Source organism: Huintestinicola butyrica (genome assembly GCF_025567215.1).
Lineage (GTDB): Bacteria > Bacillota > Clostridia > Oscillospirales > Ruminococcaceae > Huintestinicola > Huintestinicola butyrica.
This window is the reverse complement of the sequence record NZ_JAOQKB010000011.1, coordinates 56,455-101,682: the sequence shown is the minus strand read 5'-3', so window position 1 is coordinate 101,682 and position 45,228 is coordinate 56,455. Positions and strand designations below refer to the sequence as shown.

General features: G+C 41.2%; 35 protein-coding genes, 3 tRNA genes and 2 pseudogenes (1 of these 40 only partly in view). 29 read left to right on the top strand and 11 right to left on the bottom strand.

Annotated elements, in window-relative coordinates:
- Positions 1 to 87: 87 nt before the first annotated feature.
- From OCV68_RS11510 to OCV68_RS11490, 5 genes are read right to left on the bottom strand one after another with little or no spacing between them, the layout of a single operon-like run.
- Positions 88 to 777, bottom strand: a complete 690-nt coding sequence (locus OCV68_RS11510; protein ID WP_262572786.1) for a hypothetical protein — start codon at positions 775 to 777, stop codon at positions 88 to 90.
- A gap of 11 nt (positions 778 to 788) precedes the next feature.
- Positions 789 to 2,792: a site-specific DNA-methyltransferase gene (locus tag OCV68_RS11505; protein WP_262572785.1), complete on the bottom strand. Its 2,004-nt coding sequence runs from the start codon at positions 2,790 to 2,792 to the stop codon at positions 789 to 791.
- Positions 2,779 to 3,489 (bottom strand): hypothetical protein, encoded by a 711-nt coding sequence (locus tag OCV68_RS11500; protein WP_262572784.1) that lies wholly within the window; start codon positions 3,487 to 3,489, stop codon positions 2,779 to 2,781. The genes OCV68_RS11505 and OCV68_RS11500 overlap by 14 nt, the downstream gene beginning before the upstream one ends.
- Positions 3,486 to 4,187, bottom strand: coding sequence for a DUF4391 domain-containing protein (locus OCV68_RS11495; protein ID WP_262572782.1), 702 nt, complete (start codon positions 4,185 to 4,187; stop codon positions 3,486 to 3,488). Before OCV68_RS11495 ends, OCV68_RS11500 begins: the two co-directional genes overlap by 4 nt.
- Before the next feature lie 9 nt (positions 4,188 to 4,196).
- Positions 4,197 to 7,463, bottom strand: coding sequence for a helicase-related protein (locus OCV68_RS11490; protein WP_262572780.1), 3,267 nt, complete (start codon positions 7,461 to 7,463; stop codon positions 4,197 to 4,199).
- A 325-nt stretch (positions 7,464 to 7,788) separates the two neighbouring features.
- Here OCV68_RS11490 and OCV68_RS11485 point away from each other — a divergent pair, with 325 nt between their 5' ends.
- The 3 genes and pseudogenes from OCV68_RS11485 to OCV68_RS11475 all read left to right on the top strand — a co-directional run.
- Complete coding sequence (locus OCV68_RS11485; protein ID WP_262572778.1) at positions 7,789 to 9,198, top strand: AAA family ATPase; 1,410 nt, start codon at positions 7,789 to 7,791, stop codon at positions 9,196 to 9,198.
- Position 9,199: 1 nt separating this feature from the next.
- Positions 9,200 to 9,889 carry a hypothetical protein gene (locus tag OCV68_RS11480; protein ID WP_262572775.1) on the top strand — a complete coding sequence of 230 codons (690 nt, stop codon included), beginning with the start codon at positions 9,200 to 9,202 and terminating at the stop codon, positions 9,887 to 9,889.
- 500 nt (positions 9,890 to 10,389) lie between these two features.
- Positions 10,390 to 10,467: pseudogene (locus OCV68_RS11475) on the top strand (GGGtGRT protein); the annotation flags it as partial.
- 150 nt (positions 10,468 to 10,617) lie between these two features.
- On the opposite strand, the gene OCV68_RS11470 reads toward OCV68_RS11475, so the two are convergent.
- The 4 genes from OCV68_RS11470 to OCV68_RS11455 form a co-directional block, all read right to left on the bottom strand.
- Positions 10,618 to 11,664, bottom strand: coding sequence for a tyrosine-type recombinase/integrase (locus OCV68_RS11470; protein ID WP_262572774.1), 1,047 nt, complete (start codon positions 11,662 to 11,664; stop codon positions 10,618 to 10,620).
- A gap of 17 nt (positions 11,665 to 11,681) precedes the next feature.
- Complete coding sequence (locus tag OCV68_RS11465; protein ID WP_262572773.1) at positions 11,682 to 13,391, bottom strand: plasmid recombination protein; 1,710 nt, start codon at positions 13,389 to 13,391, stop codon at positions 11,682 to 11,684.
- 255 nt (positions 13,392 to 13,646) lie between these two features.
- Positions 13,647 to 14,816 (bottom strand): helicase RepA family protein, encoded by a 1,170-nt coding sequence (locus tag OCV68_RS11460; protein WP_449555769.1) that lies wholly within the window; start codon positions 14,814 to 14,816, stop codon positions 13,647 to 13,649.
- Positions 14,813 to 15,058, bottom strand: coding sequence for a hypothetical protein (locus OCV68_RS11455; RefSeq protein ID WP_262572772.1), 246 nt, complete (start codon positions 15,056 to 15,058; stop codon positions 14,813 to 14,815). The genes OCV68_RS11460 and OCV68_RS11455 overlap by 4 nt, the downstream gene beginning before the upstream one ends.
- Positions 15,059 to 15,245: 187 nt before the next feature.
- Here OCV68_RS11455 and OCV68_RS11450 point away from each other — a divergent pair, with 187 nt between their 5' ends.
- From OCV68_RS11450 to OCV68_RS11415, 8 genes are all read left to right on the top strand, one after another.
- Positions 15,246 to 15,950 (top strand): helix-turn-helix domain-containing protein, encoded by a 705-nt coding sequence (locus tag OCV68_RS11450; RefSeq protein ID WP_262572771.1) that lies wholly within the window; start codon positions 15,246 to 15,248, stop codon positions 15,948 to 15,950.
- Positions 15,951 to 15,968: 18 nt separating this feature from the next.
- Positions 15,969 to 17,504, top strand: a complete 1,536-nt coding sequence (locus tag OCV68_RS11445) for a type I restriction-modification system subunit M (RefSeq protein WP_262572770.1) — start codon at positions 15,969 to 15,971, stop codon at positions 17,502 to 17,504.
- Positions 17,497 to 18,609 (top strand): restriction endonuclease subunit S, encoded by a 1,113-nt coding sequence (locus tag OCV68_RS11440; RefSeq protein WP_262572769.1) that lies wholly within the window; start codon positions 17,497 to 17,499, stop codon positions 18,607 to 18,609. Before OCV68_RS11445 ends, OCV68_RS11440 begins: the two co-directional genes overlap by 8 nt.
- A gap of 52 nt (positions 18,610 to 18,661) precedes the next feature.
- A complete protein-coding gene (xerA, locus tag OCV68_RS11435) occupies positions 18,662 to 19,654 on the top strand; it encodes a site-specific tyrosine recombinase/integron integrase (protein ID WP_262572768.1) in 993 nt (330 codons plus the stop codon).
- Positions 19,655 to 19,708: 54 nt separating this feature from the next.
- Positions 19,709 to 20,860: a restriction endonuclease subunit S gene (locus OCV68_RS11430; protein ID WP_262572765.1), complete on the top strand. Its 1,152-nt coding sequence runs from the start codon at positions 19,709 to 19,711 to the stop codon at positions 20,858 to 20,860.
- Positions 20,847 to 24,218: a DEAD/DEAH box helicase family protein gene (locus OCV68_RS11425; protein WP_262572764.1), complete on the top strand. Its 3,372-nt coding sequence runs from the start codon at positions 20,847 to 20,849 to the stop codon at positions 24,216 to 24,218. Before OCV68_RS11430 ends, OCV68_RS11425 begins: the two co-directional genes overlap by 14 nt.
- A 110-nt stretch (positions 24,219 to 24,328) precedes the next feature.
- A complete protein-coding gene (locus tag OCV68_RS11420) occupies positions 24,329 to 25,621 on the top strand; it encodes an ATP-binding protein (protein ID WP_262572762.1) in 1,293 nt (430 codons plus the stop codon).
- A gap of 269 nt (positions 25,622 to 25,890) precedes the next feature.
- Positions 25,891 to 26,619, top strand: a complete 729-nt coding sequence (locus OCV68_RS11415; RefSeq protein WP_147621501.1) for a hypothetical protein — start codon at positions 25,891 to 25,893, stop codon at positions 26,617 to 26,619.
- A gap of 56 nt (positions 26,620 to 26,675) precedes the next feature.
- Here OCV68_RS11415 and OCV68_RS11410 read toward each other — a convergent pair whose 3' ends face one another.
- Entirely contained in the window at positions 26,676 to 27,782 is a 1,107-nt protein-coding gene (locus tag OCV68_RS11410) for a CapA family protein (RefSeq protein ID WP_022475690.1), read from the bottom strand.
- A gap of 249 nt (positions 27,783 to 28,031) precedes the next feature.
- On the opposite strand from OCV68_RS11410, the gene OCV68_RS11405 reads away from it, so the two are divergent.
- The 15 genes and pseudogenes from OCV68_RS11405 to OCV68_RS11335 all read left to right on the top strand — a co-directional run bounded on the left by OCV68_RS11405 (position 28,032) and on the right by OCV68_RS11335 (position 43,497).
- Positions 28,032 to 28,700 carry an HD domain-containing protein gene (locus tag OCV68_RS11405; RefSeq protein ID WP_262572759.1) on the top strand — a complete coding sequence of 223 codons (669 nt, stop codon included), beginning with the start codon at positions 28,032 to 28,034 and terminating at the stop codon, positions 28,698 to 28,700.
- A gap of 34 nt (positions 28,701 to 28,734) precedes the next feature.
- Entirely contained in the window at positions 28,735 to 29,688 is a 954-nt protein-coding gene (locus OCV68_RS11400; RefSeq protein ID WP_262572756.1) for a putative ABC transporter permease, read from the top strand.
- A gap of 269 nt (positions 29,689 to 29,957) precedes the next feature.
- Complete coding sequence (gene pyrR / locus OCV68_RS11395) at positions 29,958 to 30,506, top strand: bifunctional pyr operon transcriptional regulator/uracil phosphoribosyltransferase PyrR (RefSeq protein WP_147621504.1); 549 nt, start codon at positions 29,958 to 29,960, stop codon at positions 30,504 to 30,506.
- Positions 30,503 to 31,750 (top strand): annotated as a pseudogene (locus OCV68_RS11390) (dihydroorotase); the annotation flags it as partial. The gene pyrR and the pseudogene OCV68_RS11390, both read left to right, overlap by 4 nt.
- A 39-nt stretch (positions 31,751 to 31,789) precedes the next feature.
- A complete protein-coding gene (pyrF, locus tag OCV68_RS11385) occupies positions 31,790 to 32,725 on the top strand; it encodes an orotidine-5'-phosphate decarboxylase (RefSeq protein WP_147621833.1) in 936 nt (311 codons plus the stop codon).
- Between the two features lie 78 nt (positions 32,726 to 32,803).
- Complete coding sequence (locus OCV68_RS11380) at positions 32,804 to 33,916, top strand: carbamoyl phosphate synthase small subunit (RefSeq protein ID WP_022475685.1); 1,113 nt, start codon at positions 32,804 to 32,806, stop codon at positions 33,914 to 33,916.
- Between the two features lies 1 nt (position 33,917).
- Positions 33,918 to 37,109, top strand: a complete 3,192-nt coding sequence (gene carB / locus OCV68_RS11375) for a carbamoyl-phosphate synthase large subunit (RefSeq protein WP_262572752.1) — start codon at positions 33,918 to 33,920, stop codon at positions 37,107 to 37,109.
- 91 nt (positions 37,110 to 37,200) lie between these two features.
- Positions 37,201 to 38,037 (top strand): MFS transporter, encoded by an 837-nt coding sequence (locus OCV68_RS11370; RefSeq protein WP_262572750.1) that lies wholly within the window; start codon positions 37,201 to 37,203, stop codon positions 38,035 to 38,037.
- 17 nt (positions 38,038 to 38,054) lie between these two features.
- On the top strand, positions 38,055 to 38,834 hold the full coding sequence (locus OCV68_RS11365) for a dihydroorotate dehydrogenase electron transfer subunit (RefSeq protein WP_022475682.1): 780 nt from the start codon (positions 38,055 to 38,057) through the stop codon (positions 38,832 to 38,834).
- 1 nt (position 38,835) lies between these two features.
- Positions 38,836 to 39,744 carry a dihydroorotate dehydrogenase gene (locus tag OCV68_RS11360; RefSeq protein WP_262572792.1) on the top strand — a complete coding sequence of 303 codons (909 nt, stop codon included), beginning with the start codon at positions 38,836 to 38,838 and terminating at the stop codon, positions 39,742 to 39,744.
- A 2-nt stretch (positions 39,745 to 39,746) separates the two neighbouring features.
- Entirely contained in the window at positions 39,747 to 40,607 is an 861-nt protein-coding gene (locus OCV68_RS11355; protein WP_262572748.1) for an aminoglycoside 6-adenylyltransferase, read from the top strand.
- Between the two features lie 5 nt (positions 40,608 to 40,612).
- Positions 40,613 to 41,266 carry a histidine phosphatase family protein gene (locus OCV68_RS11350; RefSeq protein WP_022475679.1) on the top strand — a complete coding sequence of 218 codons (654 nt, stop codon included), beginning with the start codon at positions 40,613 to 40,615 and terminating at the stop codon, positions 41,264 to 41,266.
- A 19-nt stretch (positions 41,267 to 41,285) separates the two neighbouring features.
- Positions 41,286 to 41,711, top strand: coding sequence for a Holliday junction resolvase RuvX (ruvX, locus tag OCV68_RS11345; protein ID WP_262572744.1), 426 nt, complete (start codon positions 41,286 to 41,288; stop codon positions 41,709 to 41,711).
- A gap of 19 nt (positions 41,712 to 41,730) precedes the next feature.
- Entirely contained in the window at positions 41,731 to 43,338 is a 1,608-nt protein-coding gene (locus OCV68_RS11340; protein ID WP_262572742.1) for an ABC transporter substrate-binding protein, read from the top strand.
- Positions 43,339 to 43,410: 72 nt separating this feature from the next.
- Positions 43,411 to 43,497, top strand: a tRNA-Leu gene (locus OCV68_RS11335).
- A gap of 196 nt (positions 43,498 to 43,693) precedes the next feature.
- On the opposite strand, the gene OCV68_RS11330 is transcribed toward OCV68_RS11335, so the two are convergent.
- Positions 43,694 to 43,921: a hypothetical protein gene (locus OCV68_RS11330; protein ID WP_022476092.1), complete on the bottom strand. Its 228-nt coding sequence runs from the start codon at positions 43,919 to 43,921 to the stop codon at positions 43,694 to 43,696.
- Between the two features lie 248 nt (positions 43,922 to 44,169).
- On the opposite strand from OCV68_RS11330, the gene OCV68_RS11325 reads away from it, so the two are divergent.
- The 3 genes from OCV68_RS11325 to OCV68_RS11315 all read left to right on the top strand — a co-directional run.
- Positions 44,170 to 44,258: transfer RNA gene (locus OCV68_RS11325), tRNA-Ser, on the top strand.
- Between the two features lie 36 nt (positions 44,259 to 44,294).
- Positions 44,295 to 44,384: transfer RNA gene (locus OCV68_RS11320), tRNA-Ser, on the top strand.
- Positions 44,385 to 44,524: 140 nt separating this feature from the next.
- Positions 44,525 to 45,228, top strand: partial view of a LysR family transcriptional regulator gene (locus OCV68_RS11315; protein ID WP_147621512.1) — the 5' portion only. The gene runs 184 nt beyond the window's last position; 704 of the gene's 888 nt are visible here — the first part of the coding sequence; it begins with the start codon at positions 44,525 to 44,527; the stop codon falls past the right edge of the window.

Here is a 45,228-nt window from a genome sequence, read left to right as displayed (position 1 = left end):
TATGGTTGTGTGGTTACTCCCATTATAACACGAGTTGCTTTATGTGTCATTATTTTTTCCATGTGTTGCACTTATATTGTAAATCTATCATTCAAAAATGTACAATAGTTTGTACAGCATATCATCCTTTATATGTTTAATAATACTATTTTGAAATCTATGTAAATCACTTTCACGTACTTTTACCTTAAAATTGTTAGAAATATATTCTGATAAAACATCTATCGAGTTCCTTTCTGAAAAATTATGTTTCAGTTTGTGCTTAGCAACATCATTGTAAAATAATTTCGAAATACTTTCAAAAATTCGAAATAAGACTAAAAATTCTTCGTTGTATAATCTGTTAATATCTAATGATAAAGCATATAAATAACACTCAGAGCAATTAAGGAAACTTTCTTTTTTTAGTTCTGTCGTAGATGATATTCTACTTGATAAAGATTGAATTTTCTTTAGTTTTCCAGTATTTAAAGAAATACTGCTTAATAAATCACTTTCATTCTTGCTATTGTCCAGATGAATATAATTTTTGTAAACTTCGATATTGATATTAAATATGTATGATAGAAAAAAACAGGAATGTTTAATTTCTTTCTCTGCATCTGCTTCTTGATTGGCAAAAACATATGCTTTCAATTTAAAAGACCCAAAATATCTATCCGCTGTATAAAAAAAATATGTATTTAAAACTTTAAAATACGAATTTTCCTTTATTGATAATCTAATTATACGCTCATCATCATCAAATTCCCAATCATCAATACACCAACAGTTCATTTCCTTCCACCTCACACCGTAGTAAAAGCATCTTCTTCAAGTCCTGCCTGAACAAGTGTCAGCTTAACATTTGTCTTTGTGCAGTCATCAACAAAACCGTTATCCCTGAAAACAACCTTCCAGGTTTCGGGAGCCTGTTCCTTATACATTTTGACCATACCTTCCGCAACGGAAACGGTGATATTATCGTCCAGACACATCATCAATGCACCAAAGCCGATAGAATATACCTTTCTGCCGTCAATATCAGCAACATCAATCGGATATGAAAGGTCAAGACCCATTTTTAGCATAAATTCATATACAATATCCTCTTCGGTTCTGTCGGGAACATAGTTGTTTATCATATCATCAAGAGTTACCTCAAGATTTGCAAAATCGGGATTCCATTTCTTTAGATTGGAGCTGTCAAGCTTGAATACTTTAAAGCCGATATCGGGAACGCTTTTTGGCTCTTCTCCAATTTTAAGCTGAACGTTATCGCTTTCGATTTCTTCCTTTATTTTTTCGCCTGCACGGCGGATTCGCTCCTTGCCTATTTCAGTTATAAAATGTGGCTTGCCAATAGAATCTAAAAAAGTAATTGCATTTTTCAGCGTTTTCTTTGCCCTACTATCGGCTGTATCTATCATTTTATCAAGATTTTCGGGAAGTTGAACAAGTATGAACTTCCTTTCTGAATGTAATTGCATTATTGATTGAGCTGTTGTTCCTGAGCCTGAGAAAAAATCCATAATGATATCGTCATCATTTGTAACCATTGATATTAATCTTTGAATCACGGTATCGGATTTTGGATTTTGAAATACATCTCGTGACATTAGTTGTTCGAATTTTTTTGTTGATGTTCTGCCATCTTCATAAATTACAGACCGTAGTACATCTTTTGCATTTTCAAGACGCTTTTTAGGCTTGATTAGCGTTGTTTCGTCAGCCCCAAACATAATATCATCATTTTCAATCATCTCACGCATAGTTTCTTCGGAAAAGCGAAATCCTTTATCAGGAATCTTACAAACTTTCCTTGTTAGTGGATGTATAACATCATATTCATACCCACCAAATGTGGTATTAGCAATATCACCATCGTGAAAGACCCCTTTTGAGTCAACATTATCATAATGCGTTACCCCAGACAAGTCTTTCTCATTTGACTTTATCCACTTTCGCAGTTCATCTTGTATTGTAATTATATCGTCATTATGTTTTCCTTTTAACTCCAAATATTTATTCTGGATTCTTTCTGCTTTTTCACTTTTAGCATACCAATAAGGTAAAAGTGAACGATTTTTACTGTAACAAACAATATATTCGTGTTCTGTATTAATCTGACCAGGATTATTATCTGTAGCAGTTTGTAAAATAAGTTTTCCTACAAAATTATCTTCGCCAAAAATCTCATCACAAATTTTCGAGATATTATCCAACTCTTTATCTGTTATAGAAATAAAAATAACGCCGTCATTAGTAAGCAAATTTCTTGCAAGCCTTAAACGAGGGTACATCATATTAAGCCAGTCGGTATGAAAACGTCCGCTTGCTTCTGTGTTTGTGCTTATTTTATTGCCTTCTTCATCTGTCTGACCTGTAATAGCTTTATAGTTCTCAATGCTGTCGTGGTAGTTATCGGGATAAACAAAATCCTTGCCCGTATTGTAAGGCGGGTCTATGTAAATCATCTTGATTTTGCCGTGATAGCTTTTCTGCAGGATTTTCAGAACTTCAAGATTATCGCCCTCGATGTAAAGGTTCTGGGTATCGTCCCAGTTTTTGCTTTCTTCCCTGCAGGGACGAAGTGTGCCTGTTGAAGGTGTCTGTGAAAAGCGTAAGGCTCTGCCTTTGCCGTTCCATTTAAAGTTATAGCGTTCCTTGTCATCATCAACATACTCGCCAAGTATCTGGCGGAGCATATCAAAGTCGATTTTACCGTCACATTCAACTTCGGGGAAAAGCTGGCGGAGATTTTTTATGTTTTCTTCCAGTATATCAAAGGAATTTCCGTTAAGTGTTGGCATTTATGGTGTCCTCCTTAAAAATTGAATTATATATATCACAAATAAATTCAGCGGATTTTTCTTCAAAATCCTTGCTTTGAGCTATACAATAATCTTGATATTTTTGCAAAAAATCATCTGAGTGAGTATCTTCAACATTTCTAAATAAAAGCAAATCCTCAATTCTTTCTTTCGTATAAGCAAAAAAGGAATTGTCAGAATTTACAAAATCTAAAATTATCAATCTTTTTCTTATCATTTCTGCTTTAGAATAGCATTGTTTTATAGTTGCGTATATTTGCATTTCACTTTTTTGGAAGTTATCTCCTAATACATAGTATAAATCATAAATTAATCCTATGGATTCAATATACTGATAATATAAATCAATTAGTTTTTCTTTATCCTTTTTCTCTTGAAATTCTTTCATTTCATTATTGGTTTTATTAGCTTCTTTACTTAATTTAACAGTAATTATTCCTAAAGAAGTTGTACCAAGAAATGTTAGAACCGAACCATAAAAAGATAATACCTCCTTAGCTCCCCAATCAGTATATACTAATACATAATCTGATTCATATAATCCATTAATAATTAACGGTATTATTATGAATAAAACATCCATAACTAAAATAGATATAAAAACGATTAATATTTTTAGTTTGAAATTTGACTTTTTATAATTTTTATCTTTCGTTTTGTTATAATGTTTTTTCAATTTGTAATCCTCGCTTTCTCCAACTTCTTAATCTTCAAATTGATTTCCATTTTTCTGTTAAACTCGGTAGCCTTTTTCAACTCTGCACGCAAAGCCGCAATCTGATTGTCAATTTCAGCATTTCTGCGGAGCAGTTCACGGGCATCTTCACCGTTTATTTCCTTATCGGTGAGCTTTTCGGCATTAAATACAGCAACAGCATCAACAATATCCGAATACATATCAAAAAAGTTTGTATAACGTAAGTTTCTGATATTGAGCTTGTCCCATAAGTTGCTGTCGTTATCCAGCCATTCGGTACAGATAGTTTCTTCAAGGGTGATTTTATTGTTATCGGCAAGGCTGAATCGCTGATGAGCCGCCCACACCTGATATTTATCCTCAAAGCTGAATATCAGCAGCATAGGATATGGAATCGCACGCATTATTATTTCTGCTATACGCTTGATACCCTTGTTGTCGCTGAGTTCGACCTCCATAACCTCAATTTCAAGATACTCCCTTTCTTCGGTGGCATACGCAGGAACATTCATATTGTCTTGATTAAGGCAATAAATCCAGGCTATTTTATCAATCGAATCGACGAACAAGTTTTTATCGCCTTTGGAAAGAGCTGCGTTATCATAGAACATCTTTTTAAAAACAGTTCGGTTTATCCTGCATTCATCTGGAATATTTAGTTTATTGTAAATGTCCATAGCCACTCCTTATTTTATAACAAGAAAGGTTACAAGTTCAAAATCCTCAATTCCGTCAAAAAGTGATGTCTGCATAGCAGTTCCGCCTCTGCTGAATAAGCTTGCCACACCTATTTCCTGCTTTTTGCCGATAAGCTCCTGTATTGATGCTTCCAAAAGGTCGGAATATTTCTTCATATTGTGCCCTTCATCGGTTTCGGCATTAAATTCAGCAACAAGGTCTGCAAGGACTTCGTTTTTACCGCAGCACAGTTTTTTATAATAATCAAGGATACGCTTTGCCTGTAAATATGAAAGCTTTACTTCACCGTCATTCGTGATATAAACAAGATAGAACGGAAAAAGAGAGTTCTGTTCTTTGGTCTGTTCTTTTCCTTTAATTTGACGAAGAGCAAAAATAACACCTGGTTTAAAAGTATCACGCAGGCTGTCATCAGTCCGTGTTACGGCATATAGCCCCGCAGGAGCATCACTTAGTTGCTTGCGATGACTTTTCATATATTCCATAAGGTCAGTTTTGAAGTCATTGAACGTAACATCTGTTATGGATATGCCGCCTGAGATATCTTCAAGGTCAACAACTTCATTTTGAAGCTGTTCAAGCTGCTTTTTACGGTATTCGAGGTCTTTCATTTCTTTGCTTTCTGTTTCCTCAATATAATCTTCTTCGCCTGTTGCAGAAACATTAAGCAGGACCATACGCCCCTTGACACGCTGTGCAAGGTTTATATATTTATCAAGTTCCTTCATTGCCCAGAAATTCACAAGCTGGATTTCTTTGTTTGTTGAACCGATGCGGTCAATACGTCCAAAACGCTGAATAATACGAACTGGATTCCAGTGTATATCATAGTTTATCAGATAATCACAGTCCTGTAAATTCTGACCCTCGGAAATACAGTCGGTTGCAATCAGAATATCTATTTCATTTTGAATATCAGGATATATCTTTGCACATTCCTTTGATTTTGGAGAAAACAGCGTGAGGACCGTGTTAAGGTCAGACATTCGTATGCTGTTTTTGTATTGAGCGCCAATTGGAAGGGTGGAGCGGTTATTGCCTGCACCTGTTACTATTGCAGAATATATGCCACGACCTTTAAACTCTTCTGATAAGCAGTCATACAGATAATTTGCAGTGTCGGCAAATGCGGTAAAAACAATTACTTTTTTGTTGCCTGGATTAATTGGATTTTCAATTTTATTTTCGATGATTCTTTTCAGTTCCAAGAGCTTCGCATCACGTTCAACATTAATCTTTCTGGCATCTGTAAGAAGAAGCTGAAGCTTCGCGGCGTCATCGGCTAAATCCTGTCGCCACTTTACCAAATCCATATCAGACAGCAGGACTTTTACTTTATTCCCGAAAAGGAGACTATCCAAATCGTTTTCATCAAGGTCGATATCCTCAATACTCATATTGTCGCCAATATCATATTGGTTACTGTCAATAATGGATATGGTGTTTCTTATTCGGCCAAGTATCTTTTCAAGTGTAAGAGCAAATGAGTATATAGAGCTTTCCATTCTCTTTAATAATCCAACACGGATAAGCCCTATCAGGCTCGTTTCACGGTCTGCCTGTCTGAAAACCGACTGGCCAGAGCCTACTGACATATCATATTTGCGTTCATATTCAGCTCGCTTTTCGGGAAGAACATAAGAGAGCGGAGAATATAGTCCTAATGACAGGTGCTTTATTTGTTTGTTGACCTTTTCGATGGCAGGAAATTCTCCGAGTGTATCAATATCGGCATAAACATTTTCAGGCTTTCTTCTGTCTGGGAATTTACCTATTTCAGATGAATCATAATACTTTTCAATATGCTTTCTTGAACGGGCGATAGTAAGTGTATCAAGCAACTTGAAATAGTCAACATTCATCATCTCGACAAAGCTTTCTGTTGTACGCTTTGTATCGGGTAATTCTGACCATCTATTGAAAACGGTCTGAGCTTTTTTCAAGACCTGTTCTATGCTCGTAATACCAACATCGGCTAAGGCTTTGTCGTTTCCTTCGGTAATAAATGCTATCTGATTTTTTATATCAGTCATACGGTTATTTACAGGTGTAGCCGAAAGCATTAGTACCTTAGTTTTTACACCAGACTTGATAATGTCATTCATAAGACGTTCATAACGTGTGACTCTGTCCTTAACAGGTGGGTTATTTCTAAAATTATGGCTTTCATCAATAACTACAAGGTCATAGTTACTCCAATTAACAGTCGCAAGTGAAATATCTCCAGTATAGCCGCTTGTCCTGCTTAAATCTGTATGGTTCAATACATCATAATTGAATCGGTCTGATGCAAAAATATTCCTTTTATCGTTCTGCGTATATACTGACCAGTTATCGTGCAGTTTTTTAGGAGTGAGAACAAGAACTCGGTCATTGCGAAGCTCATAGTATTTTATAATAGCTAATGCAGTAAATGTTTTGCCAAGGCCTACGCTGTCTGCAATAATACAGCCATTATATTTTTCAATCTTGTCAATAGCTCCAATTACTCCGTCACGTTGAAATTTATAGAGCTTATTCCAGATAAGAGTATCCTTTATGCCTGTTTTGGTTTTTACTATGTTGTCTTCTGTGAGTTCACCGAGATATTCTTTGAAGACATTATAGAGTGTAATGAAATATATGAATTCGGGGGTGTTTTCTTTATATAAAACCTGCATATGTTGAAGAACCTGTTCTTTCACATCTTCCACAGCAGCAGTATTATTCCACAATTCGTCAAACATCTGTAAATAAACCGACGTAAACTCGTTTCCGTACATACAGGTATTAGAATCAATACGATTTGATGATGTGATACCTAATCCATCTGTTGTAAAATCGACTGAACCGTTGATGCATATACTGTCATTGCCGTTGTCGATATGTATTAAACGTGGCTGAGCTGGATTTTCTCTCTTTAGTGATTTGATTTCGGCTTTTTTAGAAAGCCAGTTGGCACATTCCTTTGCAATAGCGGACTGCCTCATCTCATTTCGAAGTTTCATTTCAAACTCATTTCCAGCAATGTTGTTTTCATTATGCTGTATATAGAATTCTCGCTGAACTTCATTATCAGACTTTACAAAAGAAGGCTCCGTAAAAATAAAACGAAATTTATCAACCTTTGATAACTCTTTTTTTAATTCATTATATGCATAAATGGTAAAGTAAGCCGAAATTATCGAAAGTTTTGAACCGTTACAAATATTATCTTTTAGTTCGGTCACTACTTTTCCATTTCTTTTATTATCTATTATTTTAGGAAGTTTCATATAAGTCCCCCGTATAAATATTAGGCCTAATTTGCATATTATTCTCTAATTATACTATAACAGATTTAGTGTGAAAAATCAATACAAATATTGACAATAATGTCAATAGCGGTGGACTTTTATGCTAATATAGTTGATTTTGCAACAGAGCCTTTATTCAAGAAAAGGACAGATGATTTTTTAGTGAGAATAAAATTGCTTTATGTCATAATTTGATGATATATTTATGAAACGATACATTTTGTATCATTTTTTAAAATATATATTGATTATCTTGAAAAGATGTGATATACTATAAGGAGATGACAAAAAGGAGGCTGTCTTTATGGAAAAGCATTTCGTAAGAATTGAAGAGATAGTGATATCTGATTTCAAGAACGTGGTACACGGAACACTTCGCTTTGACAATCCCCGTAAAAATTATGCTGCAAGCGTTGTGGGGTTGTATGGCCAGAACGGTTCGGGAAAAACTGCAATGATTGATGCTATTTCTCTTTTGAAACACCTTTTGTCTGGTAAAAAGCTTCCTGTTTACTTTTCTGACTGCATAAATGTTGATGCAAACTCGGCAACAATCAAATATACATTCAGTGTACAGGCAGACAAGACAGAATACACTGCTATATATCAGCTTAGTATTCGCAAGGATATAGACGAATCGGACAGAAATATTGACGATGTGAACGGTGATATACATTACAAGACAACTGTTTTTAATGAAAAGCTTTCCTGTTCTTACAAGAATAACGCCGAAAATGCGCAGATGTCTGTTATAGCCAACACAGACACAGACGCAGTTTTTGTGCCAAATACCAAGTTTAAGATGCTCTGCGGAAGTGATAAGGATATAACCACTTCACTGCTTGTTGCAAAAAGAATCGCTCAGGAATCCTCAACATCGTTTCTTTTCTCTAAGGCTATGCTGAATTCTTTGCGGAAGAATGACAGCGAATCGGATGGTGACGGTAAATCTGCATATCTGAGCCTTTTTGAACGTCTGATATGGTACGGAAATTATGAGTTGTTTGTTATTGATACCAAAAGTACAGGTTTGATACAATTTAATGCGCTGCCTTTGACATACAGATTGACCGAGGACGGAAAAACATCATTAGGCAGCATACCGATAAACCTCAATGATGTTACGGTCATTCAGGTTGAATTATACGAAACGGTATGCAAAGTTATCAAACGAATGAACATCGTGCTTGAACAGCTTGTTCCAGGGCTCAATATTTATGTAAAAAAATTAGGCGAGCAGCTTATGCCCAACGGACAAACTGGCTGCAGGATACAGCTTGTGTCAGGAAAGAATAGCAAGGAAATACCTTTGAAATATGAATCTGAGGGAATAAAAAAAATAGTATCCATATTACAGCTTTTAATAGTTATGTATAATTCAGCTTCAATTACGGTTGCTGTTGATGAACTGGATTCTGGCGTATTTGAGTATTTGCTTGGAGAAATTCTCCGAATCATTTCCGAAAAGGGCAAAGGTCAATTGATTTTCACATCGCATAATCTCAGACCGCTTGAAACTCTTGATAAGGGCTTTGTTGCATTCACTACCACTAATCCCGAAAACCGATATATACGTCTTACTAATGTGAAGACAAACAATAATCTCAGAGATTTTTACTATCGTGATATCATTCTCGGCGAGCAGGATGAGCCGCTTTATGAGCGGACAAATAACTCTGAGATTGCACTTGCATTTATAGAGGCAGGTGAATGATATGGCTAAAAGAAAAGTAATCCTTGTTATAGTTGAGGGAACTTCGGACGACACGGCACTTCACGTTCTTTTCGATAAGTATTATGACAAAAACACTGTTTATGTTGATATAATACACGGTGATATTACAACTCAAACCGCAGAAAATGAAAGCATAGTGAATAAAGTTGTGAGCGAAATCAAGTCTTATGTTGCCAATAATCCTTTTAAGAAAAAAGACTTTCAGGAAATCATTCATATTATGGATACCGACGGAGCTTATATTTCTAATGAGAATGTTATAGAGGATATGTCAGCAAATGACCCGATATATTCTCCTACTGAAATACGTACTTGTCGGAAAAAGAGTATAGAAGAACGAAATGCTCTGAAAAAGTTCAATATGAACAGACTGAGCATCTGTAAGGAAGTCTGGGGAATACAGTACAGTGCATATTATATGTCCTGCAACCTTGACCACGTTTTGTATAACGCATTAAATCTTTCAGATGATGAAAAGAATAGAAGAGCTTTTCTGTTTGCAAAGAAGTATAAGAATGATATCCCTGCTTTCGTGAAATTTATAAGAGAGTCCGATTTTTCGGTTATTGATGATTACGCTTCATCCTGGAAGTTCATAGCCAAGGAGCTTCATTCGTTGGAACGATTCTCAAATCTTGGTTTATGCTTTACACCGAAACAGGAAGAATAATATGTTTTAACTTTTGGCGTTTATAGCTTGCACTACAGGGCTATAAACGCCGTTATGTTTTGCTGGCCAGATATTCGCTATGATTTTTGTGCTGTAATGCGGATTATTCCCTCATCTTTTTGTAATTTAGGCTGATTATTCGCTCATTTTTTTGTAAAGCCCTCAAAATCATTCCCAAAGTGCCATTGATAAACAAAGATTAAATATTCTATATGCATCAGAAAAAATGATTTGAGGGCTTGACAAATCCAAAGAAATGTGCTATAGTTACGATAATATTTTTGCGGTTGTTGTGTGGTCGTACTCGTTTGGAGTACGAAGCGGATTCCGTACTCCAAACGTACTCCAAAGACAGCTTTTCAGTGGAGTACAGCAGATTACTGTGAGCAACAATAAACAAAGCATTGAAAACCACCATTCAAGCAAACCGCATACCTACGTTGATTGCGGACAACAACAGATTACACTGAGCAACAATAAGTACCCGTATCTGAAGTGGTCTTGATATGGGCAACAACCCTATGGTTGGTGCTACAGTTGCTTGCGCTGTTGCTGTTGAAGAAGCTATGAAGGGCTAATAGTAACGCATTTGCGTGCTTTATGCCTATTCTCAGAACGACTGAAACGGCTGTTTTTTTACCCTGTAATACACAGGTAATACACACTCGTAATACACAAATGCAAGTCTTGGCAGAGAGCTTTTCCTCTGTCGGACTTGCATTTTTCTTTTACTTTATTTTTTCAATCTCTCTGCGAAGATTTTCGACAGTTCTGTGCGTGTAAACACGTTCTGTTACGTCATTGACGTTATGTCCGATAATGAGTTTCAGGCAATATTCGTCAACACCTGATTCTTTCGCTCGTGTAATAAACGTATGGCGGACTTCATGTGGAATATGATCTATTTTCAAACGCTCCATTATTTCTTTGAACCTTGTATAATACATTCCATAAGCCATTTCGGATCCGTTCTTTCCGTTATCGTCATAGAAAAGCTGTTTTCTGTCTGGATCGTACCACTTTTCCACCAAATGACGTATTCTGGAATGGATTGGAACGCATCTGTTCTTGCCTGCTTCGGTTTTCATACCACCTGTCATAGTATTGTTTTCAAGGTCAATATCCTCTGTTTTAAGTGTGGCAAGCTCTTGCGGACGCCAGCCCGAGTAAATCCCAATGAGAATCATATCTATAAATGGAATGTCGATATTTTCCCATAGAATCTGTATTTCTTTTTCAGAAAACGGTTTGCGGGTGCGTTCAGGCTCGTCCTTCTTTACACTGTTGCACAGAGAAGCGTAATCCTTGTCAACTATCTCGTGTTTAAGAGCATATCTGAACATGAGATTATAAAGTGACTTCATCCTGTTTTTGGTGTCTGCCCCTATCTGAGCATCTTTGATAGTCCCCTCCATATGAGAAGGACGAATATCTTTCATTCGCATATTCCATAGCGGTTTGCTGTGATTATATGCAGATTTCCAAGTCCTCTGTGCAGACGGCACGATAGTTTCAAAATGCTCCGTTGACCATTTTTCATAAACCTCGCTGAAAGTAATGGAGTTTGAATTTATATCATAAGGGTTTTCGTTATAATCTGCAAGAGCGATTAGTGCTTCTTGCTTTGTAGCGTAATATCCTATCGTAATATACTGCTGTTTTACAGTTCCGCTTTGCTCATCAAGAAGCCAGCCCGACGTTTTGCGGACTCTCCAAGGCTTTCTGCGTTTGCCAGGCAGCTTATGTACAGAACCGTAGCTGTTTGGCTGTTTCATTATATGACCTCCCTGTTTTAACGCTGATAGTAATCTGTTGTGCGCTCAGGTGTTATGAAGTGATTCATATTTTCACGTATCTCATCATCGATCTCACATTTGTTGATGGTGTCAAATTCACCGATTTTTTTGAAAAAACTATCGGTGAACATACTGACACCTGTTGCAAGTGCATTGCTTATTCCTGTCAGCTCACGGCTGTATTTCTTGGAACAAACAAGCATATTCACCGCAAGCACCACCTTAACAAATGCCTGCTTTATAGACGAAAGCTGTGCAGTAAGCTTGTCGATAATTGATCTGCTTTCCTCAATTTCTTTGTCTGCTTCTGCAATACGGCTTTTGAATCTGTCAATAAGCATATGAAGCATTTCAGGCGGAGGTGTGTTTATCTGTGACCAAGGCAAGTGGAGTTCATTTGTCAGAATTTGATCAATAATATGGTTTTCGTCAATGATACTTTGTATTTTTTTAACAGGATCAGTTTTTTCATCGCTGTACCTGATTCCAAGAGCATTGCGAATATTACCGATTTCAGATGATTTTTTTGCCTTTTCCGTCTGAACATTTCTAAGCTCACATTGTAATTTCTCATATCGCTGATTAAGTTCAAGCTGCATATTATACATACGATCTGCTGATTTCATTTTTCTTTCCGCATCCAAATTTTTTGCTTCGGCAGCAGCTAATGTTTTTTTGACACGATTTTCGGACTGAGTAATGTCATATTCACGTTCATCAAGTTCCTTGCTGCGCTTATCCTGACGTGACATACTGTCAGCCTCTTTGACGGCTAAATCAGCTTCACGTTTATCAAGAAACCGCCTGCGCTGCTCAATGCTTTCATTTTCACGCTCATTATCTATCGCTTGGACTGCAACAGCTTTTTTCTGCATTTCAAGCTGCTCCAATTCCTTGGGCGATACCGATATGTTATGTGAAAGAAGCTGCTTCTTGCCGACAATCACGCTCTCATCTGCGACGAGTTCCATTTCACGAAGTGGCTTTAATTCTTCATTCAGTCTTTTTTTCTCTTCCTGTATCTCACGGTATTCTTCACAGGTAAAGCTATGCTTTCTGCTTTCCTCCGGAGGTGCTATAGTAAATCCGTGAGATTCACATATCTCAGTAAACACCAAACGTTCATTGGCTCGCCATTTAATGGCTGCATCAATTCCCGTATAACCCATTTCTTCAAGGGCACGAGCCATAGCATTACGGGTATCGATCCCTGTTTGGTAATGACCTATAGGAATGTAATCAATGTGCAAATGCGGTGTTGCTTCATCCATATGTATAACTGCATTGAATACAAAAAAGTTAGGATTATTTTTCAGGTAGTGTTCCATATATTCCTGTAAACATTGTTTTGCAATTTCCGCATCGGGAGTTCCGCAGCCTGTATCGTGCATTGTCCCAACCTGAACAATATCCTCGTAAAAGCTCTTCTGCTTGTTATTTCCAATAATGGTATATTCGCAAATCTTGTGATTGAACAAATGAGTAAAATAGTCAGTTTGTATTTTTCGGCATTTTCGTGACTGCTTCTTATTATAACGTTCTATTGCCGGATCAAAAAGTGTCTTATATGCTTCTTCTAAAGGAATATGGACTAACACAACATTTTGCGGTGTGCGTGACGGGTCAATATTCTTTGCAGTAAACATCCTGTTGTTGTGTGCAAGGCTGCCTTTTCCCACTTCGTGGGATATTCTTTTTTCTGTCATTTCATGGGTCTCCTTTCGGGTAAATTTTTGGAAGTATGCAGGTAAGGTTCTGTTACTCTTTCCAAGAGTAACCCCGAGGTACTATTGGACATTCCGCACACTCCATTATCCAATAGTTCGGGGCTCTCCGAGGGGGATTTTGCTTTCTGCGGAAAGCGATGAAAAGCTGTCGCTTTTCCGAGTGCGTGACGATGCGTGTCGATGGTGACGGCCTTTTTGATACCGCACCCACTCTCCAAAACATCGACACGACCGTCACGCATCGTCACGGCTGTTTTTGTTTTCCAACAAAAATCTCACAAAACGCCCGCTGTGAGTTCGTTTGCTTTCGTAACGTATCCCATATTCATTATATAGTTTACCTGAATTAACATTCAGTTTCAGTGTAAGTGTATTTGGTTTAATATCAATACCAAGTACAGATACTAATTCTGTTGGGGAACCCTGCCATTCGGGATTATTGATATTTATGAATTTCGCTACCTTTTCCAATATCGGTTCGGGCGGACTTTTCCAAAGTTCGGTTTCTGCTTTTTCGAGCTCCCATGCAAGAGTTTCACGATTGCGAACAACGTGAAGCTTCTGATCCTGTTGGTCACGTCCTGAAATCTCAAGCACTGCTTTATCGGAAGTCCGTTTTTCCTTATGCAGAAGAAACGCTCCGTCTGCTGCTCCGAGAAGTCCGTTTGTTCCCGAGATCATATCAAAGTTATCGTCCGACTTCTGCTTGCGTGTGTGATGAACGAGCAGCAGGCAGATTTTATTTGCATCTGCAAATTTTTTGAGCTGCGAAATAATATCATAATCGTTTCCATAACTAAACGATTCACCCGATGCTTCACGCACTTTCTGCAAGGTATCTATTATAATAAGTGCGGTATCTTTATGCTCTGCTATGAATCCGCTCAATTGCTCGGTCAATCCTTTACCAAGCTGATGAGAAGAAACTGCAAAGAATAACCTATCTGTGCTTTCCGTTCCGAACATTCTGTATAATCGGCTTTGCAGTCTGCGGTAATCATCTTCGAGTGCAAGATAAAGAACAGTACCTTTGCGAACCGGATAGTTCCAGAGTGGTGTTCCTGTACTGACATGATATGCAAGCTGTGCCATAAAGAAACTTTTTCCAAGCTTTGGAGCTCCTACAAAAAGATACGTTCCCGAGTACAGCAAGCCGTGAATGATAGGCGGATTGCTGTAAAAGACTCTTTCATAAAGTTCACTCATAGATACGGTTTTTATGTAGGACGAATCAAGCTCACGCAAGAAGTTCATTTGCATACGGTGAAAACTTTCATCACAGATATTGAAGTTATCGTTTGTATCTGTTATAATGGTATTGGTATTATTGCCTGACTGCTCCGTATCTGCGCCAACAGATGAGTTCGGGGCGGTCATTTTTTCTTCAAGCGTCATAGCGTTCATTCACCGTCCGTTCCTGTAGAAGCTACTTCCGCAAAATAGCCAAGTTCTTCCCATACCTTTTTATCAGGACAATAATAGCTGTATTCGCTGGATCCGTCGTTTTTGTAGGCAAATCCAAACTTAAGTATGCCACGCTGAAGCCCTACCCTGAGAAACTGAGCACTCTTGCCCGTAGCCTGTGCAATTTCCATAAGCGGTACATTTCTGCCCGTGAATTTGGGCGGGGTTATTGTGTAGTTCATGCAAATTCCTCCTTGAAATTTTCTTAAAAATGTGATATAATTTAAATAGTAAGACACAAATCTCACTTTGTGTCTTACTAAAACTCATTATGTCTCACTTTAGTGAGATTGTCAAGGCGTATTACGCACTGCTGAGTATATTATATAACATTTTCTGTGTAATGTACATATTTAGGGAGTGATTTTTGTGTTTTATGACAAATTTATGGAATTGTGTGCGGAGAGAAATGTTAAGCCATCTCCTATTCTAAAGAAACTCGGATTAAGTTCAGGAAATTTGAAAAGGTGGGAAGCAGGAGCAAACGTAAACTCTGATACACTAAAAAAACTTTCAGAATATTTTCAAGTACCTGTTGACTATTTCCTTGATGAACGTCCTGGTTCTGCTGATATTAAAGCGGAAATTCCTGATGACGCAAATGTATTTCGCAAGATATATTGGATATTTAAGTCGCACCCAGATAATATAGCAAGTTTCCTAAATGGAACGAGTATGAGTGAAGCTCAGCTTAAAGCTGTAGCGGAATATCTGGGCTGCAGTGTTGACTATCTTTTAGACAAAACGGAATTTAATACCGAGGATCAAGCAGTTGATATAATTGACAAAATTGGCGTGAAGGATTATCTGCTCGGTGTTATGAACAAGTTGCCGTCTAATGCAGGATATCAGGTTTTACAAGTAAAAATATCTTATATTATTATGAATAACCTTGAAAAAGTCAACATTGGGCAGGAAGAACTTATCAGAATTAAGCTGGCAAGTAAAAAAATTGAGAGATTATATAATAAATCTATACCAAATGCTTCAAAACGAGGATTGAATTTTTCTGATCTTAACCGAATCGTTGAGGCGTTTGATTTGAGTTATGATTTCCTGTTTACGGGAAAATGATTTAACGGAGGATAAATAATGGTTACAGGAGTTATCAAAAATAAAATTGACAAGATCTGGACAGATATATGGGCAGGAGGAATAACCAATCCGCTTACCGTAATTGAACAGCTTACATACCTTATGTTCATACGTTCGCTTGACGAAAAGGAGCTGGAACAGGAAGAATTTGCTAATATGACAGGTGAAAAGGGTGACTATATCTTTCCGCAGTCAGAGATAGGTCAGTCTATGCGTTGGAGCAAGTTCAAGAACAGAGATCCCCGTGAGATATATGAGCTTATATCACAGCGTGTTTTTCCTGCGGTAAAGAAAATGAAATACGGAAAACTTCCTGATTTTGATGCAAACGGCGAACTTATCGAACTGCCTGACAATGACAGCACTGAAACCCGACAGACCGCATTCACACGTTATATGGATAATGCCGTTTTTGTGATCCCGAATCCGCAGGTGCTTCAGAAGATAATCACAGGTCTTGATGATCTTTATGAGCATGATATTGCTGATCTTGATATGCAGGGTGATCTCTATGAATATATGCTTGGTAAGCTTTCGACGGCAGGTCAGAATGGTCAGTTTCGTACACCAAAGCATATACGTGAAATGATGGTCGAGCTTATCGCACCTACTCCCGATGATATAATATGTGATCCTGCTTGCGGCACAGCCGGTTTTCTTGTGTCAGCAGCGGAGTATATCAGAAAGCATTATGAGGATATAATGACTGATGAACAGTGGGAAAACTTCGGTTCAAAAACTTTCTCCGGGTATGATACTGACCAGACTATGCTTCGTATTTCTGCAATGAACTTAATGCTTCATTCAATAGCAAATCCCGATATTGATTATAAAGACAGTGTTTCAAAGCAGAATAACGTCAGTGGAAAATTCACGGTATGTTTGGCAAATCCGCCGTTCAAGGGATCTGTTGATGCAGAGAGCATAAACGATAATCTAAAAGCAGTTACAAATACAAAGAAAACCGAGCTTCTTTTCCTTGCACTGTTTCTTCGCCTTTTACAGAAGGGCGGCAGATGTGCTTGCATCGTTCCTGATGGCGTGCTATTCGGTTCATCAAACGCTCATAAATCTATTCGTAAGGAGCTTATCGAAAATCATCAGCTCAAAGCTGTTATTTCAATGCCAAGTGGCGTATTCAAGCCTTATGCGGGTGTTTCCACAGCTGTTCTTGTATTTGTCAAGACAGATGCGGGAGGAACTGACAATGTCTGGTTCTACGATATGAAAGCTGATGGCTTTTCACTTGATGATAAGCGTTCGGAAGTCGCCGAAAATGACATTCCAGATATTATTGCACGCTTTCACAATCCTGACGGTGAAAGGGACAGAGAACGCACCAATCAGAGCTTTTTTGTTCCGAAGCAGGAAATTGTTGATAATGATTATGACCTTTCAATCAATAAATACAAGAAAACCGAGTATGTTGCTGTGGAATATCCTCCGACAAGTGAGATAATGGCAGATATTAACGGCTTATATAAGGAGCTTGGCGATGTTCTGTCGGAGTTGGGGGGATTGTTGGATGAGTAAGCTTGTCTTTTTAGAAGATGTATGTGATATTCTTGATAGTCAACGAGTTCCTGTTACTTCAAAGAATCGTAATAAAGGCATATATCCTTATTATGGAGCTAATGGTGTGCAAGATTATGTTGATGATTATATTTTTGATGATGAATTAGTTTTGCTTGCAGAGGATGGCGGTAATTTTGGTTCGACAGAAAAGCCTATTGCTTATCGAACATCTGGAAAATGTTGGGTAAATAATCATGCGCATGTACTAAAAGCCAAAGAATGCATTGATGTTGATTATTTGTGTTATTCACTTATGTTTTATAATGTTAGTTCTATAGTAAATGGAGCCACAAGACAAAAGCTTAATCAGTCAATGATGAGAAAAATGATTATTCCTCTTCCAGAAATGAATGAACAACATATAATTGTTTCCAAATTGGACAAAGTTACCAACGCAATAAAACTCTGCAACACTATCCTTGAAAAACTTGATTTACTCGTCAAATCACAATTTGTGGAGATGTTTGGGGATATTAGGATATCCTCAATATTTCCCAATATATCACTTGATAATTTTGCACAAATAGGTTCAAGTAAAAGAGTTCACGCCGCAGATTATGTTGAGTCAGGAATACCATTTTACCGCAGCAAAGAAATTATTGAACTTGGCAACGGACAAGAACCATCAGTTGAGTTATTTATATCGAAAAAGCAATATGAGTGCATAAGGAAAACCAATGGTGTTCCTTGCAAAGGTGATATTTTGATGTCTGCAGTAGGCACAATAGGAAAAATGTGGATTGTAGATGGACAAAAAGATTTTTATTATAAAGATGGTAATATTATTTCAATTCATAGCGAGGAAACCAATCCTATTTATCTAAAAGAAGCTTTAGCAAATTTGATAGATGATTTTAAGTCAGCAAATGTTGCAGGTTCGGCATATAGTGCTTTGACTATTGTTAAATTAAAAAAAATGACAGTCCCTATGCCACCCATTTCGTTACAAAACGAGTTTGCCGATTTTGTTCAGCAAATCGACAAATCGAAATTGGCAGTAAAAAAGACACTTGAAAAAGCTGAAACGCTGAAAAAAACGTTGATGCAGGAATATTTTGGCTGATATTTCAGCGGTGCAGGAGGTTGGTACACTATGATTTTATGAGGTGTATCAAATGAAAGAACAAATTATCCTTAATATAACGCAGGAAATGCTTCCGTACCTTGACAATGCACAGCTTTTACAGCTGCGTAAAGTCCTGGAGCATACCCTATGGAATGTTGAGATCAATGAAAAAACTGAAACCGACTGTTCGGCTGAAATGAATAACAGAGAACTTCTGTCGGCATTTGTAAATGCCAAGCGAATTGAAGGCTGCAGCGAGAAAACGCTGAAATATTATCAGTCCACTATCAACAAAATGCTTTCCGATACCGATAAGCATATAACACATATCACAACCGATGATCTGCGTGAATATCTTGCGGAGTATCAGAGAGCAAACAGCTGCAGTAAAGGCAATATTGACAATATACGCCGTATTCTTTCAAGCTTTTTTGCGTGGCTTGAAGATGAGGATTACATTCTGAAAAGTCCAGTTCGCAGGATTCACAAGATAAAATCAGCCAAAACGGTAAAGGAAACTTATACCGATGAAGCGTTGGAACGAATGCGTGACAACTGCGAAAATCTCCGTGATCTTGCTATCATAGATATGCTTGCATCAACAGGAATGCGTGTCGGAGAACTTGTTGGATTAAACATTGCCGATGTGGATTTTGAAAACAGAGAATGTGTTGTTTTCGGTAAAGGGAGCAAAGAACGGCCTGTTTACTTTGATGCAAGGACAAAAATTCATTTGCGGAATTATCTTGAAACACGAACAGACGAAAATCCGGCATTATTTGTATCGCTTTTGAAGCCAAATGAGCGACTTAAGATAAGCGGAGTTGAAATCAGACTTCGCAATCTTGGTCGTATGCTTGGTATTACAAAGGTACACCCCCACAAATTCAGGCGAACGCTTGCAACGAGAGCAATAGATAAAGGAATGCCTATCGAGCAGGTTCAGAAACTGCTCGGACACAGCAAAATTGACACTACAATGCAGTATGCAATGGTAGATCAGAATAATGTAAAAATAAGCCACAGAAAGTATATCGGATAATTCCAAATCACAAAAAGTCGAGCAGATGTTTGTTTCCTCTGAGGAGGTGACAGTGTGAAAAAATATGTGACTTTGGGTGAAGTTTGCAGAATTAATATGGGTCAATCACCAGATTCCTCCACTTACAACAAAAATGGTGAGGGTATTCCATTTTATCAAGGAAATGCAGATTTTGGAGAAATGTATCCAATAACTAGGCATTGGTGCACAATTCCAACAAAGGTAGTTGAAAAAGGAGATATACTTGTTTCTGTGCGTGCGCCTATTGGTGCTTTAAACATAGCTACTGAGCATTGTTGCATTGGACGAGGTCTTGCAGCTATTACTGTTAATAGCGATATGGTTTCTAGGAATTATATATGGTATTTGCTTAAAAGCAAAGTATCAATGCTTCAATCATTAGGAACGGGCAGTACTTTTAAAGCTATTAATAAAAACGTACTCAACGAGTTATGCTTTCAGCTTTCTTCCCTTACCGAACAAGATAAAATTAGTATGACATTAAAAAAAGTTGATTTAATAATACGTAATTGCACTGAAATTTTAGGTGGACTTGATTTATTAATTAAATCACAATTTGTGGAGATGTTTGGGGATCCGATAGATAATCCTAATGGATGGAATGTTAAGCCATTGAAAGAATTGTCATCACTAATTACCAATGGAAATACGCCTAAAGGTGGAAGTGAAAATTATATTGATAATGGTGTGACTTTTTTGAGAAGCCAAAATATATGGAGAAATAAAATAGATCTTTCTGATGTCGTTTATATTGATGAGATTACCCATCGAAAAATGCAAAAAAGTTCAGTAAGATACAAGGATATTCTTATCACAAAAACAGGAAGAGTTAATACCGAAAATAGTAGTTTAGGAAGAGCTGCTTTGTTTTTGGGGAAAGATGGTACTGCCAATATCAATGGACATGTTTATCTGGTAAGATTAAATAACTCAGTTGTGCCTGAGTACGTTGTGACTATTCTTACAGGTGAAGCATATAGAAAATATATTCGCAAGGTGTGTGTTGGAGGAATAGATAAAAGGCAGATAAACCTAGATCAGGTTGAAGATTTTCCCATAATTTTGCCTCCAATAGAACAGCAAAACCAATTCGCCGACTTCGTCAAAACAATCGACAAATCGAAATTTGACGTACAATTATTAATAAAAAACATAAGGAGAGTAAAATTCTATGACCAATTTTGAATTTTTAAGCGATATTTCCGAATATGCCCTGTTTTCAAAAGCTGCAATAGAAGCCGAAAAGGTGTTTTCGACCTCTCCTGCTATGTGTGCCGTAGGCTGCAGAAAAGCTTTGGAGCTTGCTGTAAAATGGGTTTACTCTGCGGATAATACTATAAAAATGCCATATAAAGACAATCTCCAGTCGCTTATTCATGAAACGTCTTTTCGTTTTGCTTTGGATACGAACACATGGAACAAGCTGCCGTTTATTATAAAGCTTGGAAATCTTGCTGTGCACACCGAAAAATCAGTCAGCAATTCTGATGCACTTATGTCATTGGAAGGCTTATTTGAGTTTATTGAGTGGATAGATTACTGTTATGGTGCGGATTATGCAGAAAGAAAGTTTGATGCAGCGCTTATTCCCGCTGAAAAAGTCAATATCGATACAAAGAAGATAAAAGAACAGGAATCCCTTATTGAGCAGAAGGAAAGCGAGATAAAGGCACTTCAGCAGAAAATTACAGAAATGTCAGCAAGTCTTACGGCGGACAAACAGACAAAACAGGACAGCCGAAGCTTTTCGTCTATGGATCTTTCCGAATGGGAAACAAGAAAATGCTATATTGACGTTGATCTTAAATCTATGGGCTGGAAGTTTGACGGCGTGGATAAAGATGTTGTTGAAGAATACGAAGTCGATGATATGAACGGCGTGCTTGGACAGAAAGGCTATGCCGATTATGTACTTTTCGGAAAAGATGGTTTGCCCCTTGCTGTTATTGAAGCAAAACGCACGGGAAAAGATGCAAACAATGGCAGGAAGCAGGCTTGTCTGTATGCTGATTGTCTTGAAAGAAAGTTTGGCAGACGGCCGATGATGTTCACTTCCAATGGCTTTGATACATATTTCTGGGACGATTTTTCTTCTCCCCAGAGAAAAGTCAGCGGATTTTTCACCAAATCCGACCTTGAAAAGCTCATAGGACGCAGAGATATACGCAAAAAGCTCAATACTATTGAAATAAGCGATAAGATAACAGACAGATATTATCAGAAAGAAGCTATCCGTGCGGTATGTGAGCACATTGAACAAGGTTTCCGAAAAGCTCTCCTTGTTATGGCAACGGGTACCGGAAAAACGAGGACGGCTGCCAGTCTGACTGATGTTCTCAGCCGAGGCGGATATCTCACAAACATTTTGTTCCTTGCCGATAGAACTGCACTCGTAAAACAGGCAAGAGATGATTTTAAAAATTACCTGCCGGATATGTCACTCTGTAATCTTTGCAGCAATAAAGACGACAGAAACGCAAGAATAGTTTTTTCAACATATCCTACAATTCTTAACTCAATCGACAGCACCAAGACTCAAGAAGGAATACCGTTGTTTTCACCTGCACATTTCGATCTTATCATCACAGACGAAAGCCACAGAAGTATTTTCAAGAAATACAGAGCGATCTTTGAATATTTTGATGCAATAACCGTCGGACTTACAGCTACGCCTAAAACAGATGTGGACAGAAATACCTATGATTTCTTTGAAGTCGAGAATGGTGTGCCAACTTATGCGTATGATTACGAAACAGCGGTTTATACCGATCATGTTCTTGTGCCGTACTATAACTATGAGGTGAAAACAAAGTTCCTTGATGAAGGCATAACATACGACGATCTTCCCGATGAAGACAAGGAACGCTATGAGGACGATTTCACCGAAGATGGATATATGCCCGATTTTGTACCGTCGGCTGCTTTGAATAAATTTGTTTTCAATGAAAATACTGTTGATGCGGTATTGCAGGATCTAATGGAACGAGGTATAAAAAATGAAGGCGGAGACAGGCTGGGCAAAACAATCATCTTTGCACAGAATAAGGAGCACGCTGAATATATCGTTCAACGATTCAACAAGCTTTATCCCAAGTATAACGGTACGTTTGCACAGCGTGTGACCTGTGATGACAGCTATGCTCAGACGATAATTGATGACTTCAAGATAGCAGCAAAACCGCCCTTTATTGCTGTTTCAGTTGATATGATGGATACCGGCATTGACGTTCCGGAATGTGTTAATCTTGTTTTCTTCAAGAAGGTTCGTTCAAAGACTAAGTTCTGGCAGATGATAGGCAGAGGTACAAGACTTTGCAGAGATCTCAACTGTATAGATCAAATTGATGGTGAATATACAGACAAGCGTCGATTCCTTATATTCGATTATTGCGGAAACTTTGAATTTTTTCGTCAGAACAAAAATGGCTTTGAATCTTCTGAAACAAAGTCATTGACCGAAAGTATTTTCTGCAAGACGGTAGACCTGATCTTTGCTATGCAAGATATTGCTTATTCCGATGATAAGTATCAGATTTTCAGAAAATCATTAACGGATAAATGTCATTCAGATATTGCTGCTCTTTCCTATGACATTCTTTCAGTGCGTCTGCGAAAAGAATTTGTTGAGAAGTTCAATAAGGCTGATAGTTTTGATTTGCTGACCGAAATGGACAGAGGAGAATTGAAAAATCATATTGCTCCGCTTGTTGCATCTACTGAAAAAGATGAATTTGCAAAACGATTTGATAGCTTTATGTATGGATTTATGATCGCATACGCAGATAATCTTCCTACAAGGTCATATATGAAAAATCAACTTTGTCAGACAGCCGCAATGCTTGAAAAGAGAGCTAATATCCCGCAGGTACAGCAGAAAATTAAACTTATAAAAGATATTCAGGAAGATACATTCTGGCAGGATATGAGCATACTTACATTAGATAAGGTAAGAGATGAACTGCGTTATCTTATCCAGTTCCTAAACGATGGCGAAGGACGGAAAAAGATATTTACAAAACTTTCGGATCCGACTGAAACTATAAGTGAAGGAAAGATTCTTGATGCTGCCTATGATTTTGAAGATTACCGTAAAAAGGTAAACAGATATATCGAAGAACATAAGAATGATCCTGCAATATACAAGCTTAATCACAATTTGCCACTTGCTCAGCAGGATTATGATGAGCTTGAGAGAATTTTGACAAAAGAGCTTGGTAATTCAGAGGATTATAAGCGTGAATATGGAGATACGCCGTTTGGTCTGCTGGTGAGAAAAATAGCAAAACTGGATCATGAAAGTGCTATGAATGCATTCTCGGAATTCATAAATGACAGTTCACTTAATCAGAAACAGATAGCTTTTATTCATAAGATCATTATGCATATTGAAAATAATGGTTATATTGATGATGTAAAGATTCTTATGAAGCCTCCCTTTGATAAGCCTTTTAGTTTTATAAAGATGTTTGATACAACCAAACGAGAGCTTATTATAAGAATTATCGAGAATATAAAAAGCAATGCTGAAATGATTAATGCATAGTTTTAAGTCAATATTTTTATGATTATTTCATAAAAATATTGACTTAACTATTAGAAGATGGTATAATAAACTCAAAGAAAGCCTATATTATACCTGAAAGGACTGATAGAATGAAGCGTAAGATCACACAGCAGCTTGTCGAATGGAAAAACTCATCTGCAAGAAAGCCGCTTATCCTCAACGGAGCAAGACAGGTCGGCAAAACATTTATCCTCCGTGAATTTGGCAGAGAGAACTACAAAAACACAGTTTATGTAAACCTTGAAAGCAACGGCACGGTCGCTTCAATGTTCAATGATGATATTTCACCTTCAAAGCTGATAAAATATCTTGAAGCGGAAACAGGAGAGCGTATCCTGCCAAATGAAACGCTTATTATCCTTGATGAGATACAGTCCTGCGAGCGTGCTGTGACTTCGCTGAAATATTTTTGCGAAGAAGCTCCCGATTATCACATTGCTGCCGCAGGAAGCCTGCTTGGTGTTGCCATAAACCGAAATCAGACTTCATTCCCTGTTGGCAAAGTGAATGTTCTCAGGCTTTTTCCTCTGGATTTTGAGGAATTCCTTACGGCAACGGGAAATGACTTGCTTATTGACGAAATAACCGAATGCTATACACAAATGTCACCCATAAATGAGGGACTGCATCAAAAAGCACTTGATCTGTATCACGATTATCTGATAATCGGTGGAATGCCTGAAGCTGTCAAAGCCTTTATTGAAACAAATTCATATATTGATGCAAGTCTTGTTCAGAGCAGCATTATCGACAGCTATACAGCCGATATGGCGAAATATGCAAGCAATTCCGAAGCGGTAAAGATTCGTGCCTGCTATAATTCAATTCCTGCGCAGCTTGCAAAGGATAACAAGAAGTTTCAGTACAAGGTTGTACAAAAAGGTGGCTCTTCCTCAATTTTCGGAGCATCGCTTGAATGGCTTAAACAGGCAGGCGTTATTCTTGAATGCCAGCGTGTGGATCAGGGAAATATGCCCCTGCCTGTTTATGCGGATCAGACCTCATTCAAGATATATATGTCTGATGTGGGACTGCTTGTAAACAAATCTCAGATGTCTGTAAACACGATCATCACAGGTGAATCCAATATCTTTATGGGAGCTGTTACCGAGAACTATATTGCACAGCAGCTTGCGTCAAAGAATTATCCACTTTACTATTGGACGGTAGCCAACTCACAGGCTGAGCTTGATTTTGTTCTGCAAAAGAACGATAAGATCTATGCTATTGAAGTTAAAAAGGGTGAACACGTCCGTTCAAGGAGCCTGAGTGTATTCAAGCAGAAATATTCTCCCGATTATGCAATAAGATTTTCTCAGAAGAATTTTGGCAAGACCGAAGATGTTATTTCAATACCTCTTTATGCTGCATTTCTGCTTTGATACAGATATTGGCAGCTGAATGAAATACACAAGTAATACACAATTTTCTATATACTCTTGAATTTACTGGATATAATGTTGCTGTTGAAGAGGCTATGAAGGCGTAAAATGCGCATTTAAAGCTGATTTAATGCACTTAACGTAAAGTAAAATATAAATGCAAGTCAGTTGGAGAAATTCTCTGCCTGACTTGCATTTTTTATTTTTCTTGACTTATCTGCCTGTACAGTGTATAATAACTTTCAATAAATAATATAAAAGGTGAAATTATGCAAAATCGTTATGCAGGTGATATCGGAGATTTTGGAAAATTGGGATTGCTTCGCACGCTTTATGCAGCAGGGTTCTCGGTCGGTGTAAACTGGTATCTTAATCCAAATCTTACTTCAAAGGAATTGAATAATAAAGACGGGAAATTTGTAGATTATTCTCAATATAAGAATTGTGATGAACAGTTATATTCAGAACTGAAAAAGATCATAAGCTGTGGGCAGCGTAATGTATCGTCACTTGAAAATAATAATATTCTTCAGGCTAAGTTTTACTCAGCTCCACTTGATTTTTCCGATAAAAATAAATCAGAACGTTTTGATTTCCGCAGTGATTGGCATGAGAACGCATTAAAAACGCTTTTAGGCATTGATGTCGTGTTTGTTGATCCTGATAATGGCATGATCGTAAGATCTGCTGCAGGCACGCCCAGAGCCAATAAATATGTTGAACCAAGCGAACTGACAGATTATTATTCTCAAGGTGCCAGTGTGATATATTATCAGCATAAGGCTCGGTACAATGATACTTTTTATATAAATCGGCATAAGGAATTGCTTTCACATGAAATGTTATCCGATGCAGCAGGGCTTTGCATTAAATTTATACCTATTTCGCAAAGATATTATTTCTTTATTATTCAGCCAAGACATAGTGAAATGATTCAAAATCAAATAGATATGATGATGTCATCTGAATGGAGAAAATGCTTTGCTCTTTTGAAGTGATTGCACTCCAACAAAAAAGCACCCGCAAAGCAGGTGCTTAAAATCATATCATATTCTTAATACGGCAGTTCAGCTGCGCCGTACATAAATGCCAGAGTTTTTGATATATCCACAGGATCGCTTATTGGAACTGGCTGCCAGTAGTTATGGTCGCCGCCATATACGTAAAATGGCGTGAACTCTTCGTCCTGGGATATGTAGTTGCCGTTTTCATCAAATGTGAAAGTCTCAGTAAGAATAACCGTTCTGTTCTCGGGAAGACGGTTTCCGCCATAGCAGAAGTTGCCAAGAGAATAGATGATGTCCACTCCGTTGTACTCTTCCATCGGACGAAGTACATGAGGGTGAGAACCGACTATAAGGTCAACGCCCATATCGGCATACTTATGGCAAAGCTCAACGAGCCAGTCGTCAGGAACGTGCTCTTTTTCTGTGCCGCCGTGGAAATACATTATCTGAATGTCGCTGTTTTCCTTGACTTCCTCTATTACAGGAGTTATAAGCTGGTCATAATATGGACTGAATAACCCTGTACAGATTATTCCGAACTTAACGCCGTCCTTTTCAACATACACGGGATTTTGTAGATCACCCCATGTGATGCCTGCTGCGTCCAGCGCTTCCTGAGTATCCTTATAGCCCTCTGCACCGTAATCTGTGGTGTGATTGTTGGCGATAGTCACAATGTCTATCTGACCTGCTTTCAGAATATCGGTGTATGATGTGGGCGACCTGAACCAGAATGCGGTTCCGCTCTTTTTTGACTTGCTCAGGTTTCTGTCCGACAAAACAAATTCATTGTTTGCAATGACAAAATCACTGTTGCTGTAGTATGGGACAGCCTTCTCAAAGAAATATGACGGATCGCATTTCTCGGCATATTTTGCAAATGTATCAGTGCGGGTATCGCCTGCATTGGTGGACAGCAGGCAATCGCCCAAGAATGTGAATGAGATAGATGAGCTTTCTGTCAGGGAAAGCTCCTTGTCTGATGAGGGAGTAACCTCAGTTGCAGCGGTCTCCTCAACGGGGTATTCTTCTGCCGAGATGGTAGCTCCGTTTGTGCCGGATTCTTCTGTTCCGTTGTTATAAAGACGGGAACATCCGAAAATCAGCACGGCTGAAACGGCAGATAAGCCCAGCACAGTTCTGATTATTTTCAAATGACGCATCTCCGATCATTTTGTTCTTTTTATGCGGCTCTTTTTTTTTATGCCATGTTAAGGAAAATGTATATACATACTCTTCCTCTTTATATTATAATAGTCTGATAGTTAAAAATCAAGTTAAAAAATGGTTACATTTCGGCGAAATCGCCTGTTTGCTGTTAAATTTCCTTGACAAATCTCACCGCTGTGGTATAATATTTGAGTAATGACGTTATGAATGTATGATGCAGTCGGAGGAGAAATATGTCAAGCAATGTTACTTATAAGTATATCAGACAAAATCCCGATATACACACATATATAAAGAATGCCGATGCGGCGGTCAAGGCTCAGGGCTATACCGAACATTCCTTTGCTCACGTTGAAAAGGTTGCGGATACGGTAAAAATGATCCTTGAGGGTCTTGGCTATGATGAACGCAAGGTGGAGCTTGGAATGATAGCCGCATATCTTCACGATATCGGCAATGTTATAAATCGCATTGACCACGCTCAGAGCGGAGCTGTCATGGCTTTCCGTCTGCTGGATAATCTTAATATGCCTGCCGAGGAAATATGCGATATCATATCCGCTATCGGCAATCATGACGAGGGCACTGCTCAGCCTTTGAATGCGATCACGGCAGCTCTTATAATCGCTGACAAGACAGATGTTCGCCGCAGCAGGGTGCGCAATATCGAATGTCTGGCGCAGGATATCCACGACAGGGTGAATTTTGCGGTAGAAAAGTCCGAGATTTATTTTAATGAAGATAAAACCGAGCTTATACTTGACCTTACCATTGACAAGCGTATTTCTTCGGTAATGGAGTACTTTGAAATTTTTATGCAGAGAATGATACTTTGCAAAAAATCCGCCGAATTTCTGGGAGTTGAGTTCCATATCAGGGCAAACGGCTCGGATCTGGTGTGACGCATGGCATTTGCGTGAAGGGAGAACGTATTTTATGCAGGTTATACCTTTTGCAGGGTTAAGTTTATATCAGATGTTCCTGATGTTCTGCTTCTGGAGCTTTATAGGCTGGTGCATCGAAGTAATCGACATGACCTATGAAACAGGGGAGTATCAGAACAGAGGCTTCCTGAATATGCCCATATGCCCCATTGAGGGGCTGGGCGTTGTTATGGTCACGGTATTTTTCAGACCTATAGCCAACACGATAGTTCCGCTTTTTGTGGCCTCGACCATTCTTTGCACCGCTTTTGAGCTGTTTGTGGGCTGGGGAATGGAAAAGTTGTTCCACGCCAGATGGTGGGACTATTCTAATATGAAATTCAACTACAAGGGTTATATATGCCTGAGAAATTCCATGCTTTTCGGCGCAGGCTGCGTTGTGGTCATAAGATACGTTCAGCCGCTGGTCCTCAAAGCAATAAATGCAATGCCTGTGAAGCTTGGAATGAGCATTGTCATAATAATGTCAGTGCTTATCCTGCTCGATACTGTAGCGTCTCTGATGGCTGTGAGAAAGCTCCAGAATAAGATAAAACGTCTTGATGAGCTTTCAAAGCTGATGCTTTCAGTTTCCGTCAAAACAGGCAAGAAGCTTGCTTCCGGCACTCTGAAAGTAAAGAGCAATGTGGATAAGATAATCGACGCTAAGGACAATGTTGTTGAGAAAATGACAGATGTGAAAGATAACGTTGTTGAAAAGATGCAGGATATGAATGAGTACAATCTTGAAAAGCTTAGAAGTGAGTATGAGCGCCTCATATCCGAAAAGGACACCGCAACAGAACGTCTGCTGAGGGCGTTCCCCAAATTTCATTCTCACAATTACTCCGAATCTCTCCAGCTGCTCAGAGATAAGATGCTTTACAAGGGACACAGGCACAGCAGTGATGAAACTGAAAATCAGCCTGAAATGATAGAGGAATCCAAGGAAGAAAGCAAGGTCTGACAGCATTTTTCGTTGAAAACCACTAAATATCTGTGATGTTCATCAAAAATTCATTGCTTTTTGTGTTGACTTTGCTTAATAAGTGTGGTATAATGTTCAATAGTAAGCAACCTTTAAGTTGATCCCGTGAGATCGACAAGGCAGCTTGAATGTGAATATTTGCGTCTGCACTGTGAAGTGTATAGCTTGTGGTGCGCCGTTTTATATGAATTTTCAAAACTGTCTGTCGTACTGCGGCGGGCAGTTTTTTTATGGAAAGGCGTGAGGGTATGATTCAGAAAGCAGTTATTCTTGACGAAAAATCCATGAATCGTGCTGTTGCACGTATTTCCTGCGAGATCATCGAGCGTAATAAGGGCGCTGAGGATCTTTGCTTTATTGGAATAATGTCACGGGGCGTGTTTATCGCTCAGCGCATTGCAGAAAGGCTTCATGAAACAGAGGGCTTGGATATCCCCATCGGTACTATTGATATCACCGCTTACCGTGATGATATCAGAGCTGATGAGGATAAGTCCTCTGTTTCTTTTGATGTAAGGGACAAAAAGGTCGTTCTCGTGGATGATGTTATCTTTACGGGAAGAAGCTGCCGTGCGGCTATTGATGCCGTTATGAGCAGGGGACGGCCTAAGTGCATTCAGCTTGCTGTGCTTGTTGACAGAGGCCACAGGGAGCTACCTATACGTCCCGACTATGTAGGAAAAAATGTCCCCACTTCAAGGGACGAGACCGTCAGGGTCATGGTCAAAGAGGCTGACGGCTGCGACAAGGTTATAATCCTTGAGCAGGAAAGCACTATGAAAGGAATCGGCGAATGAAAACACTGTATAAAAACGTTACGGTTTACAGCGAAAATGACAGCTATAAGGCGGATATCCTTGTTGACGGAACAGATATTGCAGATGTAGGTGCAGATCTTAACTGTGATGCAGACCTTATTTACGACTGCACAGGTCTTGCAGCGCTTCCCGCCCTGTGCGATATCCATGTTCATTTCAGGGATCCCGGACAGACTTATAAGGAAGATGTTATCACAGGCTGTGCTGCTGCGGCGGCAGGCGGATTTACGGCAGTGTGCTGTATGCCCAACACAAAGCCTGTGTGCGACAGCGTTGAGACTGCCCGTTACATTATGGATAAGGCAGCGCCTACAGGCGTTAAGGTATATCCTGTGTGTGCCGTAACAAAGGGCATGAATGGCGAAGAGCTTGCCGACCAGGACGAGTATGCAAAGGCAGGCATAAAGATGATATCCGATGACGGCAGACCTGTGGAGAATGCCGAATTTATGAGAAAAGCTCTTGAAAAGAGCAAGGAAAGCGGACTGCTTGTTGCTTCCCACTGCGAAGATCTGGCGATAATAAACGGCGGCATCATGCACAAGGGCGAGATATCCGAAAAGCTTGGCGTAAAGGGCATGGACAGGGCTTCCGAGGACAGTATTACCGCAAGAGAGATCGCTCTTGCCGATTCCTGCGGAGCAAGAATACACATTTGTCACGTTTCCACCAAGGGCAGCATAGGCATTATCCGTGATGCTAAGAAGCGTGGAATAAAGGTCACCTGCGAGACTGCTCCCCATTATATGATGTTTACACATGAAAAGCTTCTTGCAAGGGACGCTGATTACAGAATGAATCCCCCTCTCCGTGAGGAAGAGGACAGAAGAGCTGTGCTGGAGGGCGTTCTTGACGGAACCGTTGACTGCATCGTAACCGACCATGCGCCTCACTCTCCCGAGGAAAAGGCTGATTTTGAAAAGGCTCCCAACGGCATCGTAGGTCTTGAAACTTCCTTTGCGGCAACTCTTACCGCACTTTATCATACAGGCAAGGTGCCTATGACAAAGATAGTAACGCTTATGTCCGCAGAGCCGAGAAGACTCATCGGCGTTAAGGAAGCTGTCATCGAAAAGGGCGCTCCCGCTGAATTTATAATTGCAGACCTTGACAAGGAGTGGACTGTCGATCCCGACAAGTTCAAATCAAAGTCACGCAATACAGTTTTCAAAGGCGAAAAGCTCAGAGGAAAGGTGCTTATCACCGTGTCTCAGGGCAAGGTCATATATGAATATCCGTCCGCAGTTAAAAGGAGTGATAGAATGTCATTTGACAGACTGATCGAAAAGATCATTGAAACACAGAACCCTACCGTTGTAGGTCTTGACCCCAAGCTGGAATACATTCCCGAATATATCAAGGAAAAGTGCGCTGCAAAGCACGGTGCAGGTCTCAAGGCAGCAGCTGCCGCTCTTTATAAGTTCAACAAGGGCATTATTGATGCAGTGTGCGATATCGTTCCTGCTGTAAAGCCCCAGGCAGCTTATTATGAGATGTACGGCTACTATGGAGTAAAGGCTCTGTACAAGACTATCAAGTATGCTCAGTCCAAGGGTATGTACGTTATCGTGGACGGCAAGAGAAACGATATCGGCGCTACTATGGACGCTTATTCCGCTGCATATCTGGGTTCTACTGAGGTTTACGGCGAAAGAATCGCTCCTTTCGGTGCGGACGCTCTCACTGTAAACGGATATCTCGGCACAGACGGAATCGAGCCTGCTCTCAAAACAGGCGGAAGCATTTTCGTTCTCGTAAAGACCTCCAACAAGTCCTCCGGCGAGCTTCAGGACAGACGTCTCTGCGATGGCAAGACCATTTACGAGACAATGGGCGATATGTGCGAGAAGTGGGGAGAAAAGTACATGGGCAGCTACGGCTACTCCGCAGTAGGTGCGGTTGTGGGTGCGACATATCCCGCAATGCTGGCTGAAATGCGTGAAAAGCTTCCTCACACATTCTTCTTAGTTCCAGGCTACGGCGCTCAGGGCGGCGGAGCAGAGGGCGTTGCAAAGGGCTTTGATGAAAACGGCCTTGGCGCAATAGTAAACTCTTCCCGTGCAATAATGTGCGCATACAAGAAGGAAGGCTGCGATGAACACGATTATGCAGGTGCTGCAAGACGTGAGGCTTTGAGAATGAAGGAGGATATCACCTCTCACATTCCTGCAATCAAGGCTCCTTCCCAGGACAAGTGATATAACCCGTCAACTGTCGGGCAGTCTGACTTACTGCCCGGCGAAGCGGTAAACTATAAAATTTTAGGAGGATAACAAATGTCTTTATTCAATATGGGAGACAAGGCTTATGTTATGCTTGCAAACGGACGTATTTTCGAGGGATATTCCTTTGGTGCCAAGGGAACTTCTGTCGGAGAGATCGTATTTGCAACGGGTATGACCGGATATGAAGAAACCTTATCCGATCCCAGCTACTTCGGCCAGATCGTTACACAGACATTTCCCCTTATCGGAAACTACGGCGTTAACGACCATGACTATGAGTCCAAAGGCTCATGCGTCAGCGGATATATCGTAAGAGAGTGGTGCAACTCACCCTCCAATTTCAGATGTGAGGGCAATGTCGATGAATTCCTCAAGAAGCACAATATCATCGGTATCCACTCCATCGACACCAGATGCCTTACAAGAATTATCCGTGAAAGCGGTGTTATGAACGGCGTTATCACCACCGAAAACGTATATGAGATGAAGGACGAGCTTATGGCTCAGATTCAGGCTTTCTCCATAAAGAATGCTGTTAAGTCCGTAACCGTTAAGGAAAAGGAAGTCTTTAAGGCTGAGGATCCCAAGTACGATGTTGTCCTTTATGACTTCGGCTACAAGTTCAATATCAGAAGAGAGCTTGTAAAGCGTGGCTGTAATGTTACAGTCGTTCCCTCATGGACTACCGCTGAGGAGATCGTTGAGATGCACCCCGATGGAATAATGCTTTCAAACGGCCCCGGCGACCCCACTGAGAATACAGATGTTATTGAGAACCTGAAAAAGCTCAAGGAATGTCAGATACCCATTTTCGGAATCTGCCTCGGTCATCAGCTCATGGCTCTTGCCAACGGCGCAAAGACCGAAAAGCTCAAGTACGGTCACAGAGGTGCAAACCAGCCTGTTATTGATATCGCACTTGACAGGACATTCGTTACCTCCCAGAACCACGGCTATGCAGTGGTAAGCGACAGCCTTGATCCCGCTGTTGGCGAGGTTTCCCACAAGAATGCGAACGATCAGACCTGCGAGGGTGTAAGATACAAGAACTTCCCATGCTTTACCGTGCAGTTCCACCCCGAAGCCTGCGGAGGTCCTCAGGATACCGCATATCTGTTCGACGAATTTATTGATATGATCAAATCCTCAAAGGAGGCTAAGTAAGATGCCGCTTCGCAGTGATATAAAAAAGGTCCTTGTAATCGGCTCAGGTCCTATCATCATCGGTCAGGCAGCCGAGTTTGACTACGCAGGCACACAGGCCTGCCGTGCCCTCAAGCAGGAGGGTCTGGAGGTAGTCCTCATCAACTCCAACCCTGCTACCATCATGACCGATAAGGCAATGGCAGACAAGGTTTACATCGAACCCCTTACACTTGACGTTGTAAAGAAGATAATCGAAATAGAAAAGCCAGACAGCATTCTTTCCACTCTCGGCGGTCAGACAGGTCTTACCCTTTCCATGCAGCTTGCTGAGTGCGGATTCCTTGCAGAGCACAATGTAAAGCTCCTGGGCGCAAATCCCGAAACTATCCACAAGGCAGAGGACAGACAGGCTTTCAAGGACACTATGGAAAAAATAGGCGAGCCTGTTATCCCTTCAAAGGTAGTTGAGACAGTTGAGGACGCTGTTGACTTTGCAAAGGTCATTCACTATCCCGTTATCGTCCGTCCCGCATTCACACTGGGCGGCACAGGCGGCGGTATCGCAAATAACGAGGAAGAGCTTATTGATATCGCAACAAACGGACTGAGACTTTCTCCTATCACCCAGATACTTGTTGAAAAGTGCATAAGCGGCTGGAAGGAGATCGAATTCGAGGTTATCCGTGACAGCAAGGGCAATGTTATCACAGTCTGCTCCATGGAAAACTTTGACCCCGTTGGCGTTCACACAGGTGACTCCATAGTAATCGCTCCTGCGGTAACTCTTTCCGATAAGGAATATCAGATGCTCAGAACTGCGGCTCTGAACATTATTTCCGAGCTTAAGGTAGAGGGCGGCTGCAACTGCCAGTTTGCGCTTCACCCCACATCTTTCAAATATGCGGTGATCGAGGTAAACCCCAGAGTTTCCCGTTCTTCCGCACTGGCTTCCAAGGCAACAGGATATCCTATTGCAAAGGTTGCAACAAGAATTGCCATTGGCTACACTCTCGACGAGATAATCAATGCAGTAACAGGCAAGACATACGCTTGCTTCGAGCCTGCTCTTGACTATGTTGTTGTAAAGTTCCCCAAGTGGCCTTTCGATAAATTCGTTTACGCAAAGCGTACTCTCGGCACTCAGATGATGGCAACAGGTGAGGTCATGGCTATAGGAACCTCTTTCGAGCAGGCTATGATGAAGGCTGTACGTTCTATTGAGCTGGGACTTGATTCCATGAACCTCAAAAAGCTGAAAAAGCTTTCCGATGAGGAGATATACAACAAGATAAAGGACGTAGATGATGAACGTTCCTTTGTTGTGTTCGAGGCTATCAAGAGGGGAGTTGCCCTTGAAGAGATACATGATATCACAAAGATTGATATGTGGTTCCTCTCCAAGCTTAAAAACCTTGCTGATCTGGAAGCTTATCTTGCAGACGGCGAGCTTACCTGTGAAAAATATGACCTTGCCAAGAAGTACGGTTATCTTGACAGCACCATTGAGCGCATGAGCGGTCAGAAGTGCCCCAAGAGAACAAGAGCCGTATTCAAGATGGTTGATACCTGCGCAGGCGAGTTCAAGGCTGAAACTCCCTACTTCTACTCCACATATGACGAGGAGAACGAGGCAAGACAGTTCATTGACCGCACTGATACAGGCAAGAAGAAGGTCATAGTTTTCGGTTCGGGTCCTATCAGAATAGGTCAGGGTATCGAGTTCGACTACTGCTCCGTTCACTGCGTATGGGCGCTTAAGGAAATGGGCTACGATGCAATTATCTGCAACAATAACCCTGAGACTGTTTCTACCGACTTTGACACAGGCGACAGACTTTATTTCGATCCTCTTACCAAGGAGGACGTTGAGTCTATCATTGAGACTGAAAAGCCTTACGGTGTTGTTGTTCAGTTCGGCGGACAGACAGCTATCAAGCTTACAAAGCACCTTTCCGATATGGGCGTAAGGATACTCGGAACCTCTGCAGACAGCATTGATGCTGCTGAGGACAGAGAGCGTTTTGATGAGCTGCTCAACAAGTGCGGAATACCCCGTCCCGCAGGTCATACCGTTATGAACACCGAGGAAGCTCTTAAGGCTGCTCAGGATCTGGGCTATCCCGTTCTTATGCGTCCTTCCTACGTTCTCGGCGGTCAGAACATGATAATCGCTCACTCCGATCAGGATATCATCGAGTACATGGAGATCATCACCAGAACCGCTCTTGAAAATCCTGTGCTTATCGATAAGTACATGATGGGCAAGGAAGTCGAGGTAGATGCTATCTGCGACGGTACTGACTACCTTATCCCCGGAATCATGGAGCACATTGAGCGTGCAGGTGTTCACTCGGGCGACTCTATCTCCGTATATCCCGCACTTACTCTTACAAAGAGAATAAGAGAGACTATAGTTGAATATACAAAGCGTCTGGCAATGGCTCTTAACGTAATCGGTCTGGTAAATATCCAGTATGTTGTTTACAACAACGAGGTTTACGTTATTGAGGTCAACCCCCGTTCTTCCAGAACTGTTCCTTATATTTCAAAGGTAACAGGCGTTCCCATGGTGGATATCGCTACAAAGATAATGCTTGGCGAATCCCTTAAGGAGCAGGGATATCAGAGCGGACTTCACAAGGAGGGCGACTTCATTGCAGTCAAGGTCCCTGTCTTCAGCTTTGAAAAGCTCCATGATGTTGATACTGCCCTTGGCCCTGAGATGAAATCCACAGGTGAGTGCCTTGGTATTGCAAGGACCTTTGAGGACGCTCTTTTCAAGGGACTTGTTGCGGCAGGCTACAACATGAAGAAGGACGGCGGCGTGCTTATCACAGTACGTGACACCGACAAGCAGGAGATAATCTATGTTGCCGACAAGTTCGAGCAGCTTGGCTTTGATATCTACGCTACCAGCGGAACCGCTTCCACGCTTAACAGGAACATGGTCGCAGCAAACGTTGTAAGAAAGGCTTCGGAAGAAAAGCCCAACGTTATGACGCTCCTTGACAGCGGAAAGATAAACTACGTTATCTCTACCTCCGCAAAGGGACGTATCCCTGCATACGACAGCGTTAAGATCAGACGTAAGACAGTTGAGCGTTCTATCTGCTGCCTGACAGCTATCGACACTGCAAATGCGGTTGCCGATATCCTGGCAATGGGCAAGAACATTGACGATATGGAAATGATCGATATAACAAAGATCTGATGGAGCTATCCAGCTGATCTTTAAAAGCAAAAACGGGCTGTAACGGTATATAGAAATTCGTTACAGCCCTTTTACAGCATTGGAGGGCATTATGAACGACCTGGAAAAGGAAGTTGTCAGAGAGAAAAAATACGAAGAAAACCGCAGAAAAATGGACATTGTAAAAAGAAATTTGATGATTTCCCGAATTTACAATGTCTATGTAAACCTTGCTGTGACACTGATAAGTGCCGCAAGTATGTATATCTGGGTAAGCTACACAAGTGCGGGAATAAAAATGGTCCATATACTGGCTGAGGAAGTCGGAACTATCTCATTCCCGTGGTTCGGCGCAACATTTTTTATTGCTCCCATATTGCTTATCCTGAGCTTTGTTTCAGATGTTTTCTTGATACGAAAGCTGTCAAGGATATCTCAGGTCGTTTATATTCTGCTGTGCATTTTTACTGTTCTGGAGATATTCCTGAGGTTTGAGCCTATGAAGCCCTCCCATATTTTTATTCTGCTGGTTTATTCTGTGCTTGGCTTCTGGTCTGAGGATTTTGCCATACGTTCTTATAAGGAAATGGACCTGCTTAAAGATGAAGAGGGCTATCCCGAATTCAACTATCTGCTGGAAAAGGATAAGAACTCGAAGTATGTAAAATACCGTGAAAAATGGCTCAGAAAACAGAAGAAGCTTGATTATTACGGCAAGGAAGAGCGCCCTTTGCAAAATTACAGTATTACAGAAGCACCCTCGGCTAATGATATGGACAGCATAGGCGTGGAGAATTCAGACTGCGACAGGTGGTTTGACGACAGCTCCAGAATTGCCGAAAGCGAAGAAAAGCCGCAGATAGACATCAGCGAAATTGAGGCGGATAAGTCCGCCATGCCCGATGAGTCGGAGTATGTTATCGACGACCCGAGAAAACGACCTTTATAACAAGAAAGGATCTGCTTATGAAATATACACAGGGTGTTTACCCTATAATCAGCAAAAAGGCTCTTGCAGCCGAAATATATGATATGACTATCAGCTGTCCCGAGGTGGCTCAGGCGGCTGTGTGCGGTCAGTTTGTGAACATAAAGGCTGACGGCTTTATGCTCCGCAGACCTATTTCCATCTGTGGTATCGACAAGGAAAAGGGTACTCTCAGAATTGTTTTTGAGGTAAGAGGAAAGGGCACAAAGGTGCTTTCTCAGCTTGCCGAGGGTCAGCTTATTGATATAGTTGCACCTCTGGGCGGCAGGGGATTTGAGCTACTGGATAAGAGCGAAAAGGCTGTTATCATCGGCGGCGGAATAGGCAATCCTCCTATGCTCCCCATTGCCCGGCATTACGGAAAGAATGCAACAGTAATAAGCGGCTTCAGAAACGCTTCCGCAGTTATTCTCCAGAAGGATTTTGCATCGGCAGGAGCTGATGTTATCCTCTGCACCGATGACGGTTCTGCGGGCAGGAAGGGCTTTGTTACCGACGCTCTGGCGGAGGTGCTTTCCAAGGAAAAGCCCGCTGTCATTTATGCCTGTGGCCCCTCTGTTATGCTCAAAAGAATAATCGCACAGGCAAAAGACGCAGGTGTAAGATGTCAGGTATCTCTTGAAGAGAGAATGGGCTGCGGCGTAGGCGGCTGCCTGGTATGTGCCTGCCGCACCATAAGGGACGGCGAGGAATATTACGCTCATGTCTGCAAGGACGGCCCCGTTTTCAATGCTGAGGAGGTGCTTTTCGATGACTGATATGTCAAGACTTGGAATAGATTTCGCAGGTGTTCACTTCAAGAACCCCATTATCCCCGCATCGGGAACATTCGGTTACGGCAGGGAGTTTGAAGAGTTTTATCCTCTGTCCGAGCTGGGCGGTATCTCTGTAAAGGGAACCACAGGTCAGCGCAGAACAGGAAACCTTCCTCCCAGAATTGCAGAAACTCCTTCGGGTATGCTCAACAGCGTTGGTCTCCAGAATCCCGGCATCGACCACTTTATTGCAGAGGAACTGCCTTATCTTAAAACAAAGGATACTGTTGTAATTGCAAACATTGCAGGCTCCACAGCAGAGGAGTATGCGGAAATCGCAAGGAAGCTGGACAGCACCGATGTTGATATGATCGAGGTCAACATCTCCTGCCCCAACGTAAAGGCAGGCGGAGCTGCTTTCGGCGTTTCCTGCGACGGTGCGGCTCATATCACAAAGATCGTAAGACAGGCAACTTCAAAGCCTGTTATGATGAAGCTTTCTCCCAATGTCACAAGCATTGCCGACATCGCCAAGGCCTGCGAGGCTGAGGGTGCAGATGCGGTATCCCTTATAAACACTCTGCTTGGCATGAGAATAGATATCCGTACAGGCAGACCTATCCTCCACAACAACGTAGGCGGTCTTTCCGGCCCCGCTGTTTTCCCTGTGGCTGTAAGAATGGTATGGCAGGTGGCAAATGCCGTCAAGATACCTGTATGCGGCATGGGCGGTGTTTCCTCGTGGGAGGACGCAGTGGAGATAATGATGGCAGGCGCATCTGTTGTACAGGTTGGTGCGGCTATATTCAATGACCCCATGGTTCCCGTTAAGATAAATGAGGGTCTGGCTGATTACTGCGCTGAGAAGAATATCATGCTCAAGGATATCATAGGCTCTGTCAAGCCTTGGTAAAAATGAGATCTGAGCAGGAAATGTATGAGCTTATCATAGGCACAGCCCGTGCAGATGAACGCATAAGGGCTGTGTATATGAACGGTTCACGGACTGATAAAAGCGCACCGAAGGACATTTTTCAGGATTATGACATTGTGTATGCGGTCAGGGAGACAAAGCCCTTTTATGAGGACAAGCACTGGATAGACCGTTTCGGCGAAAGGCTTTATATGCAGTGTCCCGACGAGCTGGACAGGTCATTGGGAAAAGAGGTCGATTTTTCACAGTCTTATGGCTGGCTCATTCAGTTTGCTGACGGAAACAGGCTTGACCTTCATGTCGAGTCTGTCGGCTGTTTTGATTATGAGTGCGACAAGCTTTGCAGGATACTTCTTGACAAGGACGGCATTATGCCCAATATCCCCGAGCCGACAGATGAGCAGTATCGTGTGAAAAAGCCGTCTCAGGCGGAGTTTGAGGCTGCCTGCAATGAGTTCTGGTGGTGCCTGAACAACGTTGCAAAGGGTCTGTGGCGCAATGAGCTGCCGTATGTTCATGATATGCTGTCCTATGCAGTCCGTCCGCAGCTTGTGAAGATACTTTCGTGGAAGATAGGGCTTGATACCGACTTTTCCGTAAGCGTGGGGAAATCCGCAAAATATATGTACAGATGGCTTCCTGCCGATGTGTGGGAGCGCTTTCTCAGAACATACGGCGGAGCAAATGCGGAAGAGGTATGGAACGCTGTATTTATCATGTACGGTCTGTTTGATGAATTTGCACCCCAAACGGCAGAGCGTCTTGTCCATCATTATAACAGTGAAGAGGCTGCAAACAGCAGAGCATGGCTTGAAAAGGTCAGAAATTATCCTAAGGAATGAATCAGATGGTAAAAATATATCTTGTCCGTCACGCTGAGGCGCAGGGCAATGTGGAAGAATTTTTTCAGGGACATATCGACACTGACGTAAGTGAAAAGGGCAGAAAGCAGCTGGAGTGCCTTGCAGAGCGTTTCAAGGATATCCCCATAGAAGAGGTATATACAAGCCCGCTGAGACGTGCAAGGGCTACTGCAGAGGCTGTGAATAAATATCACAGGCTGCCGCTAACCGTTGACCCTCACATTATCGAAATTTATGCGGGAGACTGGGAGGGCGTCAGGTGGAGCGAACTGCCTGAAAAATTTCCCCATGAATATGAGCTGTGGTCAAAGCAGATAAATAAATTCAAGGCTCCGCACGGTGAATCAACTCGGCAGGTATATGACCGAATGAAGCTTGCAATGAGGAACATTGCCGCAGAGAACAATGGCAAGACTATTGCCGTGATATCTCACGGAATGGCGATAAAGGCGTACCTTAACTATGCCGACGGCAGAGAATGGGAAAATTACGCTGACCCGGGCTGGTCGGACAACACGGCGGTTTCGCTTATCGAATATGACGATGAGCTTATGCCCCATATCATATTCAAGAACGACAGCTCTCATCTGAAAGATGGGCTTTCTACTCTTGCAGTGTCAAAATGGTGTAAAAAATGATGTCGAAAGGAATGTATCTATGAAAATAATGTCCGTGGATTTCGGGGACAGCAGAACAGGGATTGCAGTCTGCGACAAAAGCGAATTTCTGGCATCTCCGCTTACAGTCATTTTTGAAAAGAATTTTGACCGCTGCCTTGAAAAAACCGCTGACCTTGCAAAACAGGAGCAGGCGGAGCTTATCGTAGTGGGATTTCCCAAGAATATGAATAACACTGTGGGCGAAAGGGCGGAAAAATGCACGCTTTTCGGCGACAGGCTCCATGAAATGACAGGCATTGAGGTCGTAATGTGGGACGAGCGCTGCACGACTGTCTCGGCCCATAATTATCTCAATGAGGTCAATGTGCGTGGCAAAAAACGAAAGAATGTGGTCGATGCGGTTGCGGCTGTCATCATTCTTGAAAGCTATATGGGATTCAGGAAAAATACTGCAAACAAATAAAATCAGGGAGGGCGTCGGCATGAAAAAAGTAAATATCCTTATCATGGCGGCGCTTTTCGGCGTTATGTCTCTTACAGCCTGCGGCAGCGGAGATGACGGCTCAGGCGGAGAGTTCAATGTTGTAATATCGTCAAATCCCGGAAACCTTGACCCTCAGCTTGCGGAGGACAAGGAGTCTTTTTATGTTATCCGCAACATTTACGGCACCCTTATGGATATTGATGGCAGCGGCATGATAGTCAACGGTACGGCGCAGAGCTATACTGTTTCATCTGACGGCCTGACATATACCTTTAAGCTGCGTGAAGGTCTGTGCTGGCAGGGGCTTTCATCAAGCGAGACCGTTCCGCTTACAGCATATGACTATGAATACGCTTTCAGGCGCATCTATGACCCTCAGACACATTCTCCCCATACTGAGCGCTTTTCGGATATTAAGAACAGTATGGCGGTTTACGGCGGTGCAATGAGCAGCTCTCAGCTGGGCGTTAAGGCTATTGATGAACTTACACTTGAGATAACTCTTGAATATCCCGACTGTGAGTTCCTGAAGCTAATGGCACACCCTGCGGCGTCCCCATGCAATGAGCAGCTGTTTCTTTCCACTCGTGGAAGATATGGTCTGGCGGCAGATGCCACATATGCCTGCGGAGCATTTTACATCACCGACTGGAACTATGACCCTTACTGGCACGATAATCATATCACTCTTGAAAAAATATCGGCAAATTCCCTTGACGGCTACAAAACCTACCCCGATATAGTAAATATCGAGATAACAGGGGACAGGGAGGCATATTCTGCCGAAAACAACATCAGCATTGATGCCTATGTGATAGATGATATTGCCCTTTACGACCGCAGCGTGCAGAAAAGGTATTCCTGCCGTGAGTATATTGACAGTACTACCTGTCTTTTTATTTCTCCACAGTCACCCATAGCAGCAGATGAGGACGTAAGGAGAGCAGTATTTTCGTCGGTTGACCTTGACAAATTGGCGGGGGAGCTGAGCGGTAATTCGGTTCAGGCATTCGGATTTATTCCCAACGCAGTTACAGTAACAAACAAGAGCTTCCGTGACTTTTATCCCGAGAGCAGAACAGTCTTGTCAGCATCGTCTGCAAAGGCAGTCTGGGACAGGTTTACAGCGGGACATACCGATATTGATTTCAACAGCAGCGTTCTTCTTGCAGATGACTCGCTGAACTCCGAGTCGCTGCCTTACAGTATCACATCTGACCTTGAGGACAAGCTGGAGCTGTATTGCTCGCCTGTATTCGAGGATAGGTCTGACTACAAAAAAAGGCTTGAATCGGGCGATTATGACCTGTGCATTGCCGAGATAAAAGGGGGGACCAACTCTGCTGAGGAGTTCATGCAGCAGATAGCTGATTTCCTGCCCGTCGGCAACTCGGCAGATGAGCTTATAAAGCGTGCGGACAGGTGCATTGATCTGTCCGAAAAAAAGGACGCAATAAAAGCATTTGAGGACTATATAACTGACAATGCCTATGCGCTGCCGCTGTCTTTTGAAAAGGTTTATTTCATTTCGTCCGATGATACATCGGACATCTGGTATGACCCGTTCGGCGAGACTATGTTATTCAAATATGCCAAGCAAAAATAATGTTAATAAAATGTAAAATCCGCAAATATACCTTGACAAATAAGTATTGTGGGTGTATAATATTAAAGTAATGCGGATATGGCGGAATCGGCAGACGCGCTAGATTCAGGTTCTAGTGGTAGCAATACCGTGTGTGTTCAAGTCACATTATCCGCACCAAGCTCTCAAATGGCTATAACACGTCGTTTGAGAGCATTTTTTATACTTGGATTATTGTAAACAAATTTAATACATTATGCAATGCTTTGATGCTTGACGACAAATTGACGACAAAACGCAAAAATAAATTTGCACAATCATCAGTCAAATTTTAGGTTGTTTGCAGCTTTAGCATTATCCCAAAGCCGCAGACAGCTTAATCATTTTCAACTCTCGGAACAATAGACAGAATATAATCTGCAAGAGATTTCAGGGTGATCTCTTCCTGCTGAATGTATTCATATATAAGGTGCTTCATTTTATCGGAGTCGAAAGCATATGCCGCAAGAAGGGCATAGCTTCTCTTTGCACTTTCGTCAAGATCGCTTTCATCTGTCAGTTCTCTTATCCTTGCGGAAAATATTTCTTCATTCATAAGTGCCATAGGATCAGTCCTTTTTAGATTTAGTTTATTTTAAATCAAGGCAGCTTTATTAGCCTGTTATTTTGATTAAGCTTACCATTTTTAGCCTGTTTTGTCAAGGCGTGAAAACCAAAAGTGTATAGTAAAATCTCAGATATAAAAAAAGTCACATTTTTTTGGAAAAAACTATTGACAAATGAGAATTTTTATGGTAAACTAAATAAGTCGCTGAATGAGAGTGGTTTCAGTAATGCGGCAAGCCTCATAATGGAGAGGTGTCCGAGTGGTTTAAGGAGCTGGTCTTGAAAACCAGTGATCCCGCAAGGGACCGTGGGTTCGAATCCCACCCTCTCCGCCAACATTTTTCCTATATATTTAATTTTGTTACCATTATGCAGAAGTACTCAAGTGGTGACGAGGCGCCCCTGCTAAGGGCGTAGGTCGGGAAACCGGCGCGAGGGTTCAAATCCCTCCTTCTGCGCCAAATAAACGGTTTGGATTTTATCTGAACCGTTTATTTTTTTGCCTGCTCTTCATTTCTTGACTTTTTTATGCTGCGGTGATATAATTTTACTTGGCAAAACATATTAGATATAATGCCGCCTGCGAAAGGATAGCACATATATGGAATTAACACAGCTTAAATATTTTTATGTAGCCGCTGAATGCGGTCAGATAACCAAGGCTGCCGAAAAGCTTCATATTGCGCAGCCTGCACTTACACAGTCTGTTAAGAGGCTTGAAAACGAGCTCGGTGTAAAGCTGTTTGAACGCAGAGGACGAAGCGTTGTTCTCAGCAGATGCGGGGAATATCTGCACAGGCAGCTGGGTGTTGTACTCAAAACACTTGAGCGTATTCCTGATGACCTTACAAGAATTGCTGACCTTGAAGAAAAGACCATACGTGTCAATATTATTGCTGCATCTCTTCTGGTCACTGAACTTATTATCAAATATAAAAAGCTTAATCCCGATATAAAGTTTCATCTGTATCAGAGTGCTGATGAGGAAAATTGCGACTGCACAGTCTCGACTGAATTTACAGGACTTACCCCCAATATCCCGAAGAACTGCCTTTACAGGAGCTTTACGGAGGAGATACGGCTGGCGGTGCCTGCTGATTCCAATTATGCCAGACAGAATTTTGTTAATCTTTCCGATGCCAAAGGTGAAGGTTTTATCAGCCTGTCAGGCTCCAAGCCTTTTCATTCAATATGCGACACGTTCTGCCGTACTGTGGGCTTTGTACCCAATGTGATATTCGAAAGCGATTCGCCCTCAACGGTACGTGACCTTATCGGTTCGGGAATGGGTATCGGCTTCTGGCC

Excerpts from the sequence above, each read along its gene's own strand:
- OCV68_RS11510 (WP_262572786.1), bottom strand. The coding sequence starts at position 777 with ATGAACTGTTGGTGTATTGATGATTGGGAATTTGATGATGATGAGCGT.
- OCV68_RS11505 (WP_262572785.1), bottom strand. The coding sequence starts at position 2,792 with ATGCCAACACTTAACGGAAATTCCTTTGATATACTGGAAGAAAACATA.
- OCV68_RS11495 (WP_262572782.1), bottom strand. The coding sequence starts at position 4,187 with ATGGACATTTACAATAAACTAAATATTCCAGATGAATGCAGGATAAAC.
- OCV68_RS11490 (WP_262572780.1), bottom strand. The coding sequence starts at position 7,463 with ATGAAACTTCCTAAAATAATAGATAATAAAAGAAATGGAAAAGTAGTG.
- OCV68_RS11485 (WP_262572778.1), top strand. The coding sequence starts at position 7,789 with ATGGAAAAGCATTTCGTAAGAATTGAAGAGATAGTGATATCTGATTTC.
- OCV68_RS11480 (WP_262572775.1), top strand. The coding sequence starts at position 9,200 with ATGGCTAAAAGAAAAGTAATCCTTGTTATAGTTGAGGGAACTTCGGAC.
- OCV68_RS11470 (WP_262572774.1), bottom strand. The coding sequence starts at position 11,664 with ATGAAACAGCCAAACAGCTACGGTTCTGTACATAAGCTGCCTGGCAAA.
- OCV68_RS11465 (WP_262572773.1), bottom strand. The coding sequence starts at position 13,391 with ATGACAGAAAAAAGAATATCCCACGAAGTGGGAAAAGGCAGCCTTGCA.
- OCV68_RS11460 (WP_449555769.1), bottom strand. The coding sequence starts at position 14,816 with ATGAACGCTATGACGCTTGAAGAAAAAATGACCGCCCCGAACTCATCT.
- OCV68_RS11455 (WP_262572772.1), bottom strand. The coding sequence starts at position 15,058 with ATGAACTACACAATAACCCCGCCCAAATTCACGGGCAGAAATGTACCG.
- OCV68_RS11445 (WP_262572770.1), top strand. The coding sequence starts at position 15,969 with ATGGTTACAGGAGTTATCAAAAATAAAATTGACAAGATCTGGACAGAT.
- OCV68_RS11440 (WP_262572769.1), top strand. The coding sequence starts at position 17,497 with ATGAGTAAGCTTGTCTTTTTAGAAGATGTATGTGATATTCTTGATAGT.
- xerA (WP_262572768.1), top strand. The coding sequence starts at position 18,662 with ATGAAAGAACAAATTATCCTTAATATAACGCAGGAAATGCTTCCGTAC.
- OCV68_RS11425 (WP_262572764.1), top strand. The coding sequence starts at position 20,847 with ATGACCAATTTTGAATTTTTAAGCGATATTTCCGAATATGCCCTGTTT.
- OCV68_RS11420 (WP_262572762.1), top strand. The coding sequence starts at position 24,329 with ATGAAGCGTAAGATCACACAGCAGCTTGTCGAATGGAAAAACTCATCT.
- OCV68_RS11415 (WP_147621501.1), top strand. The coding sequence starts at position 25,891 with ATGCAAAATCGTTATGCAGGTGATATCGGAGATTTTGGAAAATTGGGA.
- OCV68_RS11405 (WP_262572759.1), top strand. The coding sequence starts at position 28,032 with ATGTCAAGCAATGTTACTTATAAGTATATCAGACAAAATCCCGATATA.
- OCV68_RS11400 (WP_262572756.1), top strand. The coding sequence starts at position 28,735 with ATGCAGGTTATACCTTTTGCAGGGTTAAGTTTATATCAGATGTTCCTG.
- pyrR (WP_147621504.1), top strand. The coding sequence starts at position 29,958 with ATGATTCAGAAAGCAGTTATTCTTGACGAAAAATCCATGAATCGTGCT.
- pyrF (WP_147621833.1), top strand. The coding sequence starts at position 31,790 with ATGTCATTTGACAGACTGATCGAAAAGATCATTGAAACACAGAACCCT.
- OCV68_RS11380 (WP_022475685.1), top strand. The coding sequence starts at position 32,804 with ATGTCTTTATTCAATATGGGAGACAAGGCTTATGTTATGCTTGCAAAC.
- carB (WP_262572752.1), top strand. The coding sequence starts at position 33,918 with ATGCCGCTTCGCAGTGATATAAAAAAGGTCCTTGTAATCGGCTCAGGT.
- OCV68_RS11370 (WP_262572750.1), top strand. The coding sequence starts at position 37,201 with ATGAACGACCTGGAAAAGGAAGTTGTCAGAGAGAAAAAATACGAAGAA.
- OCV68_RS11365 (WP_022475682.1), top strand. The coding sequence starts at position 38,055 with ATGAAATATACACAGGGTGTTTACCCTATAATCAGCAAAAAGGCTCTT.
- OCV68_RS11360 (WP_262572792.1), top strand. The coding sequence starts at position 38,836 with ATGTCAAGACTTGGAATAGATTTCGCAGGTGTTCACTTCAAGAACCCC.
- OCV68_RS11355 (WP_262572748.1), top strand. The coding sequence starts at position 39,747 with ATGAGATCTGAGCAGGAAATGTATGAGCTTATCATAGGCACAGCCCGT.
- OCV68_RS11350 (WP_022475679.1), top strand. The coding sequence starts at position 40,613 with ATGGTAAAAATATATCTTGTCCGTCACGCTGAGGCGCAGGGCAATGTG.
- ruvX (WP_262572744.1), top strand. The coding sequence starts at position 41,286 with ATGAAAATAATGTCCGTGGATTTCGGGGACAGCAGAACAGGGATTGCA.
- OCV68_RS11340 (WP_262572742.1), top strand. The coding sequence starts at position 41,731 with ATGAAAAAAGTAAATATCCTTATCATGGCGGCGCTTTTCGGCGTTATG.
- OCV68_RS11330 (WP_022476092.1), bottom strand. The coding sequence starts at position 43,921 with ATGGCACTTATGAATGAAGAAATATTTTCCGCAAGGATAAGAGAACTG.